Origin of the sequence: Caballeronia jiangsuensis (assembly GCF_046030135.1) — a bacterium.
In the GTDB taxonomy this organism is placed as follows: Bacteria; Pseudomonadota; Gammaproteobacteria; order Burkholderiales; family Burkholderiaceae; genus Caballeronia; species Caballeronia jiangsuensis.
In genome coordinates, this window is sequence record NZ_JAQQDB010000017.1 from 56,730 (window position 1) to 112,932 (window position 56,203).

The 56,203-nt window shown below is 64.7% G+C and carries 55 protein-coding genes and 1 tRNA gene (2 of these 56 only partly in view); 24 read left to right on the forward strand and 32 right to left on the reverse strand.

The window, feature by feature from the left end:
* From PQR08_RS19395 to loiP, 7 genes are all read left to right on the forward strand, one after another.
* A protein-coding gene (locus tag PQR08_RS19395) for a triphosphoribosyl-dephospho-CoA synthase (protein ID WP_250483779.1) crosses the window boundary here: on the forward strand, positions 1 to 512 show its 3' portion. 355 nt of this gene lie to the left of the window's left edge; the window shows 512 of its 867 coding nt (coding positions 356–867); the start codon falls outside the window, past its left edge; it ends in the stop codon at positions 510 to 512.
* A gap of 23 nt (positions 513 to 535) precedes the next feature.
* The gene (locus PQR08_RS19400) at positions 536 to 838 is read left to right on the forward strand and encodes a malonate decarboxylase subunit delta (RefSeq protein ID WP_106856370.1); all 303 of its coding nucleotides are present in this window, start codon (positions 536 to 538) and stop codon (positions 836 to 838) included.
* Complete coding sequence (locus tag PQR08_RS19405; RefSeq protein WP_250483780.1) at positions 835 to 1,677, forward strand: biotin-independent malonate decarboxylase subunit beta; 843 nt, start codon at positions 835 to 837, stop codon at positions 1,675 to 1,677. The genes PQR08_RS19400 and PQR08_RS19405 overlap by 4 nt, the downstream gene beginning before the upstream one ends.
* On the forward strand, positions 1,674 to 2,489 hold the full coding sequence (mdcE, locus tag PQR08_RS19410; protein WP_250483781.1) for a biotin-independent malonate decarboxylase subunit gamma: 816 nt from the start codon (positions 1,674 to 1,676) through the stop codon (positions 2,487 to 2,489). Before PQR08_RS19405 ends, mdcE begins: the two co-directional genes overlap by 4 nt.
* Positions 2,489 to 3,130, forward strand: coding sequence for a malonate decarboxylase holo-ACP synthase (locus PQR08_RS19415; protein WP_250483782.1), 642 nt, complete (start codon positions 2,489 to 2,491; stop codon positions 3,128 to 3,130). The genes mdcE and PQR08_RS19415 overlap by 1 nt, the downstream gene beginning before the upstream one ends.
* Entirely contained in the window at positions 3,127 to 4,062 is a 936-nt protein-coding gene (mdcH, locus tag PQR08_RS19420) for a malonate decarboxylase subunit epsilon (RefSeq protein ID WP_250483783.1), read from the forward strand. The genes PQR08_RS19415 and mdcH overlap by 4 nt, the downstream gene beginning before the upstream one ends.
* Before the next feature lie 169 nt (positions 4,063 to 4,231).
* Complete coding sequence (gene loiP, locus PQR08_RS19425; protein WP_273654952.1) at positions 4,232 to 4,990, forward strand: metalloprotease LoiP; 759 nt, start codon at positions 4,232 to 4,234, stop codon at positions 4,988 to 4,990.
* A gap of 55 nt (positions 4,991 to 5,045) precedes the next feature.
* Here the strand turns inward: loiP and PQR08_RS19430 are convergent, their stop codons facing one another.
* The 7 genes from PQR08_RS19430 to cysS form a co-directional block, all read right to left on the reverse strand.
* Complete coding sequence (locus PQR08_RS19430; RefSeq protein WP_250483784.1) at positions 5,046 to 5,597, reverse strand: porin family protein; 552 nt, start codon at positions 5,595 to 5,597, stop codon at positions 5,046 to 5,048.
* Positions 5,598 to 5,900: 303 nt separating this feature from the next.
* Positions 5,901 to 5,993, reverse strand: a tRNA-Ser gene (locus PQR08_RS19435).
* A gap of 162 nt (positions 5,994 to 6,155) precedes the next feature.
* The gene (locus PQR08_RS19440) at positions 6,156 to 7,406 is read right to left on the reverse strand and encodes an aspartate kinase (RefSeq protein ID WP_035503032.1); all 1,251 of its coding nucleotides are present in this window, start codon (positions 7,404 to 7,406) and stop codon (positions 6,156 to 6,158) included.
* 324 nt (positions 7,407 to 7,730) lie between these two features.
* Positions 7,731 to 9,158, reverse strand: a complete 1,428-nt coding sequence (gene tilS, locus PQR08_RS19445; RefSeq protein WP_250483785.1) for a tRNA lysidine(34) synthetase TilS — start codon at positions 9,156 to 9,158, stop codon at positions 7,731 to 7,733.
* Positions 9,159 to 9,195: 37 nt separating this feature from the next.
* Positions 9,196 to 10,167, reverse strand: coding sequence for an acetyl-CoA carboxylase carboxyltransferase subunit alpha (locus tag PQR08_RS19450; protein ID WP_035503035.1), 972 nt, complete (start codon positions 10,165 to 10,167; stop codon positions 9,196 to 9,198).
* A gap of 129 nt (positions 10,168 to 10,296) precedes the next feature.
* Positions 10,297 to 11,310 carry a DNA-3-methyladenine glycosylase family protein gene (locus PQR08_RS19455; protein ID WP_187608840.1) on the reverse strand — a complete coding sequence of 338 codons (1,014 nt, stop codon included), beginning with the start codon at positions 11,308 to 11,310 and terminating at the stop codon, positions 10,297 to 10,299.
* Between the two features lie 47 nt (positions 11,311 to 11,357).
* Positions 11,358 to 12,755 carry a cysteine--tRNA ligase gene (gene cysS / locus PQR08_RS19460; RefSeq protein WP_238214975.1) on the reverse strand — a complete coding sequence of 466 codons (1,398 nt, stop codon included), beginning with the start codon at positions 12,753 to 12,755 and terminating at the stop codon, positions 11,358 to 11,360.
* Between the two features lie 559 nt (positions 12,756 to 13,314).
* On the opposite strand from cysS, the gene PQR08_RS19465 reads away from it, so the two are divergent.
* The 4 genes from PQR08_RS19465 to PQR08_RS19480 all read left to right on the forward strand — a co-directional run bounded on the left by PQR08_RS19465 (position 13,315) and on the right by PQR08_RS19480 (position 16,006).
* Entirely contained in the window at positions 13,315 to 13,992 is a 678-nt protein-coding gene (locus tag PQR08_RS19465; RefSeq protein WP_250483839.1) for a tetratricopeptide repeat protein, read from the forward strand.
* A 51-nt stretch (positions 13,993 to 14,043) separates the two neighbouring features.
* The gene (locus PQR08_RS19470) at positions 14,044 to 14,625 is read left to right on the forward strand and encodes a peptidylprolyl isomerase (RefSeq protein WP_035503040.1); all 582 of its coding nucleotides are present in this window, start codon (positions 14,044 to 14,046) and stop codon (positions 14,623 to 14,625) included.
* 75 nt (positions 14,626 to 14,700) lie between these two features.
* Positions 14,701 to 15,192 carry a peptidylprolyl isomerase gene (locus PQR08_RS19475; RefSeq protein WP_250483786.1) on the forward strand — a complete coding sequence of 164 codons (492 nt, stop codon included), beginning with the start codon at positions 14,701 to 14,703 and terminating at the stop codon, positions 15,190 to 15,192.
* A 13-nt stretch (positions 15,193 to 15,205) separates the two neighbouring features.
* Positions 15,206 to 16,006: a UDP-2,3-diacylglucosamine diphosphatase gene (locus PQR08_RS19480; RefSeq protein WP_250483787.1), complete on the forward strand. Its 801-nt coding sequence runs from the start codon at positions 15,206 to 15,208 to the stop codon at positions 16,004 to 16,006.
* Here the strand turns inward: PQR08_RS19480 and cysE are convergent.
* The gene (gene cysE, locus PQR08_RS19485) at positions 16,003 to 16,797 is read right to left on the reverse strand and encodes a serine O-acetyltransferase (RefSeq protein WP_187608836.1); all 795 of its coding nucleotides are present in this window, start codon (positions 16,795 to 16,797) and stop codon (positions 16,003 to 16,005) included. The genes PQR08_RS19480 and cysE overlap by 4 nt on opposite strands.
* Positions 16,798 to 16,995: 198 nt before the next feature.
* Positions 16,996 to 17,886 (reverse strand): RNA methyltransferase, encoded by an 891-nt coding sequence (locus tag PQR08_RS19490; RefSeq protein ID WP_250483788.1) that lies wholly within the window; start codon positions 17,884 to 17,886, stop codon positions 16,996 to 16,998.
* A gap of 128 nt (positions 17,887 to 18,014) precedes the next feature.
* Here PQR08_RS19490 and PQR08_RS19495 point away from each other — a divergent pair, with 128 nt between their 5' ends.
* From PQR08_RS19495 to PQR08_RS19515, 5 genes are all read left to right on the forward strand, one after another.
* Complete coding sequence (locus tag PQR08_RS19495) at positions 18,015 to 18,818, forward strand: inositol monophosphatase family protein (RefSeq protein ID WP_187608834.1); 804 nt, start codon at positions 18,015 to 18,017, stop codon at positions 18,816 to 18,818.
* Positions 18,819 to 18,980: 162 nt separating this feature from the next.
* On the forward strand, positions 18,981 to 20,279 hold the full coding sequence (gene lplT, locus PQR08_RS19500; protein WP_250483789.1) for a lysophospholipid transporter LplT: 1,299 nt from the start codon (positions 18,981 to 18,983) through the stop codon (positions 20,277 to 20,279).
* Between the two features lie 199 nt (positions 20,280 to 20,478).
* Entirely contained in the window at positions 20,479 to 20,847 is a 369-nt protein-coding gene (locus PQR08_RS19505) for an ElaB/YgaM/YqjD family protein (RefSeq protein WP_187608832.1), read from the forward strand.
* Between the two features lie 259 nt (positions 20,848 to 21,106).
* Positions 21,107 to 23,815 carry a DNA mismatch repair protein MutS gene (gene mutS, locus PQR08_RS19510; RefSeq protein WP_250483790.1) on the forward strand — a complete coding sequence of 903 codons (2,709 nt, stop codon included), beginning with the start codon at positions 21,107 to 21,109 and terminating at the stop codon, positions 23,813 to 23,815.
* Complete coding sequence (locus tag PQR08_RS19515; RefSeq protein WP_187608830.1) at positions 23,778 to 25,106, forward strand: hypothetical protein; 1,329 nt, start codon at positions 23,778 to 23,780, stop codon at positions 25,104 to 25,106. The genes mutS and PQR08_RS19515 overlap by 38 nt, the downstream gene beginning before the upstream one ends.
* Before the next feature lie 47 nt (positions 25,107 to 25,153).
* On the opposite strand, the gene PQR08_RS19520 is transcribed toward PQR08_RS19515, so the two are convergent.
* Positions 25,154 to 25,702 (reverse strand): FKBP-type peptidyl-prolyl cis-trans isomerase, encoded by a 549-nt coding sequence (locus PQR08_RS19520; RefSeq protein WP_187608829.1) that lies wholly within the window; start codon positions 25,700 to 25,702, stop codon positions 25,154 to 25,156.
* A 33-nt stretch (positions 25,703 to 25,735) separates the two neighbouring features.
* Here PQR08_RS19520 and PQR08_RS19525 point away from each other — a divergent pair, with 33 nt between their 5' ends.
* A complete protein-coding gene (locus PQR08_RS19525) occupies positions 25,736 to 26,974 on the forward strand; it encodes a cupin domain-containing protein (protein ID WP_250483791.1) in 1,239 nt (412 codons plus the stop codon).
* Positions 26,975 to 27,242: 268 nt separating this feature from the next.
* Complete coding sequence (locus PQR08_RS19530) at positions 27,243 to 27,497, forward strand: hypothetical protein (RefSeq protein WP_074168913.1); 255 nt, start codon at positions 27,243 to 27,245, stop codon at positions 27,495 to 27,497.
* A gap of 106 nt (positions 27,498 to 27,603) precedes the next feature.
* Here the strand turns inward: PQR08_RS19530 and PQR08_RS19535 are convergent, their stop codons facing one another.
* Positions 27,604 to 28,377 carry an MBL fold metallo-hydrolase gene (locus PQR08_RS19535; protein WP_187608826.1) on the reverse strand — a complete coding sequence of 258 codons (774 nt, stop codon included), beginning with the start codon at positions 28,375 to 28,377 and terminating at the stop codon, positions 27,604 to 27,606.
* A gap of 34 nt (positions 28,378 to 28,411) precedes the next feature.
* On the reverse strand, positions 28,412 to 29,554 hold the full coding sequence (bamC, locus tag PQR08_RS19540) for an NlpB/DapX family lipoprotein (protein WP_238214990.1): 1,143 nt from the start codon (positions 29,552 to 29,554) through the stop codon (positions 28,412 to 28,414).
* On the opposite strand from bamC, the gene PQR08_RS19545 reads away from it, so the two are divergent.
* On the forward strand, positions 29,553 to 29,738 hold the full coding sequence (locus tag PQR08_RS19545; protein WP_250483792.1) for a hypothetical protein: 186 nt from the start codon (positions 29,553 to 29,555) through the stop codon (positions 29,736 to 29,738). The genes bamC and PQR08_RS19545 overlap by 2 nt on opposite strands.
* On the opposite strand, the gene dapA is transcribed toward PQR08_RS19545, so the two are convergent.
* From dapA to PQR08_RS19585, 8 genes are all read right to left on the reverse strand, one after another.
* Positions 29,739 to 30,644: a 4-hydroxy-tetrahydrodipicolinate synthase gene (gene dapA, locus PQR08_RS19550; protein WP_035503060.1), complete on the reverse strand. Its 906-nt coding sequence runs from the start codon at positions 30,642 to 30,644 to the stop codon at positions 29,739 to 29,741. It lies immediately after the preceding gene.
* 63 nt (positions 30,645 to 30,707) lie between these two features.
* Complete coding sequence (locus PQR08_RS19555; RefSeq protein WP_238214992.1) at positions 30,708 to 31,292, reverse strand: class I SAM-dependent methyltransferase; 585 nt, start codon at positions 31,290 to 31,292, stop codon at positions 30,708 to 30,710.
* Positions 31,292 to 32,494 carry a tryptophan--tRNA ligase gene (locus tag PQR08_RS19560; RefSeq protein WP_035503065.1) on the reverse strand — a complete coding sequence of 401 codons (1,203 nt, stop codon included), beginning with the start codon at positions 32,492 to 32,494 and terminating at the stop codon, positions 31,292 to 31,294. Before PQR08_RS19560 ends, PQR08_RS19555 begins: the two co-directional genes overlap by 1 nt.
* 4 nt (positions 32,495 to 32,498) lie before the next feature.
* A complete protein-coding gene (locus PQR08_RS19565) occupies positions 32,499 to 33,164 on the reverse strand; it encodes a site-2 protease family protein (protein WP_035503067.1) in 666 nt (221 codons plus the stop codon).
* A gap of 130 nt (positions 33,165 to 33,294) precedes the next feature.
* A complete protein-coding gene (locus PQR08_RS19570) occupies positions 33,295 to 33,924 on the reverse strand; it encodes an L-threonylcarbamoyladenylate synthase (protein WP_187608821.1) in 630 nt (209 codons plus the stop codon).
* 148 nt (positions 33,925 to 34,072) lie between these two features.
* On the reverse strand, positions 34,073 to 34,903 hold the full coding sequence (locus tag PQR08_RS19575; protein WP_250483793.1) for a 3',5'-nucleoside bisphosphate phosphatase: 831 nt from the start codon (positions 34,901 to 34,903) through the stop codon (positions 34,073 to 34,075).
* Positions 34,904 to 34,988: 85 nt separating this feature from the next.
* Positions 34,989 to 35,873, reverse strand: a complete 885-nt coding sequence (locus PQR08_RS19580) for an alpha/beta fold hydrolase (protein ID WP_250483794.1) — start codon at positions 35,871 to 35,873, stop codon at positions 34,989 to 34,991.
* 56 nt (positions 35,874 to 35,929) lie between these two features.
* The gene (locus tag PQR08_RS19585; protein WP_250483795.1) at positions 35,930 to 36,772 is read right to left on the reverse strand and encodes a ferritin-like domain-containing protein; all 843 of its coding nucleotides are present in this window, start codon (positions 36,770 to 36,772) and stop codon (positions 35,930 to 35,932) included.
* 200 nt (positions 36,773 to 36,972) lie between these two features.
* Between PQR08_RS19585 and PQR08_RS19590 the strand changes: the two genes are divergently transcribed.
* The 3 genes from PQR08_RS19590 to PQR08_RS19600 all read left to right on the forward strand — a co-directional run bounded on the left by PQR08_RS19590 (position 36,973) and on the right by PQR08_RS19600 (position 39,004).
* A complete protein-coding gene (locus tag PQR08_RS19590) occupies positions 36,973 to 37,497 on the forward strand; it encodes a gamma carbonic anhydrase family protein (RefSeq protein WP_250483796.1) in 525 nt (174 codons plus the stop codon).
* Between the two features lie 42 nt (positions 37,498 to 37,539).
* A complete protein-coding gene (gene hslO / locus PQR08_RS19595) occupies positions 37,540 to 38,490 on the forward strand; it encodes an Hsp33 family molecular chaperone HslO (protein ID WP_250483797.1) in 951 nt (316 codons plus the stop codon).
* Between the two features lie 163 nt (positions 38,491 to 38,653).
* Complete coding sequence (locus PQR08_RS19600; protein ID WP_250483798.1) at positions 38,654 to 39,004, forward strand: hypothetical protein; 351 nt, start codon at positions 38,654 to 38,656, stop codon at positions 39,002 to 39,004.
* Between the two features lie 94 nt (positions 39,005 to 39,098).
* On the opposite strand, the gene ftsB is transcribed toward PQR08_RS19600, so the two are convergent.
* From ftsB to PQR08_RS19660, 12 genes are all read right to left on the reverse strand, one after another.
* Positions 39,099 to 39,569, reverse strand: coding sequence for a cell division protein FtsB (gene ftsB / locus PQR08_RS19605; protein WP_250483799.1), 471 nt, complete (start codon positions 39,567 to 39,569; stop codon positions 39,099 to 39,101).
* Between the two features lie 112 nt (positions 39,570 to 39,681).
* A complete protein-coding gene (eno, locus tag PQR08_RS19610) occupies positions 39,682 to 40,965 on the reverse strand; it encodes a phosphopyruvate hydratase (RefSeq protein ID WP_187608813.1) in 1,284 nt (427 codons plus the stop codon).
* Between the two features lie 361 nt (positions 40,966 to 41,326).
* On the reverse strand, positions 41,327 to 42,181 hold the full coding sequence (gene kdsA, locus PQR08_RS19615) for a 3-deoxy-8-phosphooctulonate synthase (protein WP_035503085.1): 855 nt from the start codon (positions 42,179 to 42,181) through the stop codon (positions 41,327 to 41,329).
* Positions 42,178 to 43,872 carry a CTP synthase gene (pyrG, locus tag PQR08_RS19620; protein WP_187608811.1) on the reverse strand — a complete coding sequence of 565 codons (1,695 nt, stop codon included), beginning with the start codon at positions 43,870 to 43,872 and terminating at the stop codon, positions 42,178 to 42,180. The genes kdsA and pyrG overlap by 4 nt, the downstream gene beginning before the upstream one ends.
* A gap of 172 nt (positions 43,873 to 44,044) precedes the next feature.
* A complete protein-coding gene (locus PQR08_RS19625) occupies positions 44,045 to 44,866 on the reverse strand; it encodes an alpha/beta fold hydrolase (RefSeq protein ID WP_250483800.1) in 822 nt (273 codons plus the stop codon).
* A 16-nt stretch (positions 44,867 to 44,882) separates the two neighbouring features.
* Positions 44,883 to 47,366: a DNA internalization-related competence protein ComEC/Rec2 gene (locus tag PQR08_RS19630; protein WP_250483801.1), complete on the reverse strand. Its 2,484-nt coding sequence runs from the start codon at positions 47,364 to 47,366 to the stop codon at positions 44,883 to 44,885.
* Between the two features lie 64 nt (positions 47,367 to 47,430).
* Positions 47,431 to 48,219, reverse strand: coding sequence for a TatD family hydrolase (locus PQR08_RS19635; RefSeq protein ID WP_250483802.1), 789 nt, complete (start codon positions 48,217 to 48,219; stop codon positions 47,431 to 47,433).
* Between the two features lie 24 nt (positions 48,220 to 48,243).
* Complete coding sequence (gene lolD / locus PQR08_RS19640; RefSeq protein ID WP_250483803.1) at positions 48,244 to 48,957, reverse strand: lipoprotein-releasing ABC transporter ATP-binding protein LolD; 714 nt, start codon at positions 48,955 to 48,957, stop codon at positions 48,244 to 48,246.
* Positions 48,950 to 50,203, reverse strand: coding sequence for a lipoprotein-releasing ABC transporter permease subunit (locus tag PQR08_RS19645; RefSeq protein ID WP_250483804.1), 1,254 nt, complete (start codon positions 50,201 to 50,203; stop codon positions 48,950 to 48,952). The genes lolD and PQR08_RS19645 overlap by 8 nt, the downstream gene beginning before the upstream one ends.
* Positions 50,204 to 50,335: 132 nt before the next feature.
* A complete protein-coding gene (locus PQR08_RS19650) occupies positions 50,336 to 52,186 on the reverse strand; it encodes a hypothetical protein (RefSeq protein ID WP_250483805.1) in 1,851 nt (616 codons plus the stop codon).
* A complete protein-coding gene (locus tag PQR08_RS19655; protein WP_222946771.1) occupies positions 52,170 to 52,595 on the reverse strand; it encodes a GtrA family protein in 426 nt (141 codons plus the stop codon). Before PQR08_RS19655 ends, PQR08_RS19650 begins: the two co-directional genes overlap by 17 nt.
* Positions 52,585 to 53,574: a glycosyltransferase family 2 protein gene (locus PQR08_RS19660; RefSeq protein WP_238293942.1), complete on the reverse strand. Its 990-nt coding sequence runs from the start codon at positions 53,572 to 53,574 to the stop codon at positions 52,585 to 52,587. The genes PQR08_RS19655 and PQR08_RS19660 overlap by 11 nt, the downstream gene beginning before the upstream one ends.
* A gap of 177 nt (positions 53,575 to 53,751) precedes the next feature.
* On the opposite strand from PQR08_RS19660, the gene PQR08_RS19665 reads away from it, so the two are divergent.
* Positions 53,752 to 54,846 (forward strand): regulator, encoded by a 1,095-nt coding sequence (locus tag PQR08_RS19665; RefSeq protein ID WP_250483806.1) that lies wholly within the window; start codon positions 53,752 to 53,754, stop codon positions 54,844 to 54,846.
* Between the two features lie 13 nt (positions 54,847 to 54,859).
* Positions 54,860 to 56,203, forward strand: partial view of a single-stranded-DNA-specific exonuclease RecJ gene (recJ, locus tag PQR08_RS19670; RefSeq protein WP_250483807.1) — the 5' portion only. It continues 357 nt past the right edge of the window; 1,344 of the gene's 1,701 nt are visible here — the first part of the coding sequence; it begins with the start codon at positions 54,860 to 54,862; its stop codon lies off the right edge, out of view.

Genomic DNA, 56,203 nt, shown 5'->3' on the forward strand with positions numbered 1-56,203 from the left:
TGTTGTGCGCGGGCGCGGCGATGCACGCACCGAACGATATCGACGCGATCTGCGCATCGGCCGCTGCGATCGCGCGCTACGACGACCGTTACGCGCCCGTATCCGTCACGACGAGTCACGGCGCGCGCGTGAGCGAACGTTATCGGGTCGCGGGCGCGCGGGGCGAAGCGCGCGATGCTTTTCCGCATGCGCGGCTCATCGGCCTGCCCGCGCTCGACGCTGCACGCGCACGCGGTCTCGATGAGTCCGGCGCGCGACTCGATGCGCTCATCGCGATCATTGCGTCGCTGGACGATACGTGTCTCCTGCATCGCGGCGGAATGATCGCGCTCGATGCGGCGCAACGCGGCGCGAAGCGCGTGATGAATCATGGCGGCGTGGCCACGCAGGAAGGACGCGCCGCGCTCGTGCGACTCGACGCCGACTTGCTGGCGCTGAACGCATCGCCCGGCGGCGCCGCCGATCTGCTCGCGGCGACACTCTTTCTCGACAGTCTCAGGCGTCTCATATAAGGCGCATCGAAGAGGAACGAACGATGGAAAACATGCGATACGAATATCCGGCCAAACGGCCCGTCACGCGCCGCGCGCATGTCGGCGTGGTCGGCTCGGGCGATCTCGAAGTGCTGCTCTCGCCGTCGCAAAATGCGAACGCGGAAGTGGTGATCCGCACGAGCGTCGATGGTTATGGCCACGTGTGGAAAAGCGTGCTCGACCGCTTCTTTCAGCGCTACGACGGCGCGGCGAAGATCGAGCTGAACGATTTCGGCGCGACGCCCGGCGTCGTCATGCTGAGACTGAACGAAGCCGTCGAAGCGAGCGAAGGAGACACGCCATGAACGCGCACGACACGTTTCTCGCGCGGCACAGCTTCATCGAACTGACGGCACGCGAACGCATCCGCGCATTGCTCGACAAAGGCACGTTCCGCGAACTGCTCGGTCCGTTCGACCGGATCGAATCGCCGTGGCTCGCGATGCAGAACATCGTCTGCCAGGCCGACGACGGCGCGGTCATCGCGCGCGGCATGCTTGGCGGCGAGCCCGCGCTGATCGCAGCGATCGAGCCCGCGTTTCAGGGCGGCAGCATCGGCGAAGTGTCGGGTGCGAAGATCGCCGCCGCGCTCGAACTGGCTCTGGGCGAATTCGAAGCCGGACGCACGATCCGCCCCGTCGTGCTGTTCGAGACCGGCGGCGTGCGCTTGCAGGAAGCCAATCTCGGGCTTGCGGCTATCGCGGAAATCCAGGCGGCGATCGTCGCGCTGCGCGCTCACGTGCCGGTGGTCGGCGTGATCGGCGGGATGGTCGGCTGCTTCGGCGGCATGTCGCTCGCGGCCGCGCTCTGCACCGAACTCGTGATGACGCGCCAGGCGCGGCTCGGCATGAACGGGCCGGAAGTGATCGAACAGGAAGCGGGCATCGAAGAACTCGATTCCGGCGACCGGCGTCTGATCTGGTCGATGATCGGCGGCGAGGAACGCGTCGCAGTCGGGCTTGCGGATACGCTCGTCGAAGACGATACCGATCAGGTCCGCGACGCCGTGCTCGCCGCGTTCAAGCGAGGTGTGCCGAAGCAGCATCGCACCGAAAATATCGACGGCTTCATCGCGCGGCTCGCGCAAGTGAACCCGGACGCGATCGATCCCGACACACTGCGCACACTCTGGGGCACATCATGACCGACGCACTTTCCCGCGGCGAACGCTGGCTCGACGCGCTGACTTCTCCGTCCACGCGAACCGAAAGCGGACCGATCCGCGCCCGCGACGGCCAGCTCGACGGCGAACACGCGAGCTTCTTCGCCGTCGTGCCCGATCCGGAAAACCGCTTTCCCCGCGCGACCGATAACGTCGTCGGACTCGAACAAGGCTGGCTGCTCGCGCGCGCCGTGCGCGAAGCCATCGACGCCGATCGCGATGCCGGCGTGAAGCGCCCGATCGTCGCGGTCGTCGATGTGAAAAGCCAGGCGTACGGACGCCGCGAGGAACTGCTCGGCATTCATCTCGCGTGCGCGGCCGCCGTCGATGCCTACGCGAGCGCGCGGCTCGCGGGTCATCCGGTGATCGCGCTGATCGTCGGGCCGGCGATGTCGGGCGCGTACCTCGCGCACGGCTATCAGGCGAACCGCATCGTCGCGCTCGACGCACCCGGCACGGCCGTTCACGCGATGGGCAAGGAAGCCGCCGCACGCGTCACGCGACGCAGCGTCGAGAGTCTCGATGCGCTCGGCGACACCGTCCTGCCGATGTCGTACAAGATGAGCGCGTACGCGAAGCTCGGCTTGCTGCACGAACTGATCGAAGGCGTCGATGCCGATGCGCCCTCTTCCGTCGATATCGAGCGCGTGAAAGCATCGCTCGCGGCGGCGGTGAAGGACGCGCGCAACGGTCCGCGCGACCTGTCGGTGCGGCTCGCTTCCGACGATGCGAAACGCACGCGGGCGGCGTCGATCGAAGTGCGCAGACGCATGCGCGAGCAGTGGAGCGCGTGATGAACCGGACGCCGCGTCCGCACGATCTGCTGCGGCTCGCGCCCGGCGCGACGATGCTCGACGAAGCGCCGGATTGGGTCGCTGCGTCGCTCGTGCGCGCGCCGTTCGTCGTCGTGCGGCGCGCGCCGCGTATCGGCGATGCGATCGCGGTCGGCGTGCGAGGCGCGTCGCGCGGTGAACGCTTCGGCACGTGGATCGAGCCGCGCTGGATCGAAGCGATCCTCACGCCGGAAGATCTGCGCATGCGCGAGCCCGATCAAGCGCGCGCCGCGCTGCCCGCGTTCGCGTTGCTGCGCGCGGTGCCTTCCATCATCGATCGATGCAACCTCGACTGGGGTCCGACCGGCAGCGCCGGCTTCGAGCTCGCGAGCGCGATGCCGACGATCACGCGCGACAGCGACCTCGATATCGTCGTGCGTGCGCCGGAGCCTTTGCCGCGCGCCGACGCATCGTCGCTCTTCGACGCGCTCTCGCGCGCCGCGCAGGTAGCGGGCACGCGCATCGACGTGCAGATCGAAACATCCGACGCAGCGTTCTCGCTCGCCGAATTCGCGCGCGCGAATCAGCATCGAGGCCTGCGCGTGATGCTGCGGCATGCGGACGGCCCACGGCTCGTCGACGATCCGTGGGCGGCGGCATGATCGCGTATCTCTTTCCCGGACAAGGCGCGCAGACGCCCGGCTTTCTGCATCGTCTCGGCGGCGACGCGCCGCATCCGGCGATCGTCCGCACGCTCGCGGAAGCGTCCGATGTGCTCGGCGAAGACGTGCTCGCGCTCGACACCGCCGATGCCCTCGCGTCGACGGTTGCCGTGCAGGTCGCGCTCGTCGTCGCGGGCGTCGCGGCGGCGCGTGCGCTCGCGGAGGAAGGCATCGAGCCGGAAGCCGTCGCGGGCCTGTCGGTCGGCGCGTATGGCGCGGCGGTCGTCTGCGGCGCGATCGCTTTCGACGACGCGCTGAAGCTCGTGCGCCTGCGCGCCAGATTGATGCAGGACGCCTATCCACGCGGTTACGGCATGCTGGCGGTGCTCGGTCTGAACGAGCGCGAGATCGCCCGCGCCATCGCCGACAGCGGCGCCGATGCCTACATCGGCAATCTGAACGCGCCGCGTCAGATCGTCGTGTCGGGCAGCGATGCCGCGCTCGCGCAGGTCCGCGAAATCGCGCTGGCGCGCGGCGCGCGCAAGGCCGAACGGCTCTGCGTGAGTGTGCCGTCGCATTGCGTGCTGCTCGAAAAAGCCGCCGAAAGTCTGATCGACGCGGCGCGCGACGTGCGCATTGACGCGCCGCGTATCGCGTATGTCGGCAATCGTGGCGCGCGCGTGCTGCGCCATGCCGATGCCATCCGCGAAGACCTCGCCACCAATCTGCGCTATCCGGTGCGCTGGCACGATTCGACCATCGCGCTGTCCGAGCTCGGCGCGAAAATTTTCGTCGAGATGCCGCCGGGACAGACGCTGACCTCCCTTCTCGCCGACGCCCTGCCCGGCGCGCCCGCCTACGCGATGGACGCCGCGCCGATCGGCTCGATTGCGGCGCGTGTGCGGATCGCACGAAACCGCGCGAACGATTGATTCGCTTCGCATGCGCGACTGATGCGCGCTTCGCGTTGGCGTTTTTATCCTTTCTGCCTACAAAATCGGAATTTTCGTGTAGCTTACAAGTCGACTGTCATTAGCATTGCGCCGGCGTCCGCGCATTTCTGCGCAACGACAACCAAAATGACATTCCAAAGGTAAAACTATGACGATCTTCCGCATCGCGCTTGCGGCATCCGCCGTATTCACCCTCGCATCGTGCAGCAGCATGGGCAGCATGGACCCGAACCAACTGATGCAATCCGGGCAACTGGCGACGCAGGCATTGTCGCTCAGCGATTCCGACGTCCGCACGCTGTCCGATAAATCCTGCGTCCAACTCGACAAGGAAAACCAGATTGCGCCGGCCAACAGTCCGTACACGCAACGCTTGAACAAGATTTCGAAGCAGCTCGGCGACAACATCAACGGCGTGCCCGTCAACTACAAGGTCTACATGACGAAGGACGTCAACGCGTGGGCGATGGCGAACGGTTGCGTGCGCGTCTACAGCGGCCTCATGGACCTGATGAACGACGACGAAGTGCGCGGCGTCGTCGGGCACGAGATGGGTCACGTGGCGCTCGGCCACACCAAGAAGGCGATGCAGGTCGCGTATGCGACGTCGGCGGCGCGCTCGGTGGCGGCGTCGGCGGGCGGGGTCGTCGGGAATCTGTCGGCGTCGCAGCTCGGCGATCTGTCGGAGAAGTTCGTGAACGCGCAGTTCTCGCAATCGCAGGAAAGCGCCGCCGACGACTACTCGTTCGACACGCAAAAGAAGAAGGGATACAACCCGGCGGGACTCGTGACCGCGTTCCAGAAGCTCGCATCGATCGATGGCGGCAAGTCGAGCATGCTCGATTCGCATCCGTCGTCGCCGGCGCGGGCGAAGCATATTCAGGATCGGATCGCGTCGGGGAAGTAACGCGTAGTTGAGCGTAACGCGCGCGCGGTGATGCGCGCGCGTTGGCAGAGAACAATCAGAAGAAGTAGTAATGCACGCCCACGGTCAGGCTATCGTTGCGGCGATGACCGCCCTGGTAGCTCGACGTGTCGCCGGTATATTCGGCCGCCACGCTCCAGTTTTTCTCGAGCTTGTATTCGACGCCGGCGCCGTAATGCAGACGCGTATCGGGCCACGTGCCCGTGAAGCCGATGCGGCCGTACGGCATGATGTTTCCGTCGACGGGCATGCCGAACTTCAGGTCGATGCCGCCGTCTTTCCCGGTCGTCGAGCCGTCGTGAAAATCCATGAATCCTTCGAAGCCGATCACGAACTGGCCGACGTCGTAATTCACGCCGGCCACGAGACCGGGGAAGTACGTCGTCTGCGTGGACTTCGGGTCCGGGCCGGTAATGTCCGACCAGTCGACACCGAACTTCGCACCGACATAAGGACCGGCAAACTGACTATGCGGGCCTTGGACGCCCATCAGCTTGAGAAGAGTCGCATCGAGCGCTTCCGAATGCGCCTGTGCCGCGCAGAGCAGCGACAAGAGCGCTGGAGCAATGAGCTTTCTGATAACTGCCATGACTGAACTGCCAACCTTGAAAAAGGTGTTGCCCGATGGCGTCGGCGCATTCGGGCAATACCGTAATCGGGACAACGAACGCACGCGTTGCGTTGCACTCTTGCTTGCCTGACGGCAAGCAACCCGCGAGGTTAGTTAGCTCCGGTCAGCATAGAAAGCGGAAATGTCCTAAAGCGATGTGGCGCGTTGTCATATGAACTTCGCGCAGGATAACGAACCAATTCGCTGGCACGAAAGCCGATCGCCGCGCAAAAAGAAAAAGCCCCGCAAGTTTTTAAGCTTGCGGGGCCTTTCTACGACAACTGGCGGAGACGGAGGGATTCGAACCCTCGATCCAGTTTTTAGCCAGATGCTCCCTTAGCAGGGGAGTGCCTTCGACCTCTCGGCCACGTCTCCCAAACTTTTCGTCGCACCGGGAGTGCAGTGCAACGAGATCGAGATAATAACGTGTTCGCAGGCGCGGGTCAAACTGGCGTGATTATTTTTTTCAAAACGATCAATACCGAAAGGCCCTCCTCCGCAAACCGCAACGGAGCGCAGGATTCAAACCCGCGCGATTTACGCGCGGTCGAGTTCGAACGCCTTGTGCAGCGCGCGCACGGCGAGTTCGGTGTACTTCTCGTCGATCAGCACCGAAATCTTGATTTCCGACGTGGAGATCATCTGGATATTGATGCCCTCTTCCGACAGCGTGCGGAACATCGTGCTCGCGATGCCCACATGCGAGCGCATGCCGACGCCCACCACCGACACCTTCGACACCTTCGGATCGCCCAGAACGGTTTCCGCCTGGACGTGGCCCTTCACCTGGTTGTTCAGGATTTCGAGCGCGCGGTGGTAATCGCCGCGGCCGACCGTGAACGTGAAGTCGGTCTTGCCGTTCACGCTCTGGTTCTGAATGATCATGTCGATGTCGATGTTCGCATCGGCGACCGGTCCGAGAATCTGATACGCGACGCCCGGCTTGTCGGGCACGCCCATGACCGCGATGCGCGCTTCGTCGCGCTGGAACGCGATGCCAGAAATCACTGCTTTTTCCATGTTCTCGTCTTCTTCAAAAGTAATCAGGGTGCCGGAGTGCATTTCGGCCTCGAGCGGCATCAGCGGATCGGTCAGGCTGGAGAGCACGCGCGTCTTCACCTGATACTTGCCGGCGAATTCCACCGAGCGGATCTGCAGCACCTTCGAGCCGAGGCTCGCCATTTCCAGCATTTCCTCGAAGGTCACGCGGTCGAGCCGGCGTGCTTCTTCGACGACGCGCGGGTCGGTCGTGTAGACGCCGTCGACGTCGGTGTAGATCAGGCACTCGTCCGCCTTCATGGCCGCCGCAATGGCCACCGCCGACGTGTCCGAGCCGCCGCGGCCGAGCGTCGCGATATGACCTTCCGGATCGACGCCCTGAAAGCCCGTGATGACCACGACCTTGCCCGCGTCGAGATCCTTCAGCACGCGCTCGCCGTCGATTTCGCTGATGCGCGCCTTCGTGAACGCGCTGTCCGTCTTGATCGGCACTTGCCAGCCGGCATAGCTCACGGCGTCGAGGCCTTCGGCGTGCAGCGCGATGGCGAGAAGCCCCACGCTCACCTGCTCGCCGGTGGAGGCAATCATGTCGAGTTCGCGCGGGTCCGGGTCGGCCTTGATGTCGCGTGCGAGGCCGAGCAGGCGATTGGTTTCGCCGGACATCGCCGAGGGCACGACGACCATCTTGTGGCCTGCCTTGTGCCATTTGGCGACGCGCTTGGCGACGTTCTTGATGCGCTCGACCGAGCCCATCGAAGTGCCGCCGTATTTGTGTACGATGAGTGCCATTGTCGTTTTGAACTGGAGGGAAAACCGCGCTTCACGCGCGTTGGCGCGAGAGCGCTTGAGACTCGCGCTCGATTTGCTTCAGGGGATGTCGAAGCCTACGAACAGCGGGCGCTGCCGCACGCCCGTCGCGCGCTCGCACGAATGTTATACGCGGCGCACGGATGCGTCGATGCGGGCGAAATCGAGTCTTTTGAACGGAGATGCCGCGCAAAAACGCGCCGGGGCGAAACGAGTTACCGTACCCGATCGAGGCTGAAATTACAAGATGGAGCGCCGGTGACGCCGATTTTACCGGCTTCCGCACAACGGCTGCTCAAAAGCACCCTACGCCAGCAGCAAATCCGGCCGCCACGAAATACGGCGCAGAGACCCGAGCGCCGCGCTCGGCGCCGCGTCGCGATTCACGCCCACATGCGGCACGAACAGCAGCGCCTCGCCGACGAAAAGGAGCGGCACATCGCGCTTCCAGGCGGGCACGCCGCGCTCCTGGAACAGGTTCTTGAGCGTGCGGCTCGGCGCTTCGGACGCGACGCGCATGCGCTCGCCGCCGGCACGCGAGCGCGCGACGAGCGGCGCGGCACGCAGCACGCCCTCGCCGACGACGTCATCGGCGGGTTCATCGACGGGTTCGAACACGAACGAGCCGCGCCACTGCGGCAGACGCCATACCTCTTCGCCCTGCCATTGCAGTTCCTGCGCGGCTTTTAACGCGGGCGCGCCTTCGTCGAGATCGGGCGCATCGCCGCTGTCGCCCGGTTCCCAGAACAGCACATTGCGATAAACGCGCAGGCTATGCCCGGCATGATCGACGCGCAGCGCATGGCCATCGCGCGCGGCGGCCGCATCGCGCAACTGGCGCAGCATGTCGGCGATACGCGCTGTCGATGCCGCCAGCAAACCGCGCGAGCGCATCCAGAAACGCATGAGGTTGATCGCGCGGTCGTCGTCGAGGGCGAGGAACGCGTCGAGCATCAGCGCGCCCTCTTCGCCCGCGCTCTGCACGTGCGCCAGATCGATGCGCGCGAGCTGGTCCAGCAGTCGCTGCGCCGACGCCGCATGCGATGCCGTGCGCGCAAGCGCGTCGCGAAAACCGGGGAAATGCACGGCGAGCACGGGCAGCACGTCATGCCGCAGCGCGTTGCGCGAATAGCGCGTGTCGCCGTTGGATTCGTCGTCGATCCAGCTCAGATCATGTTCGTGCGCGTATTGCTCGAGCTGCGCGCGCAGCAATCGCAGCAGCGGACGCAGACGCGGCACCGCGCCGTCCGCGCGCTGCGGCGCCATCGCCGCGAGACCCGCGACGCCCGCGCCGCGCAGCAGTTGCAGCAGCACGGTTTCGGCCTGATCGTCGGCGTGATGCGCGATCAGCAGTGCGTTCGCGCCGTGCTCGTCGCAGAGGTCGTCGAGCGCGCGATAACGTGCGTCGCGCGCCGCCGCTTCGAGGCTCTCGCCGCCCGCGCGCGCGATATCGACATGACGGGCGGCGTAACGCACGTCGAGCGATGCCGCAAAGCTTTCGCAATGCGCGGCCCACGCGTTCGCGTTGGGGCTCAGGCCGTGATGAATGTGGAACGCGACGACCCGCCGCGCGCCGAAGCAGCGCACGGCCGCGTCGAGCAGCACGGTGGAGTCAAGTCCGCCGCTCAATGCAACCGCGAGAAGTGCATCGGAGGAAAGATCCGCGTTCGAAACCGTCGCGCGCACCGCCTCGAAGACGAGGCGGCCGGCCGGGGTTTCGTTATCGGAAGTCACGAGAGTTCGTGAAAGATGAATGCCGAAGTTGGCGGGCTTACGCGCCCGGCAGCGATTCCTTGTACTTGCCGTACGCCATCAACTTCTCGAAGCGGCGCTCGCGCAAGTCGTTGACGCTCATGCCCTGGAACTGACGCAGCGAATCGGCAAGCGCGCGGCGCAGGAGCGCGGCCATGCCCTTCGCATCGCGATGCGCGCCGCCGAGCGGCTCGTTCACGATCTTGTCGATGAGACCGAGCGCCTTCAGGCGATGCGCGGTGAGGCCGAGCGCTTCGGCCGCTTCCGGCGCCTTCGCCGCGCTCTTCCACAGAATGGACGCGCAGCCTTCGGGCGAGATCACCGAGTAAGTGGAGAACTGCAGCATCATCACGGTGTCGGCGACGGCGATCGCGAGTGCACCGCCCGAGCCGCCTTCGCCGATGATCGTCGTGATGATCGGCGTCTTGAGTTCGGCCATCACATACAGGTTGCGTCCGATGGCTTCGGACTGTCCGCGCTCTTCCGCGCCGATGCCCGGATACGCGCCCGGCGTATCGACGAACGTGAAGATCGGCAGGCTGAACTTCTCGGCCGTGCGCATCAGACGCTCGGCCTTGCGATAACCCTCGGGGCGCGGCATGCCGAAGTTGCGCAGCGCGCGTTCCTTCGTGTCGCGGCCCTTCTGATGACCGATGATCATGCACGGCTGACCGTTGAAGCGCGCGAAGCCGCCGACGATCGCGAGGTCGTCCGCATAGGCGCGATCGCCATGCAGTTCGTGGAAATCGGTGAAAAGCTCGCTCACATAGTCGAGCGTGTACGGGCGCTGCGGGTGACGCGCGATTTGCGAAACCTGCCACGGCGACAGGTTCGCGTAGAGATCCTTCGTGAGCTGCTGGCTCTTTTTCGACAGCCGCTCGATTTCTTCCGAAATATCGACAGCGGAATCGTCCTGAACGAAGCGGAGTTCTTCGATCTTCGCTTCGAGTTCAGCGATCGGCTGCTCGAAATCCAGAAACGTGGTCTTCATATGTTCGAGTCCTAGAACAGCGGGCAGCGCGTATTCTAACCGCGTCCGTCCCTCAAAAATTCGCGCGGGAACTATCGATTATAAATCAACGATAGCCCGCGAAATTCGCGCGTCCTGCGCGTGTGTATTTTAATGATCCGCCGGAATCGGATTGAGACTGCGCCACATGTACCACGTCGCGACCGTACGCCATGGCTCCCAGTTCGCTGCCACTTCGCGCGCCTCGCTGCGCGTCACCGGCTCCCCGCTGAAGTAGTTGACGCTGATGGCCTGAATCAGCCCGAGATCGTCGAGCGGCAAAACGTCCGGCCGCGACAGATTGAAGATGAGGAACATCTCGGCGGTCCATCGGCCGATGCCGCGAATCTGCGTGAGCTCGGCGATGACGGCTTCGTCGTCCATCGATGTCCATGCATCGACATGCAGCGCACCGGATTCGAAATGCTGCGCGAGATCGAGGATGTATTCGGCCTTGCGTCGTGACAAGCCGCACGCCTGCAGCTTCTCGTGGCCGAGCCGGATGAAATGCGCGGGATGAACCTCCGGGCATGCGCCTTTCACGCGTTCCCAGATTGCTTGCGCGGCCTTCACGGAAATCTGCTGACCGGCCACCGAGCGCGCGAGCGTCGAAAACGGATCGCCGAGATTGACGAGATGGATCTCGCCGAACTTCGGGATCAGCTTCTTGAGGATGCGGTCGCGCTTCATGAGATCGGCACATGCGCGATCCCAGTAGTCGGGACGAACGATCTCGCGCGTGAGGCCGCCGATCTGCACCGGCACCGCAGCATCGGACGTGACGACGCGCGACTTGCGCACGACCTCGCCACGCTCGGCGACGAGCGCCTGCGCGTTTGCGCCATCGCCGGCAACAGCGCGACCGTTGCCCTTCGCGGGCGACGCTTCGGCTTCTTCCGTGCCCGCCTTCGATGGCCGCGCGGCACCGTTCAGGCGCGCCGCCGTTCCAGGCTTCGCCGCCTTGAGTGCAGCGCTTCTGGCCGTCTTGCGGCCGACCGTTGCACCTGCGCCATCGATCTTCTGCGTGTTCGCTTTCGTTTGCGCGCCGCGCGTGCGCTTTGCCGCGCCCGACGCATCGCTAACAGACGCGGGTCGTTTGACCGGCGTCTTCCTGGCCGTTGCCATCTTGCCTCCTGCCTGGTGAGTCGATCAGAGGGTACGAAGGGCCGCGTTCAAACGCGGCGCCATTCGGTCGACCCACCCGGTTTGTCTTCAAGCGCAATACCGGCTTCGAGCAATTCGGCGCGAATCCGGTCTGCTTCGGCATAGTTCTTCGCTTGCTTCGCGGCGATGCGCGCGGCGATCTTCGCTTCGATCTCTTGCGGCGAGAGTCCTTGCTCCGAACCCGTGCCGCTCGCCTGCTGCAGGAACGCACGCGGTTCGCGCCCGAGCAGACCGAGCACGCCCGCGAGACCCTTGAGCTGGCGAGCGAGCGCGGGATCGCGCGTACGATTCACTTCGCTCGCGAGATCGAACAGCACCGACACGGCCACGGGCGTGTTGAAGTCGTCGTTCATCGCAGACTGGAAACGCTGCGCGCTCGCCTCGTTCCAGTCAAGTTGCTGATTGTCCGGCTCGACATCCTTCAACGCCGTATATAGGCGCGTCAATGCGTTCTTCGCATCGTCGATATGCACGTCGCTGTAATTCAGCGGCGAACGATAGTGTGCCCGCGCAATAAAGAAGCGCACGACTTCGGCATCAAATTTTTCAAGGACTTCGCGGATCGTGAAGAAGTTGCCGAGCGACTTCGACATCTTCTCGTTGTCGATCTGCACGTAGCCGTTGTGCATCCAGTAGTTCACGAACCGCTTGCCGGTCGCGCCTTCGCTCTGCGCGATCTCGTTCTCGTGATGCGGGAACTGCAGGTCCTGCCCGCCGCCGTGGATGTCGAACTGATCGCCGAGCAGCGTGCAGCCCATCGCCGAACATTCGATGTGCCAGCCCGGACGCCCGCGGCCCCACTTCGAATCCCAGCCGGAGTCGGCGGGTTCGTTGGGCTTCGCCTGCTTCCACAGCACGAAGTCGAGCGGATCTTCCTTCGCGTCGTTCGCGGCGACGCGCTCGCCCGCGCGCAGGTCTTCGAGCGACTTGCCCGAGAGCTTGCCGTAGTCGGCGAACTTGCGCACCGCGTAGTTCACGTCGCCGTCCTTCGCCTGATATGCGTAGCCGTTCGCCTGCAACGCATCGATCATGCCGAGCATCTGCGGGATGAAGTCGGTCGCGCGCGGCTCGATGTCCGGGCGCTCGACGCCGAGCGCGTCGGCATCTTCATGCATCGCCGTGATGAAGCGATGCGTGAGCGACTTGATCGGCTCGTTGTTCTCGACCGCGCGGCGGATGATCTTGTCGTCGATGTCCGTGATGTTCTGCACGAACGTGACCTTGTAGCCGATCGTGCGCAGCCATCGTTGCACAATATCGAACACCACCATCACGCGCGCATGGCCGATGTGACAATAGTCATACACCGTCATTCCGCAGACATACATGCGTACCTCGCCGGCTTTGAGCGGCGTGAAGGGTTGCTTGTCACGGGCGAGCGTGTTGTAGATGCGCAGCGAGTTCATAGAAGGCGAAGCATGGACCGGAGTCAACCGTGTGCAGGGCAGCAGGCGGCGTGGTCGATGCGTGCGGGAGCGAACGAGACCCACACGCGAGCACGAACACGACGGTCATGCGACCAGGACGGAAGCGGCCACGAGTGGCAAAAGACAGTCTGGCGCCGGCGCGATACGCGTGCCTGGAGAACCAGGCGCAAGACACGTGCGCGGGACGTGCAGACCTTTTGTTAGAATGGGTCGGAGTATAACACCGGGACTTGAGCCTATGAAATGTCGAAGCGGCCGCGCGGCGGGCTTTACGAGCCGCGCTCCGGGCCAGGCTGAAAGCCTTGCCGGACGGTGTGCCGCATCGGGCATTTCTGCTCGCACATCGATCGTCGCGATCGTTCACGCATCCACGCGCTCGCGGTCTCTTTCGCCGCTTTCGTGGCTTCTTTCGCTGCATCATTCTTTGACTCGATTCCAAGTGACTCATCGCAAAGCGCGCACGTCTCTGCAACTCTCTTGCCGGTTCGCTTCCCGGACGCTCGCCATCGCCACCTTCGCGTTCGCCGCATGCGCCGGCATGTCCGGGGCCGCGCTCGCGCAGACCTCGACCGCCACGCGCGATGACACGCCGCAAATCGACTCGGCCATCGCGAGCAAGGACTGGAACGCCGCGCTCACGCAACTCGATGCGCGCATCGCGAGCAATCCGCGCGACGTGCAGGCGAAGTTCAAGCGCGCCACCGTGCTCGCGCGACTGAACCGCGACGACGACGCCATCGCCGCCTTCACCGAAATCACGCAGGCCTATCCCGAACTGCCCGAGCCGTACAACAACCTCGCCGCGCTCTACGCGAAGAAGGGCCGCTACGAAGACGCGCGCGCCGCGCTCGAAACGGCGGTCAAGGCGAACCCCGGCTATGCGCTCGCCTACGACAACCTGGGCGATCTTTATCTTCGTCTCGCGAGCGAGTCGTACAAGCGCGCGCAATCGCTCGGCTCGAAGAGCCCGCTCACGAGCCAGCGCATCACGGCGATCCAGAACATCTACACGCCGCCGAAGAAGCGCGCGGGTGCGGCCGATGGCGCATCCGGAGCGAGCGCGGCCATCGCGCCGCGCACGGCCGCCGACGAATGGGCGCCCGCGTCCGGCGCCGTCTCGCCGGCCATGCCCGCGCCCGACGAGTTCTCGCCGTTCGGCGGCCCGACCGGCCCGCTGCCGACCACGCCCTATGTCGCACCGAAGGCGCAGCCGTAAGCGCCCTTCGCTGCCGACTGTCCGCATTCACCACACGAGGATCGATCCTTCATGAAATTCCTGATGTTGGCGCTTTCGAGCGCGGCCCTGATTGCGAGCGCGCCGGCGTTCGCCCAGCCGAATGCGCAGGCCGCGCACCCCACCGTGCTCATCAAGACCACGCAAGGCGACATCAAGGTCGAGTTGTATCCCGAGAAAGCGCCGAAGACCGTCGCGAACTTTCTCGACTATGTGAAGTCCGGTCAGTACAGCGGCACGATCTTTCATCGCGTGATTCCGGGCTTCATGATCCAGGGCGGCGGCTTCAGCACGAGTTTCGCCGAGAAGCCGACGCGCGCGCCGATCCCGCTCGAAAGCAGGAACGGTCTGAAGAACGCCACGGGCACGCTCGCGATGGCGCGCACGAGCGACCCGAACTCGGCCACCGCCCAGTTCTTCATCAATACGGTCGATAATGCGGGTCTCGACTATCCGAGCCCGGACGGCAACGGCTATGCCGTGTTCGGCAAGGTCGTCGCGGGCATGGACGTCGTGAAGAAGATCGAAGGCAGCCCGACCACCACGCGCGGGCCGATGCAGGACGTGCCGCAAAAGCCGACCGTGATCGAGTCGGCCACCGTGGTCTCGCAGTAATCCGAAGCGCCTGTCGCTAACCTGGCGCGCGCGCCGCGCCAGCGCTCAATCAAACTCAATGGAGTGAACATCATCATGGTCGAACTACACACCAACCACGGCGTCATCAAGCTGGAACTGGACGCGGACAAGGCGCCGAAGACCGTCGAGAACTTCCTCAACTACGTGAAGAAGGGTCACTACAACAACACCGTGTTCCATCGCGTGATCGACGGCTTCATGATCCAGGGCGGCGGCTTCGAGCCCGGCATGAACCAGAAGCCGACCGATGCGCCGGTCAACAACGAAGCGAACAACGGTCTCAAGAACGACGCCGGCACGGTCGCGATGGCACGCACGAACGATCCGCATTCGGCGACCGCGCAGTTCTTCATCAACGTGAAGGACAACGACTTCCTGAACCATTCGTCGCCGACGCCGCAAGGCTGGGGCTACACGGTGTTCGGCAAGGTTGTCGAAGGCATGGACGTGGTCGAAAAGATCAAGAAGGTCAAGACCGGTTCGAAGGGCTTCCATCAGGACGTGCCGGTCGACGACGTGGTGATCGAGAAGGCCGTCGTGGTCTGATCCCGGTCATTGCATGATCGATACGAAGACTTCATTCGATCGCGAAGCAGCGGGTGCAGCGAACAACGCGCGCCCGCTGTTTTTCATTGCCGATCTGCATCTCTCGGAAGCGATTCCGAAAACGGTCGCGGCCTTCGAGCATTTCATCGAGGTCACGGCGAACGATGCGGACTCCGTTTTCATTCTCGGCGACCTGTTCGAGTTCTGGATCGGCGACGACGTTCTCGATGGTCCCGCGAACGACGCGCGCGCCACCTTCGCGCGCCGTATGACGCGCCTCATGCACACGCTCTCCGAACGCGGCATCGGTCTCTACGTGATGCACGGTAATCGCGATTTCCTGCTGGGCAAGCGCTTCATGAAAGACGCGGGCGCGATGCCGCTGCCCGACCCGTTCGTGATCACCGCGTTCGGCAAGCGCGTCGTGCTCGCGCACGGCGACGGCCTGTGCACGGCGGACCGGGCGTATCAGGGCTTCCGCAAGTTCGCGCGCAACCGCTTCGCGCAGCGTCTTTTTCTGGCGTTGCCGCTCGACACGCGCCTCGCGATCGGCCAGCGCATGCGCACGAAAAGCGAAGGTTCGCGCGTGATGGGCGACAAGGCCAAATACGATGTAACGAAGAAAGCGGTGTCCGAGCTGTTCATCCACAGCCACACGAATACGCTGATTCACGGCCACACGCATCGTCCGGCGATGCATCGCGAAGTCGCGGGCGTGCGCTGGGTCCTGCCCGACTGGGAACTGGACGCGAACACGCCGCGCGGCGGCTATCTGCGCCTCGATGACGAAGGCGTGCGCGCGCTGCCGCTCTAGCGTTCGAGCGACGCGACCCGCTCTTCCGTGGCCTTGCCGTCCATCGACGTGCACAGCCGCTTGAGATCGACGAGCGCGGCGCCATCGACGGCATTGAGCGCTTCGACGCGCGCGCCGAGCCGCTCCAGCGCCGCGACGATGTCATCGATGCGCTGCGTCTGCGTCGACGCGTGATCGATCAGGCCGTGGATCGCGAGCGAGACCGGATCGTCCGCGTTCGGCGTGATGCCGTAGGCGCAGAAACCTTCGCTCTTCGTTTCCTTCGGCTTCGAGACCGCCGGCATCACGATGCGCGCCGGATTGCCCACCGCCGTGCCGCCCGCCGGCACCGGCTTCACGACCACCGCGTTCGATCCGATCTTCGCTTCCGCGCCGACCGTAAAGCCGCCAAGCACCTTCGCGCCCGCGCCGACGATCACGCCGCGTTCGAGCGTCGGATGGCGCTTCGCGCCGCGCGTGAGCGACGTGCCGCCGAGCGTCACGCCCTGATAGATGGTGCAGTCGTCGCCGATTTCCGCCGTCTCGCCGATCACCACGCCCATGCCGTGATCGATGAACACGCGCCGCCCGAGCGTCGCGCCCGGATGAATCTCGATGCCCGTGAGAAAGCGCGCGATCTGCGACACGAACCGCGCGAGCCAGCGCCATTGCCCGCGCCAGCACGCGTTCGCCACGCGATGCAGCACGATCGCGTGCAGCCCGGGATAACAGGTGACGACTTCCCAGGCGCTGCGGGCGGCGGGATCGCGCTCGCGGATGGCGGCGATGTCTTCGCGAAGTCGGTCGAACATGGCGGTATCTCGATTGTGGGAAGGGGCGCGCGAGCGTCCGTGCAATGAAAGCCTAAAGCACGGAACGCGCAAAGCTTATATCGGCTGTCGCCGTTTTTCGCCGATTGTAGGACGAGCGCGAAGAGTTCGCTCGATGCCCCCGACGGCAGCGCGGTCGTCGCCATCGGCCAGACGAGAGCCCGCGAGGGCACGCGCGTTCTAGTCTTTCTTGGTGTGCAGCAGGATGTGCTTCGCCATTCCGCGGAGGATATTCACTTCTTCGCGCTCCAGTCCCGCGCGCGCGAAGAGCCGCCGCACGCGCGACATCAGCTTCTTCGGATTGGCCGGATCGAGGAAATCCAGCGCGACGAGCGCGTCTTCGAGATGCGCGTACATGCCTTCGATTTCTTCGCTCGACGCGCTCTGCCCCGCCGATTCGACGACGGCAAGCGCATTCGCGGGCGCCTGAAACGCGAGCCGCAGTTCGTAGGCGAGCACCTGGACGGCCTGCGCGAGGTTGAGCGAGCTGTACGCGGGATTGGCGGGAATATGCGCGAGCGCGCTGCAGCGCTCGACGTCCGCGTTCGACAGCCCCGTGCGCTCGTTGCCGAACACGAGCGCGATGTCGCCGTGACGCACGAATTCGTGCGCGCGTTCGGCGAGCGCGCGCGGCGGCATCTGCGGCGGACCGTATTCGCGCATGCGCGCCGTGAGCGCGACCGACCAGTGCACGCCCACGAGGGCATCGGCGAGCGTATCGACAACATGGGCGGACGCGAGGACGTCATCGGCGCCGGAGGCCATCGCGATGGCTTCGGGCTCGTTCTTGACGTCGGCCAGTCGCGGCGCGACGAGGACGAGGCGCGCGAAGCCCATCGTCTTCAACGCGCGCGCGGCCGCGCCGACATTGCCGGGATGACTTGGCTCGACGAGGATGAAGCGCGTGGAGGTGAAGCCGCCTGCGGGCGCGGAAAGTTCGTTGGGTTCCAAGGCGCGATCTGTGCTGAATGTGCGAACCCGATATGTTAACGCGCTTTGCCGAAGCGGCGAAAACGCGCGGCCACTTTCGGGTAAAATGACCCCTTCGCGCGCCGCGAACGGTTTTTTCATTCAGTCGAACCTTCGCGCGGACGCACCGCTCTTATTCAATTCGTCTTTCGTCGACATAGTCGTTGTCGCCAACTTTTCCGTCCGCGCATTCATTTCACGTGAGCGCCGGCCGTCAGAGGATTTCGCTCATGCATCCGATGCTCAACATCGCTGTCAAGGCCGCACGCCGCGCCGGACAGATCATCAATCGCGCGTCGCTCGATCTGGACCGCATCCAGGTCAGCAAGAAACAGCACAACGACTTCGTGACGGAAGTCGACAAGGCGTCCGAAGCCGCCATCATCGAGACGCTGCACACCGCCTATCCCGATCACTCCATCCTCGCCGAAGAATCCGGCGAAACGGATCGCGAGTCGGAGTTCCAGTGGATCATCGATCCGCTCGACGGCACGACCAACTTCATCCACGGCTTCCCGTACTACTGCGTGTCGATCGCGCTCGCGCACAAGGGCGTCGTGCAGCAGGCGGTCATCTACGATCCGACGCGCAACGACCTCTTCACCGCGTCGCGCGGCCGCGGCGCGTATCTGAACGAACGGCGCATTCGCGTCGGCAAGCTGGATCGTCTGTCGGATGCGCTGATCGGCACGGGCTTCCCGTTCCGCGACGGCCAGGGCCTGAACGGCTACATGCGCCTCTTCAGCGAAATGACGCTGTCGTGCGCGGGCCTGCGCCGTCCGGGCGCCGCAGCGCTTGATCTCGCGAACGTCGCGGCCGGGCGTCTCGACGGCTTCTTCGAGCAAGGCATCCATCCGTGGGACGTGGCGGCGGGCAGCCTGATGATCACGGAAGCGGGCGGGCTCGTCGGCAACTACACCGGCGAATCGGATTTCCTCTTCAAGAACGAGATCGTCGCGGCCAATCCGAAGGTGTACGCGCAGATGATCAAGATTCTCGACATGTACTCGCGCACGCGTCTGACCGGCGAATAAGCCGCATCGACGGAGCGCGCCCTGCGCTCCGTCGTTTCTCTTCCCTCGCGCTTCGGGCGCGCCGCCTGCTCTGCAACGAATGCGGGGCTCCGCTACAGTGCAAGCTTTTCCCCCGTCTGTCCGCTCCTGCGGCGCGTGCCGCGCCACACGTCACCCCTGCTCATGAAGAAAGGCTTCTACACGATCATCGCCGCGCAGTTCGTTTCGTCGCTCGCCGACAACGCGCTCTTGATCGCCGCGATCGCCATGCTCGCCGTCGTGCATTCGGCGCCTTGGGTCACGCCGCTTTTGCAAATCTTCTTCACGATTTCGTATGTGGTGCTCGCACCATTCGTGGGCGCATTCGCCGATGCCATCCAGAAGCGCCACGTCATGTTCGTCTCGAACGCGCTCAAGGCGGCCGGCTGCGCGATGATGATCGCGGGCGTCCATCCGATGCTCGCGTATGGCGTCGTCGGTCTGGGCGCGGCTGCGTATTCGCCCGCGAAGTACGGCATTCTCACCGAGCTCCTGCCGCCGCAGAAGCTGATCGCCGCGAACGCGTGGCTCGAATCCGCCACGGTCGGCTCGACGATTCTCGGCACCGTGATCGGCGGCGCGCTCGTGAGTCAGGTCGTCGGGCGCTGGGTCACGCATGCGCATCTGCCGCTCGTGAACACCGCCGCGCACGCCGCGCTGTTCGCCGTGATGGTGATCTATGCGTCGGCGGCCGTCATCAACGTGTTCATTCCGGACACCGGCGCGCGCTACCCGAATCTCTTGAACCAGCCGACCCGGCTCGTCCACGATTTCTCGCATTGCTTCAAGGTGTTGTGGAAGGACAAGCTCGCGCAGATCGCGCTGTGGGTCACGACGCTGCTCTGGGGCGCGGCCGTCACGCTCCAGTTGCTCGTGCTCAAATGGGCCGATGCGAACCTTGGCCTGACGCTCTCGAAAGCCGCCGTGCTGCAGGGCGTAACGGGCATCGGCATCGCGCTCGGCGCGGCGGCGGCGTCCGCGTGGATCGTGCTGCGCCAGTCGCTCAAGGTGCTGCCGGTGGGCGTGCTCATCGGCGCCGTTTCGGTCGCGATGGCGTTCTACAACAAGGATTTGTTCCCGGCGGGCTCGGGCGTGCAGATCGGTCCGTTGTTCGCGCCGGCGTACATCCTGATGGCGTATCCGCTGATGATTGCGCTGGGCGGTTTGTCCGGTTTCTTCATCGTGCCGATGAACGCGATCCTCCAGCATCGCGGCGCGACGCTGCTTTCCGCCGGGCATTCCATCGCGGTGCAGAACTTCAACCAGAATCTCGCCGTGCTCGCGATGCTCGGCGCCTATGCGCTGCTTCTGACGACGAAGGTTCCGGTGCAGTGGATCATCGTCATATTCGGCCTTTTCGTGTGCCTGATGATGGCGCTCGCCATGCGCCGCCACACGCAAAACGAGCGTGAAACGGATCTCGGCGCGCTAGTCGAGGAATGAAGCTTGCTCCACGGTGTATTCTGGGTTCATACCCCGACGCCGGCGGACGAGGAAGAGGGATGGAACGCAGGCGGCGGGGCGAAGTCGTAACGCTGTAGGCGCGCGCCGGGATTGCCGCGCGAGCTGTAATTACAGTGACGAATGCGAAGCGGACCCGGCCATAATCATTACTCGGCAACGTCAATAAAGGAGCAAGGAAATGGGATTGTTCACACGTTCGACGCTCGACAGCAAGATCAATGGCGCAGCCGATCTCGGCCAGCGCGCGGTGCGCGGTGCGAGTGACGCCGTCGATTCGGCCAGCGGCCAGTTGCGAAGTCTGCTCGACGATCTGGAAAGCTCTATCCAGAACGCGAAGGACATCGATACGGACAAGCTGCGCAAGGAATTGCAGTCGAAACTGAAAACCGCGCGTTCGCAGTTGAATGGCGCGAACGGCGCGCTGGCGGGCAGGCTGAACGATGCCGCCGGTTACGCCGACGACTTCGTCCATGACAGACCGTGGCATACCCTCGGCGCTGTGGCCGGTCTCGCGTTGCTCGTCGGTTATCTCGCCGGGCGCGCGTGAGGCGCTTCGGCATCATCGAAACTTGCAGCCGGAACGCCATCGCGCGCGTTCCGGCTGCGTGCTCCGCCCTCGCGACAGCCGCGAGGGCGCGATGCACGCGTGCCCTCACGATCTCCGTCCGCTAGCGACATCTCATTGGCCGTTCGGCCGACTCCGCCGTCATCCCGCGACAGGTTAAACTCATGCCCTATCGGCTGATTGGCGGCCGGCGCACGTCGCGTCCGGCCGTCTGGTCGTTCCGGCTTTCAAAGCACGCAAGATGGGCAATCACACGGCACTCCCCGACACTTCCTCCGATACCGCCGCGCCGCTCGCGGACCTGTCGCAGCACACGCCGATGATGCAGCAGTATCTGCGCATCAAGGCGGAGCATCCTGGCACGCTCGTTTTCTACCGGATGGGCGATTTCTACGAGCTTTTCTTCGACGACGCCGAGAAGGCCGCGCGCCTGCTCGATCTCACGCTCACGCAGCGCGGCGCATCGGGCGGCAATCCGATCAGGATGGCGGGCGTGCCGCATCACGCATGCGAGCAATATCTCGCGAAGCTCGTGAAGCTCGGCGAGTCGGTTGCGATTTGCGAGCAGATCGGCGATCCGGCGACATCGAAGGGGCCGGTCGAGCGCAAGGTCGTGCGCGTCGTCACGCCGGGCACGCTGACCGACGCGGCCCTGCTCTCCGACAAAAGCGATGTCTATCTGCTCGCGCTCTGCCCCGCGCACAATCGTCGCGGCGTGGTGACGAGCGTCGGTCTCGCGTGGCTCAATCTCGCGAGCGGCGCTTTGCGCCTCGCGGAAGTCGCACCGGGACAAGTGAGCGCCGCGCTCGAGCGCATTCGTCCGGCGGAAACGCTCATCGCGGATTCGATCACCGACGTCCCCTCGTCGCTCGGCGTGACGAATCCCGGCGCGACCACGCGCGTTCCGGCATGGCATTTCGATGTCGGCTCGGGCACGCAGCGCCTGCGCGAGCAACTCGATGTCGCGAGCCTCGACGGCTTCGGCGCGCAAACGCTCACCTGCGCGTGCGGCGCGGCCGGCGCGCTGCTGCTCTACGCCGCCGCGACGCAGGGCCAGCAGTTGCGCCACGTGCGCAGCCTGAAGGTCGAATACGAATCGGAATACATCGGGCTCGATCCCGCCACGCGGCGCAATCTCGAACTCACCGAGACGCTGCGCGGCACCGAATCGCCCACGCTCTTCTCGCTGCTCGACACCTGCTGCACGACGATGGGCAGCCGGCTCCTGCGCCACTGGCTGCATCATCCGCCGCGCGACGCAGCGATTGCGCAGGCGCGCCAGCAAGCGATCGGCGCATTGCTCGACGCGCCCGCCAGCGACGGCCTCGACACCCTGCGCGGCGCGTTGCGCAAGATCTCCGACATCGAGCGCATCTCGGGCCGCCTCGCGTTGCTGTCGGCGCGGCCGCGCGATTTGTCGAGCCTGCGCGATACCTTCGCCGCGCTGCCCGACCTGCGCTCGCTCGTCGCGAACGTGGCCGCGCATACGCCGGCGCTGGAGCGCATCAGCGCCGCGCTGGAGCCGCCGCACGAGTGTCTCGATCTCCTGACGAACGCCATCGCGACCGAGCCCGCCGCACTGATTCGCGACGGCGGCGTGATCGCGCGCGGCTACGATCCCGATCTCGACGAACTGCGCGATATTTCGGAGAACTGCGATCAGTTCCTGATCGATCTCGAAGCACGCGAGCGCACGCGCACGGGCATCGCGAATCTGCGCGTCGAATACAACAAGGTGCACGGCTTTTATATCGAAGTCACGCGCGGGCAAACCGACAAGGTTCCCGACGACTATCGCCGCCGTCAGACGCTGAAGAACGCCGAGCGCTACATCACGCCGGAGCTGAAGACGTTCGAGGACAAGGCGCTGTCCGCGCAGGAACGCGCCCTCGCCCGCGAACGCGCGCTCTACGATGCGCTGCTGCAGAATCTGCTGCCGTTCATCGCGGATTGCCAGCGCGTCGCGAGCGCGCTCGCGGAACTCGATCTCCTGTGCGGGTTCGCCGAACGCGCCCGCGCGCTCGACTGGGTCGCGCCGGAATTCACCGCCGACGCGGGCATCGATATCGAACAGGGACGGCATCCGGTCGTCGAGGCGCAGGTCGAGCAGTTCATCGCCAACGATTGCTGTCTGAGCCAGGACCGCAAGCTTCTGCTCATCACCGGCCCGAACATGGGCGGCAAGTCCACCTTCATGCGGCAGACCGCGCTGATCGCGCTCATGGCGTACGTCGGCAGTTACGTGCCCGCGAAACGCGCGCGTTTCGGCGCGCTCGACCGCATCTTCACGCGCATCGGCGCGGCCGACGACCTCGCGGGCGGCCGCTCGACCTTCATGGTCGAGATGACCGAAGCCGCGGCGATTCTCAACGACGCGAGCGCATCGAGCCTCGTGCTGATGGACGAGATCGGGCGCGGCACCTCGACTTTCGACGGCCTCGCGCTCGCGTGGGCCATCGCGCGGCATCTGCTCACGCACAACGGCTGCTACACGCTCTTCGCGACGCACTACTTCGAACTCACGCAATTGCCCGCGGAGTTCGCGCAGGCGGCGAACGTGCACCTGTCGGCGGTCGAGCACGATCATGGCATCGTGTTCCTGCACGCGGTGAGCGAAGGCCCGGCCAATCAGAGCTACGGTCTGCAGGTCGCGCAACTCGCGGGCGTGCCGGCCGCGGTGATTCGCGCGGCGCGCAAGCATCTCGTGCATCTGGAGCAGCAGTCGGTCAGCCAGCCCGCCGCGCAGTTCGATCTGTTCGCGAGCCAGCCGTATGCGCCCTATGAAGACGATCCGCCGCACGAAGATCAGGAGACGGCCGACGCGCCGGAACACCCGGTGATGGACAAGCTGCGCGCCCTCGACCCGAACGATCTGCGTCCGCGCGAAGCGCTCGATCTGCTCTACGAACTGCATGAACTGGCGAATCGTCCGCCGGATGCATCGCGTTGAGCGTGACGCGCCGCGCGTCGAGCGCGCTGTCGCCGCGCGCCTGACGAGCGCGGTGACGATCGCGGTCGCGCTCGTGTGCGGCGCGATCGCCCATGCGCGCGCCGAGGGGAATGCGCCGCTTGCGTTTGCCGTGATCTCCGATGCACTGACCCGCCCCGCCGACGAAGCGCCCGTGCGCCGCATGCTCGATGCGATCGCGCGCGACGGCAGCATTGCATTCATCGTCTACGACGGCAATTTCAAGGGTGCCACCGAGCCGTGTCGCGACAGCATCTATCAGTCGCGTCACGACCTGCTCGACGCGTCGCGCACGCCGCTCGTGATGCTGCTCGGTCAGCACGACTGGGCCGATTGCACCCTCGCGCACGGGGGCACTTACGATCCCGTCGAACGGCTCGATTTCGTGCGTCAGCTCTTCTTCGCCGATGCCAGCTCGCTCGGACAAAATCCGCTCACACTCTCGCGCGAAAGCGACGTCGCGCGCTTTCGCACGTTCCGGGAAATCGTGCGCTGGCAGGCGCAAGGCATCGCGTTCATCGGGCTGAATGCGCCGAGCCCGAACAATCACTATCTGACCGCGGGCGGGCGCAACGGCGAGTTCGAAGACCGCGCCGTCGCGACGACATTCTGGCTCGAACATGCGGCGGAATCGGCGCGACGCTCCGAGATGCGCGCGCTCGTGATCATGCTTCAGGCCGATCCCGACTTCTCTCGCTACGAGCGGCGCGATCGCTTCGCATGGCTGCATTTCTCGCGCTCGAACCAGCCGCGCGATGGCTTCCTCGAACTGAAGCGCAGCCTCGTGAAGGCGGCGGAAATCTTTCGCGGTCCGGTCGTCGTGATTCACGGCACCGATGCGCCCGAGCCGAACGGCTTTCATATCGATCAACCTTTGCGCAACGACAAGGGCTTGATCGTCACGAATCTCACGCGCGTGGCGATCGCGTTCAAGAAGCCGCAATCGCAATGGCTCGAAGTGCAAAGCGATGCACAATGGCATCCGCCGTTTCGATTGCGCGTGCGCGATGTGAAGGAATCCCATACGAAAGAATCGAGCGCGCCGCCGCCTGAAGCGCCGGCGCAGTCGAGCGAGCCTTATGCGCCTTATCCCGCACCGGCATCCACGCCGCCTGCGCTGCCGCGCAACGATCTGCCGGAGTCGCTGCCTCCGCCGCCTTCGATGCCCTCGCCCGCTTCCGAGCTGCCGCCTATCCTCACGCCGCCGCAGTCCTTGCCGCCGATCTATCCGGTGCCTGCATCGGGCGTGCAGAACGGCGTGAGCGGGCAATAAAAAAGCGCAGCCGAAGCTGCGCTTTCCTTATCTATCTGCCGACGCGTTCAATGCAGCGTCGGACCTGCGTCCTTGCGCGGCTCGTCGTCATCGTCATCGTCTTCGTCGACGACGTGCAGGCCGTCCGCGCCATGCGCGTGCTGATGCTGGATCTCGTCATCCGTGGCCGTGCGCACTTCCTGCACCGACAGCGCGAAACGCAGCGCCATGCCCGCGAGCGGATGATTGCCGTCGAGCACGACTTTGTCCTCGGCGACGTCGGTTACGGTGTAGATGAGCGAGTCGATGTCGTCATCGCCATCTTCGGGCGTGCCTTCAAACTGCATGCCGACTTCGAGCGGCTCGGGAAAACGGCTGCGCTCCTCGACCTTCACGAGTTCGGGATCGTATTCGCCGAACGCATCCTGCGGTTCGAGCTGAATGAGCGTTTCATAGCCCGCCTCCTGACCGTCGAGCGCTTCCTCGATCTTGGGGAACGTGCCATCATAGCCGCCGTGCAGATAGACCATCGGCTCGTCGCTCTCCTCGATCAGATTGCCTTGCGCATCCGATAGCTTGTAAGCGACCGAAACGACAGTGTCTTTCGCAATTTTCATTGGATCCTCCAAGATACAAGCCTCGATTATACGATGCCCAAGCGGCCCTCTGACGCAACCCCATCCCCGGTTTCCGGCCTTCTCGCGCATAGTGGCGCGCCTTTGCCGGACGAACCCACATCCTTGTTGGGCAACCGTACGCCGCGACAGTTCATGCGACGTTACTGGCAGAAAAAACCGCTGCTGATCCGGCAAGCCATTCCCGATATCGCCGCTCCGCTCTCGCGCGACGCGTTGTTCGAACTCGCCGATCTCGACGACGTCGAGTCGCGTCTCATCACACATTTTCGCAATACATGGAATCTGGAGCACGGTCCGTTCGCGCCCGACGAATTGCCTTCGTCGAAGAAACGCGAATGGACGCTGCTCGTGCAGGGCGTGAATCTGCATGACGATCGCGCGCACGCGTTGATGAACCGGTTCCGCTTCATTCCGGACGCACGTCTCGACGACCTGATGATCTCGTATGCGACCGATGGCGGCGGTGTCGGACCGCACTTCGACTCTTATGACGTGTTTCTGCTCCAGGTTCATGGAAAGCGCCGCTGGCGCTTTGGCGCACAGCGCGATCTTTCGCTAAAACCCGGACTGCCGTTGAAAGTTTTACAGCACTTCGAGCCCGCGGAAGAATGGGTGCTGGAGCCCGGCGACATGCTCTATCTGCCGCCGCATATCGCGCACGACGGCATCGCGGAGGGCGAATGCATGACGGCGTCGATCGGCTTTCGCGCGCCCTCCGCGCACGAGCTCACGGCGCAGTTCCTCTATCATCTCGCCGAGCGCATGGGCGACGCATCCGATGGTCCCAAAGGCAACGCCCGCTATCGCGATCCGGCGCAGGAACCCGTGTCTAGTCCGGCGGCGCTGCCGCCGCTACTCATCGACCGTGTTGGCGCGATCCTTGCGAACGTCAACTGGAATGAAAAGGACATTGCGGCGTTTCTGGGCACGTATTTGAGCGAGCCGAAAGCGAACGTCGTATTCGATCCGCCCGAGCGCGTGTTGAATGAGCAAAAATTTGTAGAGCGAGCGAAAAAAACGGGCGTCAGGCTAGATAGAAAGACTATTTTGCTCTATGACGCGCGGTCATTTTTCGTAAATGGTGAAGCCGAACTGTTGTCGTCAAAGCTGAAAAAGTGGCTCCCCGAATTGGCGGATACTCGCTGTCTGGAGGCGAAACGCTTTGTAACACTTACAGACGAATCGTCAATGACAGCGCTGCTGCACGAATGGTATTGTGCGGGCTGGCTTCGGACGGGTGCTTTGCCTTGACAGGCTTGACTTTACGAGACTTCCTGACACGCTGCGGATGTTAGAATTTTGCTGTTCCGCAATATGAAAGTTTGTATGAGAAAGACAACGTATCGTCCCCCGATTTATCGACGGTCGTTACGAAAGTGCCTATAATTTCCGGCCAAGCCGTAGGAAGTCTCACACAAAAAAGAATTGTGAGTCTCCACAGCGGCCCAGGTCGGTGTTGGAGCACACATTACCGGTACTTTGCGCTGTTGCTTACCTTTAACCATAAAAGGACGTGATCATGAAGAAATCCCTCCTCGTAGCATCCCTGTTGGCTGCTGTTGCTCTGGCTGCATGCAACAAGTCTAGCGAAACGGCTGCTCCGAGCGCTGCAAGCGATACGTCGGCTGCTTCGGCTCCGGCTGCTGCTGCTTCGGACGCAAACGCTGCTGCATCGAGCGCTTCGGCCGCTGCAAGCGATGCAGCTTCGGCTGCTGGCGCAGCTTCGGACGCTGCCGCTTCGGCTGCTGCTCCGGCATCGGGCGCAAGCCAGTAAGGCTTTTAGCCTATCGGCGCTGCGTTGCAGGCCGCTCGATGCGGTCCTGCAAACGAAAAAACCGGCTCTTGAGCCGGTTTTTTTGTATCTGCATTCTGTGCTCGTTCTAGAGCGTGAGCCAGTCGAACCCTTCGGCCTGAGTCGCCACGACGACATCAACCGCCGACGCGCCCAGCACGGCCGCAAGCGCTGCCTGCGCGAGATGCGGCAGATTGTTTTGCTGGCTGAGATGAGCGGCCACGAGATGACGCAGCCTGGAGCGGTCGAGCGACGCGAGAATGGCCGCCGCCGCTTCGTTGTTCAGATGCCCGTGCGTCCCGCCGATGCGCGCCTTGAGCGATGGCGGATAACGGCTCGCGGCGAGCATTTCGACGTCGTGATTGGATTCGAGCACGAGCGCATCACAGCCGCTCAGCACGCTCGTGATATGCGGCGTAGACACGCCGACATCCGTCAGCACGCCGAGACGGCAAGCGCCGTCCGAGAAGACGTATTGCAAGGGCTCGCGGGCGTCGTGAGGCACCGTGTACGGCATCACGTGCAGATCGCCGATGGCGACGCTCTCATCGCCCCACAGCACGTTCAATTCGACGTTGGCTTCATCGGCGCCGATCGCGCGCGCCGTGCCCCAACTCATGTGCAGCGGAATGGACCATCGGCGCGCGAGCGTCAATGCGCTGCCGATATGGTCCGTATGCTCGTGCGTGATGACGATGGCGTCCAGATCCTCGGCGCGGCAGTTCAGTCGCGCGAGACGGCGCTCGACTTCCTTCCCGGAGAATCCGCAATCGAGCAGCACGCGCGTCGTGGTCGTGCCGCTCGATGCCTCGACGAGCAACGCATTGCCCTCGCTGCCGCTGCCGAGACTGGCGAATCTCACAATGAACTCATCATCGGCTGACTAACGTGTTCGTCTAGTTCAACTGAGCATGCAGCAACGACACGATACGTTGCGCATCCGACGAGTTATCCGGCTGGCCATTCGCATCGACGACGCCGACCTGCGTCACCGAGTCTGCCTTCGGCCGGACGTTCACGAGGAACTGGCGCGTGGGCTTCGGCGTGTTGCTCGAGAAGAGCTTGCCGAAGAGACCTTCCTTCTTCAGCTCCGCCATGGAGTCCGAAAAATGGACGTAGTAGATGCCCTTGTCGCGATCGCGATTGTCGACCGTGAAGTTGGTGCGATCGAGCGCGAGGCCCACGCGCAGCCATGCACGATCGAACGGCTCGGCGAGATCGAGGGTGGAACCGCCCGCTGCCTGATCCACCGCCACCTTCGCGCCCGACGGACGCGCCTGCGCCATCAGCTTTTGCGATTGCGCTTCGGTCAGACCGAATTTCTGCATCAGCTTCGTGAGCACCGCGGCTTCGAGCTGCGGATTGCGCGGACGCGCTTCCCAGCGCGACGAAGTCTTGTCCTGCCCCGTCAGCACTTCTTCCATCGCGCTGTGCGTGACGGAGATGTCGGTCGAGCCGTCCGATGCGCGGTCGACTTGCGTGCGGAACATGTCGCGCGTCCCCGACGAGTACGCGAAGTCGAGCAGCTTGCCCACGCTGTTTCTGAACCAGTCGTTCGGAATGTTCGCGCGGTTCTCGGCCCAGTCGGTCGCCATGATGCCGGTCTGCGGCGCATCGGTCTTGAGCGTGAAGCCGTTCTCTTCCCAGAACTCCTTGAGCGGCCCCCAGATCTGATCGGGCGAGCGGCCATCGACGACGAGCCAGCGGCGATCGCCGTCGCTTTCGATGTGCATGCCGAACGGATCCTGCGCGTTCGGCACGCCGAGCGTCGCGTTGCCGGCCGGCGTGACCGAGCGCTCCGCGGCGCCGCCGAGCGCGTTGATCTTCGGCGGCGCGGCATAGCGCTGACTGATGTCGGCCGTGGTCAGGTCGGACGGAACCGCGAGCGACGGCGCGGTTTCGGCAGCCTTGTAGTTGACGCGATCCGGCGCGAGCCAGTCGTTGAGCGTATCGCAACCCGCAAGCGAGATGAGCGCGCCGGCGCCGAGCGACACCACGCTCACGCGTTTGGCATGAGTAAGAAGAGCGGAAAGTTTCATGAGGTCCTTCTTTGCTGCTGATGACGCATTGCCTCGCGCCGAATCCGCTCTAGCCGAGCGGTTCAGCGAGGCCAATGTCGAAGCCAGTGAGCGGCGGTTGATGGCTGAAGGTGTGGTTCATTTCGATCACGGGCGGCGGCGCGGCCTTTCGATTCTTTGTGGCTTGGCGCGCCGCCACGTGTGATCAGGCGAGAAGCCCGGAGTCGCGCAACGCGTCACGCACCACGTCGTGATAACGCGCGTCGAGCGGCGTGAGCGGCAGACGGATGCCGCCTTCCATGCGGCCGAGCGCCTGCAGCGCCCACTTGGCCGGAATCGGATTCGATTCGCAGAAGAGTTGCTTATGCAGCGACAGCAGCTTCAGATGAATGCGGCGCGCGGTGATCGCATCGCCTTCGATCGCGGCGCGGCAGAGCTGGCTCATTTCCTTCGGCGCGACGTTGGCCGTCACCGAGATATTGCCGTGACCGCCCAGCAGCATCAGCGCGATGGCCGTGGGATCGTCGCCGCTGAAGATCGCGAAGTTCGCCGGCGCGTGCTTGATCAGATGCGCCGCGCGATCGATATTGCCCGTTGCTTCCTTCACGCCGATGATGCCCGGCACCTCCGCCAGGCGCAGGATCGTCTCGTTGCTCATGTCGGCAACGGTGCGGCCCGGCACGTTGTAAAGCAGCACCGGCAGATCGACCGCTTCCGCGATGGTGCGGAAATGGCGGTACATGCCTTCCTGCGTCGGCTTGTTGTAATACGGGACGACTTGCAGCGTAGCGTCGGCGCCGACTTTCTTTGCCTGCTTCGAGAGCTCGATGGCCTCGGCGGTCGAATTGCCGCCCGCGCCCGCGATGATCGGGAAGCGCTTGGCCGTGTGTTCGACGGCCGTCTGGATCATCAGGATGTGCTCTTCGACCGACAACGTGGCCGATTCGCCGCTGGTGCCGACCACCACGAGACCGTTCGAGCCTTGCTCGACATGCCAGTCGATCAGTTTTCGAAACGCCGGCAGATCAAGACTACCGTCCTCGTGCATCGGTGTGACGATGGCAGGGATGCTGCCGCGGATCTGGATGCCGCCGTGTGTTCCGTTTGTCATGAAACTCTATGAATTTAATCGTGAATTTAATCGCGAAAAGCGATATTACGCGATTGTAGCGGATTAGCCGGTCAGCGCGTAACGCGGCGGACCCGGGGGTATGTTACCAATGGTGAGCGCGTTTTCGGCTGACTGCGGTTCGCGAACGGCGCAAATCCGCTGCACATAGGCAGGACGCGGATCGTCGACGAATCCGTCCTCGTAAGCGATCACGCGCAGCCGCCCTCGCACCGCTTCGAGCAGTTCGCCGGGTTCGAGCAGAAACGCGGGATTCGACGGCTTGCCGATGCTGCCGTTGCCCGCGGCGAACGTCTCGTAGACCAGCACGCCGCCGGGCGCGAGCGCATCGATCAAGTGCCCGAACAGCGGTCGATGCAGATAGTTCGTGACCACGATTGCATCGAACGTTCGGTCGTCCGGCAGCGGCCAGGGCGCGTTTTCGATATCGGCGCTCAGCGTGTCGATGCCGGTTGTCGCGGACATCGATGCCAGCGCGTCTGCGTCGCGGTCGATGGCCAGAACCGGAAAACCGCGTGCCGCGAACCAGCGCGCGTGGCGCCCGCTACCCGCGGCGACGTCGAGCACCGCGCCGCCGGGCGCAACGAGATGCGCCCAGCGCGCGACCCACGGACTCGGCACCCCTTCCATCAGTTGTAGGACAGGCCCATGGCCTCGCGCACGTCGCGCATCGTTTCCGTGGCGAACTTGCGCGCCTTGTCGCAGCCATCCGCGACGATCGCGCGCAACAGCGACGGGTCGTCCATGTACTTCTGGGCGCGCTCGAGCATCGGCTGCTGCTCGCGCAGGATGCCTTCGATCACCGGCTGCTTGCATTCCAGGCAACCGATGCCCGCGCTGCGGCAGCCCTTCTGCACCCATTCGTGCGTCTTTTCGTCCGTATAGACCTGATGCAGTTGCCAGACAGGGCATTTGTCGGGATCGCCCGGATCGTTGCGCCGCACGCGCGCCGGGTCGGTCGGCATCCTGCGGACCTTCTGCTCGATGGTCGCCGCATCCTCGCGCAAGCCGATGGTATTGCCGTAGGACTTCGACATCTTCTGCCCGTCCAGCCCCGGCATGCGCGACGCTTCGGTCAAGAGCACCTGCGGCTCGACGAGAATGATCTTGCGCGAACCTTCCAGATAGCCGAACAGCCGCTCGCGGTCGCTCATCGACAGGCTTTGCGACTCCTGCAGCATCGCGCGCGCTTGTTCGAGCGCTTCGTCGTCGCCTTCCTGCTGATACGCGACGCGCAACTCGTGATAGAGCTTCGCGCGCTTGCCGCCGAGCTTCTTCGCGGCTTCCATCGCCTTTTCCTCGAAGCCCGGCTCGCGGCCGTACAGGTAGTTGAAGCGGCGCGCGATCTCGCGCGTCATCTCGACGTGCGGCACCTGATCCTCGCCGACCGGCACGAGCGACGCGCGATACAGCAGGATGTCCGCCGCCATCAGCACCGGATAGCCGAGGAAGCCGTAAGTGGACAGATCCTTCTCGCGCAGCTTCTCGATCTGCTCCTTGTAGGTCGGCACGCGTTCGAGCCAGCCGAGTGGCGTGCCCATGCCGAGCAGCAGCGACAGCTCCGCGTGCTCGGGCACACGGCTCTGGATGAAGAGCGTCGCCTGCGCCGGATCGATGCCCGACGCCAGCCAGTCGATGAGCACCTCCCACACGTTTTTCTCGATGACCTCGGGCGTCTCGTAGTGCGTCGTGAGCGCGTGCCAGTCGACCACCGCGAAGAAGCACGGATATTCAGACTGCAGCCGCACCCAGTTTTTCAGCACGCCGTGATAGTGGCCGAGGTGCAGCGACCCGGTGGGCCGCATGCCGGAGAAGATACGGTCAGGGAACATGATGTTATGGGAATAGTGAAGCGAGGGGATTCAGGATAGCCGACACCGCCGTATAGCCGACGTTCACGAGCGGCCCGAGCCAGTAGCGCGTCAGCACGCCGGTCACGACGAGCGCCATCACGATGAAGAAGCCGTACGGCTCGAGCTTCGAAAACGCGATCGACGCGCGCACCGGCAGGAGCGCCATGACGACGCGGCCGCCGTCGAGCGGCGGCAACGGGAAGAGATTCAACACGCCGAGCACGAGATTCACGCCGACGCCCGCGGCCGCCATGCGCGTGAAGAACACTTCGTCGACGTGAAAGGCCGCGAGCAGCACCGCGATCACGCCCCAGACGATCGCCTGCACGAAGTTGCTGCCGGGGCCCGCCGCGGCGACCCACAGGCTGCCCCAGCGCGGATTGCGCAGATTGCCGAACGCCACCGGCACGGGCTTCGCGTAGCCGAACATGAACGCGCCGCTCGTCACGAAGTACAGGACGATCGGAATCACGATCGTGCCGATAGGATCGATATGGCGCATTGGGTTCATGGAAACGCGGCCCAGAACGTAGGCCGTGTTGTCGCCGAGCAGTCGCGCGGCATAACCGTGCGCGGCCTCGTGCAGCGTGATCGCGAAGATCACGGGGAGCGCGTAGACCGCGATGGTTTGTATCAGGGAAGAGTCCATGGGGCGGTATTGTAGCAAGCAGGCAGGTCGGATCAGACGCGCACGACGGCGCCGGGCGCGCACTATTTCGCCCATGATGTGCGATAACGCTCGATCGGGTCGTGTGCCCGTGTACGCTACTGCGCGGCGCTTACGCCGTGAGCCCGAACGGTTCGAGACTGCCTCTCCCCGCGCGCACGAGCACTGGCTCCCCCGATGAAAGATCGATCACCGTCGACGGCTCCGCCGGGCACGCGCCCGAATCGATCACGAGCTCGACCTGCTTCTCCAGCCGCTCGCGAATCTCTTCGGGATCGTTGAGCGGCTCGGTGTCGGGCGGCAGGATCAGCGTCGACGCGAGCAGCGGCTCGCCGAGCGCCTCCAGCAGCGCGAGCGTGATCGCATGATCCGGCACGCGCAGCCCGATCGTCTTGCGCGACGGGTGCGAGAGCCGGCGCGGCACTTCCTTGGTCGCCTGCAGCACGAACACGTAGGGCCCCGGCGTCACTGACTTGATCAGCCGGTACTGCTGGTTGTCGACCATCGCGAAGTTCGAGAGCTCGGAAAGATCACGCACGAGCAGAGATAGCAGTTGTTTGTCGTCGATGCCGCGAATGCGCCGCAATCGCTCGACGGCGTCCTTGTCGTCGAGATGACAGCCGAGCGCGTAGCTCGAATCCGTCGGCAACGCGACGACACCGCCGTCCTTGATGATCTGCACGGCCTGATTGATGAGCCGTGGCTGCGGATTGTCCGGATGAATGCGAAAAAATTGAGACATGGCGACGCCTTATTGTTTCGATCGTAATCGCGAAGGCCCGGCGCGGCGCGAATCGCGCGCAGCCGCCTCACGCGATGTGCGTGCGGAAAATCCCGGTGATGCAAAGACCGTGCGCGCATCGAAAGGGCGACGCGCGCCGAAAAGAACGCTAAAGCCAGCGCGCCCAGACGGGCGTGAGATCGTCGGGAAGCGGCGGAAGCCGGCCGAGATCGACCCGCCCTTCGCCCGCGCCGTGGAAGTCCGAGCCGCGCGACGCCTCGAAGCCGTAGCGGCGCGCGACATCGGCGTATTCGCGGTATTGATCGGGCGTGTGACTGCCGGTCACGACCTCGATCGCACTGCCGCCGAGCTGGATGAATTCGTCGAAGAGCGCGGCGAATTCGACCGGCGTGTAATCGTAGCGTCCCGGATGCGCGATGATCGGCTCACCGCCCGCATCCTTGATCCACTTGACGGCGTCCGCGAGCTTCGCCCAGCAATGCCCGACGAAACCCGGCTTGCCGTCGCCGAGATAGCGCGCGAACACGTCCGAGGTGGACTTCGCGTAACCCGCCTCCACCAGATATCGCGCGAAGTGCGTGCGCGAAATCATGTCGGGATCGTCGGTGAAGCGCAGCGCGTTCTTGTAGCAATCCGGAATGCCGATCGCCGCGAGCGCCTCGCCGATCGCTTCGCCACGCGCCGCGCGTCCGTTGCGCGTGCACTCGAGGCCCTTGAGCAGCGCCGCGTTGTCCGGATCGACGTTCATGCCGACGATATGCACCGTGCGCGACGCCCACGTCACCGAAATCTCGACGCCCGGCAGATAGTCCATCCCGAGCGCCTCGGCGGCCTTGCGCGCTTCGTGCTGCCCGCCGAGCTGATCGTGATCCGTGAGCGACCACAGCGTCACGCCGTTCGCATGCGCGCGCTCCGCGACTTCGGCGGGCGCGAACTGGCCGTCGGACACGGTGGAATGGCAATGCAGATCGGCGTTCATTTTCGGCTCTGAGGTTTCACTTACATTCTAACTGTAATGGCATGACACGCCGATTATGTAGTTCCTTCGTACCGTGGCGCGGCGCTCACGCGCAGAACGATTCGATCAGCGCCGCGACACGCTCCGGCTGGTCGTGATGGATCATGTGCCCGGCGCCGTCGACGATTTCCTCGCGCCAGTCGGAGAAAGCGGCAAAGCGCGCCTTGAACTCGGCGATGGGCGTCTGTCCCGCGAAGGTGGCAAGCGTCGGCGAGTCCTTCGCCTCGACATGCAGCACCGGCGCCGTGACGCGCGCCCAAGCCGCGCTCACTTCGTCCAGCCGATACAACGTCGGTCCACGCAACTTGTGCGCCGGATCGGCAAGCAGATGAAAGCGCCCGTCGCTTTCCTCGCGCGACCAGTGCTGCGCGAGATAGCGCGCGCGGGCGAGCGGCAGGCGCGGATTCGTGCGGATCAGCCGGTCGGCGACTTCATCGAGGCTCGCATAGCTGCGCAGCGTGGGCGGCGTGCGCAGATCGTCGAGCCATTGCGCGATGCGCCCCGGCGACTGCGATGCGCGCGCCGCTGGCAGCCCGAAGCCTTCGAGATCGACCACGCGCCGCACGCGCTCGGGCCGCACGCCCGCGTAAAGCAGCGCGACGTTCGCGCCCATGCTGTGGCCGACCAGATTCACCTGCGTGCCGCGCGAGAAGTGATCGAGCAGCAGGTCGAGATCGGCGAGATAGTCGGGAAAGTAGTAATGCCCGCCGCCCTTCTCCGCGATGGGCCAATCCGACAGCCCGAAGCCGCGCGCGTCGGGCGCGAGCACCTGCCAGTCGCCGGCGAGGGCATCGACGACGAACTGGAACGACGCGCTCATGTCCATCCAGCCGTGCAGCATGAAGAGCATCGGGGCGTCGGGCGAGCCCCAGCGGCGCACGTGCAGACGCACGCCGCGCGCATCGACGAATTCGGAGCGCGATTCTTTCATGATGTCGTTTCGGATGAAAAGGATGATCGTTCGATTATAGCGACGATGGCGGCGCCCTACTTCGCGTCGTCCAGCCCGGCGAGCGCGCGCAGTTCGGCTTCGTCGAAGCCGGCGTCGCGGCGCGCCTCGAAGTTGAACGGGCCGCGCAGCTTCGGCGCGTGGTATTGCGCGGCAAGGCGTTCGTAGGTCGTATGCGGATCGAGGCGCTGGCCGTCGCACAGAAAACGGAACCAGCGATTGCCGATCAGCACGTGGCCGATTTCGTCGTGCAGGATGACGTCGAGAATCGCCGCGGACGCGTGGTCGCCCGCCTGCGCGAGGCGCTTGCGAATCGGCGGCGATGCGTCGAGGCCCCGAGCCTCCAGCGTGCGCGGCACGAGCGCCATGCGCGCGAGCACGTCGCCGCGGGTGCGCTGCGCCATCTCCCAGAGGCCGTCGTGCGCCGGGAAATCGCCGTAGGCGTGGCCGAATTCGGCGAGGCGCGCGCTCAGCAGCGAAAAGTGATGCGCTTCCTCCGCCGCCACTTTCAACCAGTCGAGATAAAAATCATGCGGCATCGACGGGAATCGCCAGACGGCGTCGAGCGCGAGATTGATCGCGTTGAATTCGATGTGCGCGAGCGCGTGCAGCAGCACGGCGCGGCCCGCATCCGATTGCATGCCGCGACGCTTCAGCGACGACGGTTCCACGAGTTCCGGGCGTTTCGGCCGACCGGGCAGATCGCCGGGTTCATCGAGCGTGACGTTCGGATCGATGCGCGACGGTTCCACCCGCGTCGACTCGAACAGCAGGCGGGCGCGCGCCGCTTTCGTCGCGGGCTCGCGCTCGCGCAGGATGGCGAGCGCCGCGCGGCGCGCGCAGGCGTTCGCTTCGGTGGTGGGAATGGCAGAGTCGTGCATCGAACTATCTCGAAAACAGGCGCGCAACGGAGCAGTCCAGCGGACGCTTACGGCAAACAGCTAAAATGGTAATCCCGGCGGACGCCGCACATCGCGTAACAATCGGCGCAACGACGGCATCGACCGTCAAGCCGCACCGGCAGGCGCGCATTTTAGCGCCCCCCGCCCCACTCTTACGACACCACGCCTCAGGAGACAATGTGGCCATCTACAAACTCGGCGACGACGCCCCGACCATCCACGAAAGCGTGTTCCTGGCGGACACCGCGACCATCATCGGCCGCGTGACGCTGGAGGAAAACACGAGCGTCTGGCCCGGCGCGTCGCTGCGCGGCGACAACGAGCCGATCGTCGTCGGGCGCGGCAGCAACGTGCAGGAAGGCGCGGTGCTGCATGCGGACCCCGGCTTTCCTCTGACGATCGAGCAAGATGTCACCGTCGGCCATCAGGCGATGCTGCACGGCTGCACGGTCAAGGAAGGCTCGCTGATCGGGATTCAGGCCGTGGTCTTGAATGGTGCGGTGATCGGCCGCAATTGTCTGGTTGGCGCGGGCGCCGTCGTCACCGAAGGCAAGGTGTTTCCGGACGACACGCTGATTCTCGGCGCGCCCGCGAAAGCGGTCCGGGAAATCGGCGAGGCGGACATCGCCCGCATGCGCGCCGCCACGGCAAGCTACGCCGACCGGCGCGAATACTACAAGGCGCAGCTCGTGCGCATCGGCTGAGACCCGGAAGAGCGGGCGAGCCTCAACACCCAAGGAAGAGTTGTGAACGACCAGTTGCAGAAATTCATGTTCAACGCGGCGCCGGTGCGCGGCGAGATCGTCTCATTGCGCCACACATGGCAGGAAGTGCTCGCGCGCCGCTCGTATCCCGCGGCCGTGCGCAACGTGCTCGGCGAGATGATGGCCGCATGCGCGCTCTTGTCCGCGAACCTCAAGTTCGACGGCACGCTCGTCATGCAGATCTACGGCGACGGCCCGGTGAAGATGCTGGTCGTGCAGTGCGATTCCCATCTCTCTCTGCGCGCCACCGCGAAGCTCGCCGAAGGCGCGGAGCGCGAGCTGGAAAACGAGATGTCGCTCGCCGATCTGCTGAATCGTCACGGGCGCGGGCGCTGCGTCATCACGCTCGATCCGGCCGACAAGAAGCCGGGACAGCAGCCGTATCAGGGCATCGTGCCGCTGTCGGGCGAGCACGGCCCGCTTGCGTCGATGGCCGAGGTGCTCGAGCACTACATGCATCACTCCGAGCAGCTCGACACGCGCCTGTGGCTCGCCGCCGATACGGATCGCGCCGTCGGCATGCTCCTGCAAAAGCTGCCGGGCGATGGCGGCATCGTTCCGCATCCGGGCGAGCACGACGCGGACACCTGGCAGCGCGTCTGCCATCTCGGCAGCACGCTTTCGAACGAAGAATTGCTGAAGGAAGAACCGGATACGGTCTTCAAGCGCCTGTTCTGGCAGGAAAACGTGCAGCATTTCGATCCCGCGCCCGCGCGCTTCCAGTGCACCTGCTCGCGCGAGAAAGTCGGCGGCATGCTCAAGATGCTGGGCCGCGAGGAAGTCGATGGCGTCATCGAAGAGCGCGGCAATGTCGAAGTGCATTGCGAGTTCTGCAATCAGCGGTACGACTTCGACGCCGTCGACGTGGCGCAACTTTTTGTCGCAAAAGAACTCTCACAAGGCGTGAGTCCGGCGTCGGACCGGCGGCACTGAAACGCCGCGAAAGCCTTGTCCAGCGGAGCCTGCGCCGCACGCGCCCGGGGCTTTTCAAGCCCGGCGACCGTCCGGCGCGCCGCTTGCGAGCCAAGACTCACGACAGACCCCGCAAGCTATGATTGGTGCTCCTGTAAAGATGTCGGCCCGCTGGAGGTCGTAAATGAAAACCGCAACGCTCAACTGGAAATTGCTGCCGTGCCTTGCCGGCGTCGTACTCATCGCCGGCTGCATGATGGACCCGCCCGGCCCTTCACCGATCTATAGCCGTCTGCCCGATACGCCGCCCGCGCCCCAGCAGACGCTGACGTCGCAGCAGCAGATGGAACGCTACAACGCCATCGACAAGCAGGCGCTGAACGAATCGCAGCAGGCGGCTGCCGCCGGCAACGCGGCGAAGACGATGTCGCAGTTCTATTCGCCCGCGCCGGTTTCGGTCTACGGCGGCTATTCGAGTGGCGGCTGGGGCGGCCCGTACTGGGGAACCGGCGTCGGAGTCGGCACCTGGTGGTGATCGAAGCAGCGAGACGGTCAGCACAAACAAAAATAGCGCGGTCGATGACCGCGCTATTTTTTTGTTCCGATCGGCAGATCGGCAAGCCGCCGCGCTAATGCGCCGCGCCCTGCGGCTGTTTCTTCTTCGCTTCGGCTGCTTTTTCCTTCTGCGCCTTCTTGTCGAGATCGCGCAATTCCTGCTTAGAACGCGACACGGGATTCGGCACCACGCGCAGCGGCGCCGCCGAGACCTGACCGCGTGTCGAGCCGTTCATGCCCGGCACGTTCGCGGAATTGACGGGCGCATTCGAATTCGGCGCGACGAACTGCACGAACACCTCGCTGTCCTTCACCATGCCCATCTCGTAGCGCGCGCGCTCTTCCACGGCGGCAGTGCCGCTTTGCAGATCCTGCACTTCGCCCTGCACGCGCTCGTTGCGCAATCTCAGGTTCGTGTTCTTCTCCGTCTGCTGCGCGAGCTGCTGCTGCAATTCATGCACGCGCAGCCAGCCGCCGTGGCCCCACCAGAGCGGGTATTGGATCAGCACCAGCAACAGAACCAGAACGACAGTTACGAGCCGCATTCACGTAGCCGAAATAAGCGCCGCCCTGCGGCGAAATGCCGTGGGCGGCGGGCTTCAAAAGATGACGCTTCAAAGACGATTAAACGTCTTATCGACTAAAGCGGCAAAAGCTTTAGCGCAAGTTGTAGAACGCCGACTTGCCCGGGTAGCTCGCGATATCGCCGAGGTCTTCCTCGATGCGCAGCAGCTGGTTGTACTTCGAGATGCGATCGCTGCGCGACAGCGAGCCGGTCTTGATCTGCCCGGCATTCAGGCCGACGGCGATATCGGCGATCGTCGAATCTTCCGTCTCGCCCGAGCGGTGCGAGATCACAGCCGTATAGCCCGCGCGCTTGGCCATTTCGATTGCCGCGAAGGTTTCCGTCAGCGTGCCGATCTGGTTGATCTTGATGAGGATCGAGTTGGCGATGCCCTTCTCGATGCCTTCCTTCAGGATGCGCGTGTTGGTGACGAAGAGATCGTCGCCGACGAGCTGGATCTTCTTGCCGAGCTTGTCGGTCAGGATCTTCCAGCCTTCCCAGTCGCTTTCGTGCATGCCGTCTTCGATCGACACGATCGGGAATTTGTCCGCGAGCGTAGCCAGATAGTCTGCGAATTCGCTCGACGACAGTTGCAGGCCTTCGCCCGCGAGCTGGTACTTGCCGTCGTGGTAGAACTCGCTCGCCGCGCAGTCGAGCGCGAGCAGCACGTCTTCACCGGCGCGATAACCGGCCTTCTCGATAGCCTGCAGAATCGTCGACAGGCACTCGTCGTTGCTGCCGAAGTTCGGCGCGAAGCCGCCTTCGTCGCCCACGGCGGTGCTCATGCCGCGATCGGCGAGAATCTTCTTGAGCGCATGGAACACTTCCGCGCCGCAGCGAAGCGCTTCGCGGAAAGTCGGCTGGCTGACCGGGACGATCATGAATTCCTGGATGTCCAGGCTGTTGTTCGCGTGCGCGCCGCCGTTGACGATGTTCATCATCGGCACCGGCAGTTGCATCGCGCCCGAGCCGCCGAAGTAGCGGTACAGCGGCAGGCCGGCTTCTTCAGCGGCGGCCTTGGCGACGGCCATCGACACGGCGAGCATCGCGTTCGCGCCGAGACGCGATTTATTCTCCGTACCGTCGAGCTCGAGCAGGGTCTTGTCGAGGAAAGCCTGTTCCGAGGCGTCGAGGCCCATGATGGCTTCGGAAATCTCGGTGTTGATGTGTTCGACGGCCTTCAGCACGCCCTTGCCGTTGTAGCGGCCGGCTTCGTCGTCACGCAGTTCGATGGCTTCGCGCGAACCGGTGGACGCGCCCGACGGAACCGCCGCGCGGCCCATCGTGCCCGATTCGAGCAACACGTCGCATTCGACGGTCGGATTGCCTCGCGAATCGAGAATCTCGCGGCCGATGATATCTACGATAGCACTCATGGTTTCCTCAAGAAATGACGATGAATTCTGTCAGTCACAACGAAGCGCGCCGCCTGTTTTTACACTTCGATACACGCGGCGGCACGCGCTTCACTGCTTCGCTCAGACCCTTTCGATGATCGCCGGTTCAGCGCCGGCGCAAAGAGCGGTCGTTTCGGGATAGCGATTCGATCCGCATCGCTTTCGTGGGGAGCGGGCGTGAGTCCCGCTGATCGGTGCGGGTACGCGCGTATCGCCCTGATGCGCGCCCTGACGCGTGCCGCACGCTCCTCCGTTGCTCCGGTCACTCCAGGTGACCTCTTATCGTGACACGGGCGCCGATGAAGACGCCCGCGCCGCACTTCTTTTGTGCCGCAGATGCTCAGTTGAAATCGTTCTCGAGGAACGAGCCGCTCTTCACCGCGCGATCGATGGTGATGAGCGTCTTGAGCAGCGCTTCCATGTGATGCAGCGGCACCGCGTTCGGACCGTCCGACTTCGCGCATGCCGGGTCCGGATGCGTCTCCATGAAGAGACCCGCGACGCCCGTCGCGACCGCCGCGCGCGCGAGCACCGGAACGAACTCGCGCTGACCGCCCGAACTCGTGCCCTGCCCGCCCGGCAACTGTACCGAATGCGTTGCGTCGAACACGACCGGCGCATTGGTTTCGCGCATGATCGCGAGCGAGCGCATATCGGACACGAGGTTGTTATAGCCGAACGACACACCGCGCTCGCACGCCATGAAACGGTCTTCCGACAGACCCGCTTCACGTGCCGCGTCGCGCGCCTTGTCGATCACGTTCTTCATGTCGTGCGGCGCGAGGAACTGGCCCTTCTTGATGTTCACCGGCTTGCCCGAGCGCGCGCACGCGTGGATGAAATCGGTCTGACGGCACAGGAACGCGGGCGTCTGGAGAACGTCCACCACCGATGCGACCGCTTCGATCTCGTGCTCCGCGTGCACGTCCGTGAGAACCGGCACGCCGAGTTGCTTCTTCACTTCGCCGAGAATGCGCAGCCCTTCGTCCATGCCGAGGCCGCGAAACGACTTGCCCGAACTGCGGTTCGCCTTGTCGTAAGACGACTTGTAGATGAACGGCACGCCGAGCTTCTCGGTCATTTCCTTGAGGCGCCCGGCGACGTCGATCGTCATTTGCTCCGATTCGACGACACACGTGCCTGCGATCAGAAAAAACGGCTTGTCGAGACCGGCTTCGAAGTGACAAAGCTTCATGCTTGCGCTCCCGCGGTCGCCGCAGCCCTGGCGGGCGCCTTCGCATCGCCGGATTCGGCGTGCGCGCGCGCCGCTTCGACGAACGCCTTGAAGAGCGGATGCCCGTCGCGCGGTGTCGACGTGAATTCAGGGTGGAACTGCACGCCGACGAACCACGGGTGCAGCGACTGCGGCAACTCCATCATTTCGGGCAGATCCTCGCTCGGGGTACGGGCGCTGATGATAAGCCCGCCGGCCTCGAGCTGGGGCACGAAACGGTTATTGACTTCATAACGGTGACGATGACGCTCGTTCACATCGGTGCCGTAGATGCGTCCGGCCATCGTGCCGGGCTTGATCGGGCACTTCTGCGAGCCAAGGCGCATGGTGCCCCCGAGATCCGACTCTTCGTTGCGCTTCTCGATACGGCCCGCGCGGTCGTACCACTCGGTGATGAGCGCGACGACCGGGTTCTTCGTGTCCTGATCGAACTCGGTGCTGTTCGCATCGGCGAGACCGGCGACATCGCGCGCGAATTCGATCACCGCGAGCTGCATGCCCAGGCAGATGCCGAGATACGGCGTCTTCGATTCGCGTGCGTATTTGATCGCCTTGATCTTGCCTTCCGTGCCGCGCCGGCCGAAACCGCCCGGAACGAGCACGGCGTCGAGATGCTTGAGCGCATCGGTGCCTTCGGCGTCGATCTGCTCGGAATCGATGTACTCGATATTGACCTTCGTCGACGTGTGAATCGCGGCGTGACGCAGCGCTTCGATCAGCGACTTGTACGACTCGGTCAGCTCGACATACTTGCCGACCATGCCGATGGTCACTTCGCTCTTCGGGTTCTCGAGCTTCTCGACGAGGTTCGACCACATCGACAGATCGGCCGGCGGCGGCGAAAGCTTGAGCGCTTCGCAGATGATGTCGTCGAGGTGCTGGTCGTTGAGCATCTGCGGAATCTTGTAGATGCTGTCCGCGTCCCACACCGAGATCACGGCGTCTTCGGGCACGTTCGAGAACATCGAGATCTTGGCGCGCTCGTCGTCCGGAATCGGGCGGTCCGCGCGGCACAGCAGCACGTTCGGATAGATACCGATTTCGCGCAGCTTCTGCACGCTGTGCTGCGTGGGCTTGGTCTTCAGCTCGCCCGCGGTCGCGATGAAAGGCACGAGCGTGAGATGCACGAAGCACGCGCTGTTGCGACCCATGCGCAGGCTCATCTGACGCGCGGCTTCGAGGAACGGCAGCGACTCGATGTCACCCACCGTGCCGCCGACTTCCACGATCGCGACATCCGGCTGACCGCATGTCGCCGCTGCGGCGCCACGCTCGACGAAAGCCTGGATTTCGTTGGTGATGTGCGGAATGACCTGCACCGTCTTGCCCAGATATTCGCCGCGGCGTTCCTTGCGGATCACCGATTCGTAAATCTGGCCCGTGGTGAAGTTATTGGCCTTGCGCATCTTCGTGCTGATGAAGCGCTCGTAGTGGCCGAGGTCGAGGTCGGTCTCCGCTCCGTCTTCCGTCACGAACACTTCGCCGTGCTGAAACGGGCTCATCGTGCCGGGGTCGACGTTGATGTAGGGATCGAGCTTGAGGAGAGTGACTTTCAGACCGCGCGATTCGAGGATCGCGGCGAGGGAGGCGGCGGCAATACCCTTGCCAAGGGACGAAACTACGCCGCCGGTGACGAATACATATTTGGTCATCGCTAGATGCTCGCGGGAAAAACGGATTATACCGTAAAGGCAGGTTCCCACGAAGCGCACCAGACGCGGAGATTGACTACAAAACCGCGCTTTTCCACGTCATTTTTGTGGAACGTCGCGCCGGCCGTTCGTCAAGGCCCGCATGCGTGCTCGTGCCCTTTTGAGCGCTTCGTCACGGCGATGGCTGCATCGCTTTAAGCAGGCGCTGCACTGCGCGCGCGGTGTCGATCGGGCGCTCCATCGGAAAGAGATGGCTGCCTTCCATCCATTCGATGCGCGCGCCCGCGATGCGCCGCGTCATGCCGAGCCCCACCTGCCGCACTTCGCGCGAACGCGTCCCCGCTATGAAGCCCACCGGCACCGGCACGCCGTGCGCGACACGCGCGCCGAGCGTGTGCGGCAGCGTGCGATAGATCAGATATTCGATATGACGATCGAATGCGAGCGAGCGAGCGCCGTTCGCATGCGTCTGCGGAATGCCGAAGTCGATGTAGTCCGCCAACATTCGCTCGTCCCAGCGCGCGAATGCGGGCTTCGACAGAAAGTGCCGCCACGCCTCGTCGCGGCTCGCCCATTGCGTGCGGCGTTTCCTGGTTGCGGCGGCGGGCGACAGGCGCTCGTCGAGTCCCGTCCATTGCGTGACGCGCAGGAGACTGCGCCGCCAGCCCGCGATCACGGGCGAATCGAGCATCACGACGCCCTTCACCCATTGCGGACGTTTCAGCGCGGCCATCAGCGACACATAGCCGCCGAGCGAATGCCCGACGAGCCATACCTTCGGATGCGCGTCGTCGGCTTCGCGTCGATAGCGGCTCATGTCATCGATGAGTTGATCGACGAGATACGGCCAGTCGCGCGTCACCGGAAAGCGCGCGTCGTGCCCGATGCGTTCGATGCTGCGAACTTCGTAATCGTCGGAAAGCTCCGCGAAAATCGTGCGATAGACCGATGCCGGAAAACCGTTCGCGTGCGAGAAATGGATGATGTCTTTCAAGCGTGTCTCTGTTTTTTCAGCGCGCCATCCAGTAGCGCGCGTGGCTTTGCCGGTAGCGCTCGAACGTGATCTGCGAACCGATTTCGCTGCGTGCCGCGCCGTCTTCATCACTGCGCGAAAGCGCGATATCGCGCATCTGGTAACGCGCGAACACGGTCGGGTGCGGATGGTGAAAGCGGTTGCGATAGCCTACCTGAAATATCGCCACGAACGGCCCGACAGAATCGAGGAAAGGCTCGGTCGATGAAGTGCGGCTGCCGTGATGCGGCACGATCAGCACGTCGGCGCGCAAGGCGTCGCGCTCGCGAGCGATCAGCGCGCGCTCGACATCCGCTTCGATATCGGCCGCGAACAGCGCCGCGCGCCCCGCCGCGTTCGTCACTCGAAGCACGCACGACTGATAGTTCGGCTTGCCCGAAAGCGGCCCCGGTTCGGGCCACAGCACGCGGAATTCGACGCCGTCCCAGGTCCAGCGCTGCCCCGCCGCGCAGCGCAGCGTTTGCGCGCCGCGTGCGCGCGCGTTCGGCCACAACGCATCCTTCGCGGGCAGCGACGCCAGAAACTGGCGCACGGCGATCGACTGCAATACGGCGGGCGCGCCGCCTGCGTGATCCGAATCCGAATGGCTGATGACGAGCGCATCGAGCGCGCGAATGCCCGCCGCTTGCAGATAAGGCACGACGATGCACTCGCCCGCGTGCGTCGATTCGGGGCCGGGACCGGCATCGAAGAGCAACGTGTGCCGCGCCGTCTCGACGACGAGCGCCGAGCCCTGCCCGATATCGAGCGCGGTCACCCGAAACGCACCGACGGGCGTCGGATGCGCGGCGGGAGCGAGGAGCGGCAGCCAGGTCAGCGGCGCGGCGAACCGCAGCGGCCAGCCGCGCGGCGCGAGCGCCCATGCGACGCCGATGCACGCCGCCGCGAGCGCGAACGCATCCGGCCGCGGCAAAACCCAGAGCGGCGACGGCACGGCATCGGCGAGGCGCGAGAGTCCGTCGCAGAGCAGCGAGAGCGCGGCATGCGCGGCGAGGAGCATCGGCGCATCGAGCGGCGCAGGAAGCAGGAGTCCCGCGAGCGTCGCGGGTGTCACGAGCACGCTGATCCACGGTATCGCGAACGCGTTCGCGAGCGGGCCGAGCAACGGAATCTGCGAGAACCAGTAGACCGTGAGCGGCGCGAGCGCGATCGTCACCGCGTATTGCACGCGCACGCTCGATGTGACGTGACGCCGGGCGCGGCGGCAAAATCGCGCGAAGGCCGGAAGCACTGTGCGTGTCGCCGAGTGCGCCGGGCGTTGCCCGACTTCGCTCGGATCGACGCGATCCCACTGATCGATGTCATCGCGATCTTCCGGCTGCGCGCGCGACTCGAATCGCCCCGCCGACGCGATCGCGTGCAGAATCGCCGCCACGGCGCAGAACGACAGCCAGAATCCCGGCGACGTCACCGCCCACGGATCGGCGACGAGCACGATCACGAGCGCCCACAAAAGCACGAGCGACGACGCGGGGCGCCGTCCGCAGAGAAACGCGACGGCGAGGATCAGCAGCATGCAGAGCGTGCGTTGCGCCGGCACGTTGAATCCGGCGAGCGCGGCATAGCAGGCGGCGAAGACGGCCGCACCGGCCGCGGCCACCTTGGGCGCGGCCGCGATCAGTGGCGCCGGCACGCCTCGCAGCCTCAGGCGCTTCCAAACGAAGCCGACGATCAACGCCGCCAGTCCCGCGACGAACCCGATGTGCAAGCCCGATATCGCGACGAGATGACTCGTGCCGGTCGCGCGCATGACGGCCCAGTCGGCATCGCTGACCGCGTCCTGCGCGCCCACCGCGAGCGCGACGATGATCCCGCGATGCGGCGCACGCCCGAGTACGTTTTCGATGCGATCGCGCATGCGCTCACGCAGACGGTCGATCATCAGACGCGGACCGGTTGCATCGGGACTCAGGCGGCGCGGCGCGTGCGCAGCCGACACATTGCCCGTCGCGCGAATGCCGCGTTCGAGCAGGCTCGCTTCGGCATCGCGCAGGCCGAAGTTCGCGTTGGCGTGGGCGCGTTTCAGACGCGCGGTCAGCGTCCATCGCTCGCCGGCGCGCAGTGTTGCGCGATCCGGCGACGGCCAGAGCAATCGCACGATGCTCGGAAAGTTGCGCAGACCCGCGCCGTTCGCTTCGACTTCGAAAAGAAAGCGCGTGCCGTCCGCCTGTTGCTCGGGAAGCCCGCGCACGAAACCCGTCAGCTCGATGTCGCGCTGCTCGTACGCGATGGGCAGTTGCTCGCGCAGCCGGACTTCGGCACGCATCGCGGCGTACGCGAAGCCGAGCGCACAAGCGCCGATTACGAAGCTCGCGATGCGCAGACGCGCCTTCATCGCGCCGAGCGTCATCGCAACGACGAACGCCGCGCAGACTGCGAACCACGCGATGCCATCCGGCAAGCGAGCCTGCTGCTGCAGGCCCCAGACGCCCAACGCAAATCCCAGCAGAATCGCCCGCACTTCTTCCTCTTCGTTTTCGTTGCCGCAGACGCACGCGCTTAGAGACGAACGTCGATCGGAACGATTATGAAGAGGCGGGCGCGAGCCGTGGGAGCGCGGCGTGCGCGTTAGCCGTTGTGCCTAGGGCGAGCGTGTTTTCGTCGATGCCGCGCAACTGCGCGAGCACCTTCGCGATTTGCGCGACCTGATCCGGCGTATTGCGCTGCTTGTAGCGCCACGAAGGCGCGATGTCGGGCGCATCGGTTTCGAGCACGATCGCGTCGAGCGGAAGCTCCGTCGCGAGACGGCGAATCTGCCGCGCGCGTTCGAACGTGAGGTTGCCACCGAAGCCGAGACGCATGCCCTGCGCGATGAACGCCTCGGCCTGCTGGAAGCTGCCGTTGAACGCGTGCGCGATGCCGCGATGAATGTCGTACACGCGCAAGCCTTTCAGCACCTTGTCCTGCGACTTGCGCACGTGGCAAATCACGGGCAGATCGAACTCGCGCGCGAGCTTCAATTGTTCGTTGTAGAAGAATTGCTGGCGCGCGTCGTCGAGCGTCGGCACGAAATAATCCAGCCCGATCTCGCCGATGCCGACGAACAGCGGATCATCGAGACTCGCTGCGATCTCGTCGCGCAGCACGCGCAGATCGTCTTCCCGCGCGCCCGGCGTGAAAAGCGGATGAATGCCGAGCGCATACGCGCCGCCCGCGATGCGATGCGCGAGCGCGCGCACCGTCGCAATATTGCCGCGATCGACGCCCGGAATCACGATGCGCTTCACGCCCGCATCGAGCGCCGCGCCGGCGACGGCATCGCGGTCGGCATCGAACTCTCCGGCATCGAGATGACAGTGCGTATCGATCCACATGACGCCTCCCGCACAGGAAACGCGTTATACCGGCACGGGCGGCTCTTCGTGCAGCACGCCGTCGCGCAGGCGCATGATGCGGTCGCAGCGCGCGGCGAGATCGGGATCGTGCGTGACGATCACGAAGCTCGTTTCGAGCGTCTGCGACAGCTCCAGCATCAGGTTGAAGACGGTGTCCGCCGTGCCGCCGTCGAGATTGCCGGTGGGTTCATCGGCAAGCACACAGGCCGGACGCGTGACGAGCGCGCGCGCGATCGCCACACGCTGTCGCTCGCCGCCCGACAATTCGCCCGGCCGATGCTTCGCGCGGTGCCCGATGCCCACGCGTTCCAGCATCTCCTGCGCCTGCCGGCGCGCGTCGTCTTCGGCCATGCGGCGGATGCGCAACGGCATCGCGACGTTATCGAGCGCTGTGAATTCCGGCAGCAGATGATGGAACTGATACACGAAGCCGAGCGCACGGTTGCGCAGCTCGTTGCGTTCCTTCTCCTTCAGCTCGGTGAACGGCTTGCCGAGCAGCGAAACCTTGCCCGCGCTCGGCTCATCGAGCCCGCCGAGCACGTGCAGCAGCGTGCTCTTGCCCGAGCCCGACGCGCCGACGATCGCGAGCTTCTCGCCCTTCATCACATCGAGTTGCGCGTTGTTGAGCACGGGCACGTTGAAGCCGCCCTGCACGAACGTCTTCGAAATGGCCGATGCCTGCAAAACGAGATTGCTGGCCGGAATCAGGTCACTCATAGCGCAGCGCCTCCGCCGGACGAACCTTCGCGCCGCGCCAGCTCGGATAGAGCGTCGCGAGCGACGACAACACGAAAGCGATGACGCCGATCTTGGCGACATCCCCCGGCACGAGCTCCGACGGCAGTTCGCTGATGAAGTACACCGAAGACGGCAGGAACTGGACGTTGAAGAGATGCTCGATCATCGGCACGAGCCACGGAATGCTCCACGCGACGAGACAGCCGAAGGTCACGCCGAGCGCCGTGCCGATGAAGCCGATCGTCACGCCCTGCACGACGAAGATCTTCATGATCGAACCCGGCTGCGCGCCGAGCGTGCGCAGGATGGCGATATCGGCCTGCTTGTCCGTGACGGTCATCACGAGCGAGGACACCAGATTGAACGCCGCGACCGCGATGATCAGCGTGAGAATGATGAACATCATGCGTTTTTCGATCTGCACGGCGGAGAACCACGTCTTGTTCTGCTGCGTCCAGTCGCGGATGTAGAGATCGCCCGACAGCGTGCGCGCGAGCTGACGCGCGACTTCGGGCGCGCGCTGCATGTCCTTCAGGCGCAGGCGCACGCCGGTCGGCGCGGGCAGGCGAAAGAGCGCTTCGGCGTCGTGGATTTCGATGAGCGCGAGCGTCGAGTCGTATTCATAGTGACCGGACTCGAAGACGCCGACCACGGTGAACTGCTTGAGCCGCGGCATCATTCCCGCCGGGGTGATGGTGCCTTCGGGCGCGACGAGCGTGATCTTGTCGCCGTCCGTCACGCCGAGATTCGCTGCGAGATCCTTGCCGAGCACGATGCCGAATTCGCCCGGCTTGAGGTCCGTGAGCTTGCCCGCGCGCATCTCCTTGCCGATGTCCGACACTTCCGGTTCCAGCGACGGCTCCACGCCGCGCAGCGCGACGCCGCTCACCGCCCCCTGGCGCGTGAGCAATGCCTGCGCTTCGACATAGGGCGCCGCGCCGACCACTTCCGGATTGCGGCGCGCTTCCTGCGCGGTCAGTTGCCAGTTAGGCATGGAGCCGGTCGGCGAGAAGATTTCGACGTGCGCGAGCACCGAGAGCATCCGGTCGCGCACTTCCTTCTGGAAGCCGTTCATGACCGACAGCACGACGATCAGCGCGGCGACGCCGAGCGCAATGCCCGCCATCGATACGAGCGCGATGAAGGAGATGAAGCCGTTGCCTGTGGTGCGTTTGCTGGCGCGTGTGTAACGCCAGCCGATCTGCCATTCGTACGGAAGTTTCAAGCGATTCCTTTCTGCTGCTGTCCAGCGTTGTCATGCCCCGATGGCGCGAATTTGCGAAAGTTTGCCATACATGACGCGAACGGTACGGCAGCGAACGCCGAACGCCGCGTGGCGTGCACGGCCGTGGTCATGTCAGCGCAGGCTCACGCGGCACCACTGATAGACGGTGACGCCCTTCCCGATTCCGGCGCGGTAGCGCGCGCACGACGCCGTGTCGAGCACGAAGCCGTAACGCCCGAATGCCGACGCCGCGCGATCGGCGAGCGAGCGGTTCTCGGCGTCGCTGTCGCGGACATCGTCGGCGCGCAGGCCGAGGTGACAGCGCTTCGGGCCGGCCGGATCGTCGCGGTAGCTCGCGCGCAGGCGCAGACGATCCACCGTCCAGCGCAGTGCGCCGCAACCGCCCGCGCCCGACGTCAGACCGACGCTGTCGAGAATGGCGTTCGTGCGCACCATGCTGTCGGCTCGCCAGTTGTAGCTTCCATCGATCAGGGCGAATGCGGGGCCGCCGCGCGAGCGGACCATCTCGCGGACGCGTTCGTCGAAGGCCGGGCCGCGCGGGAAACTGCTGTCGATCTGCGTGAACGCGACATCGACCGGAAAGCGTGTCGCGAGCCACGCCCACGCGGTGGTCTCGCTGTAGATGATCGCGGTCGTGCGCGCGGGTTCGGCAAGCGCCGGCAGTTCGGCGTGATAAAGCGGGTCCGCCCAGCCTTCATGCCCCCAGGTCCGCACGCCGCCCAGAACGGTCACCGCCACCGCCCCGCCGATGATCCATGCCGCCACGCGCCGCGCCAGCCGATCGTCGAGAAGCCGTTGCAGCAACACGAAGGTGACGATGGGCGTCAGCACTTCGATGGCGACGACGTATCGGTAGATGCTGAAGCCCTTCATCCACAGCACATACCCGAGCGCGACGAACACGATGACGAAGCGCGAGCGCGCATCCAGCCGCGCCATACCGCGTCCGCGAAACCGCGCGATGGCGCATGCTGCGACCCAGATCCAGAAGAGGGCATAGACGAGCGGCCAGACGATCTGACGGACCGGCGATTCGCCGACACGCCTCGGATCGGCTGCGATCACGAACGGCCACAGCACGGTTTCGAGCAGATTGCGCGGCAGCCAGCGCAGGTCGCCGTTGAGCGGCACCGTCAGCGAATTCGGAAACCATTTCGCGAAGAGCGGAAAAAACGGGTTGCCGAACAAGCGCCACATGTGGAAGAGCCAGTAGCCGCCCGTCACGGCGAATCCGGCTAGCGAGCCGACGCCGAAAACGAACGCGAGCCGCACGCGCACCCCAGCCGACGCGGGATAAGCGAGCAGCGCCACGCACAGCGCCACGGCGAAGATCGCGTTGGTGAGCTTGAACCCGACGCCGAGTCCGCACACGAAGCCGCAAGCCGCGACGACGAGCCAGCCGCGCAGCCGCACCGACGACAGCGTTTCCCAGTTGGCGAGCAAGAGGAGCAGGCTCGCGAGGATGAGGAGCGCGGTCGTATCGTCGCCCATCGAGTTGCCGATGCCCGTCAGGAAACTCGGACTCAGCGCGCCCGCGAGCGCGAGCAGCAGCGGCACGCGATTCGCGTCTTCCGGCGCTCGATGCGGCATCGCGAAGCGCGCGATATGGAACAGGAGCACGAACACGAGGCCGTGCAGCGCGCCCATCGCGAAGCCCACGACGCGCGACGGCAGATGCGTGTTCAGCCAATACACCCCGGTGTCGAGCATCGGGTTGAAGAACGATTGCATGCCCGCGGGCGCGAAATCGATCGACAGCTTGCCGTTGATCCACGCGAACGGGTTGTAGAGGTGATAGTTGAAAAGGTCCCAGTTGGCGTCCGCGCCGAGCAAAAGCGAATACAGGCCGGAGAGCACGGGCACGAGAACCAGCGCGCGGGCCCGCACGCGCGACGAATTCAGATCGAGCGCCTTCAGTTGCGACCAACGCGAGGTCGAAGCGGGACTATTGGTTGGCTGCATTGGACTGCTTGTTTCGATGTTTGAAGACCCACCATTTGACGGTGGCGAAATTGACGACCATGCCGGCCAGCGAGCCCACTCCGACCGCGACGGTCGGCAGCCATGCGGCCGGGCGGCAGTTGATCACGACCGCCGTGTAGGCGAGATAGTTGACGCTCCCGCCGACCGAAGCCGCGGCGAGATAGCGCCACCATTCCGCCCAGGTCGAGCGCTTCACAACGCCAGGGAAGCTGAAGCGCCGATTGATCCGCCAGGTGGCGAACACGGCGCACAGAAACGACACGGCGCGGCCCGCGAAATAACCGAGGCCGAGCGTGAGCCCGAGCATCAGCACGCCTGCATCGACGATGAAACCTACCGCGCCCGCGATTGCGAAGCGAATGAATTGACCGCCCACGTCAGGAGGCATCGGGATAGTCGGCGGGGCCGGGCTGATTGAGATAGGCGAAGCGTTTCGTCTCGCGGCGCCCGTGCGTCACGGTATCGAGGACGATTCCGCACGTGAGCAGCAAGGCGCCGAGCAACATGAGCGCCGCGCACAACACCGCGGTGGGCAGCCTCGGCACCATGCCGGTCTTGAAAAAGTCTTCGATGACGGGCAACGCGAGCAGCAGCGAGGTCAACGCGCATGCGGCGAAACCGATCGAGAAAAACATCAGCGGACGCTCGGTCTTGAAGAGCTTGAAGATCGTGAGCAGGATCCGCCAGCCGTCGCGATAGGTGTTGAGCTTGCTTTCCGAACCGGCTGGCCGCGAGCGGTAGCGCGTATCCATCTCCGCAACGGGCATGCGCAATTCGAGCGCGTGGACCGTCAACTCGGTTTCCGTTTCGAATCCGGCCGCATGTGCCGGAAACGATTTCACATATCTGCGCGAGAACACGCGATATCCCGAGAGCATGTCGGTGAAGGTCCGCCCGAAAAGCGTCGCCACGAAGCGCGTCAGCAGTTGATTGCCGAAGCGATGGCCAAGCCGGTACGCCTCGCGCTCCTCCGAACGGCGCGCCCCGACGATCATATCCAGTCCATTCGCCAGCAATTTCTCGACGAGCGCCGGCGCGGCGCTCGCATCGTAGGTGTCATCGCCATCGACGAGCACGTAGACGTCCGCTTCCACGTCGGCGAACATGCGGCGGATCACGTTGCCCTTGCCCTGATCGGCGACTTGCCGCACCACGGCGCCCGCGCGTCGCGCGGCACCGGCGGTGTCATCCGAGGAGCAATTGTCGAAGACGTACACCTTCGCGTCGGGCAGCGCCGCGAGAAAACCCTGCACCACCGACCCGACCGTGACGGCTTCGTTATAGCAAGGCACCAGTACGGCAATGCGCACGTGACCGAAACGTGCGGCGCGCGGCGCCGTGGCGTGTCGGTGCGAAGGATCGGCCAACGTCTGCTCCATATCGGGTGTTCGAATATAAAAGGGGACTGCGCAAACATGTGATTTTACCTATCCCCATGCGCCCGGCGCACCGCGCCACATTTTGCGACGCGGCCCGACGCATGCACCGCCAGGCGTCTTCGCACACTTCGAAGCGGTCCGTCGCCCTGCCCGCTTTGCCCTACAATGCCGAGCATCATGCCCGTTCACGACCTTCATCTCCTGCTGCCGTTCGCGCTGCCGTCGGCCGCGGATGCCGCCATCGCCCTGCACGGACTGGAGAGCGCGGCGCTCGACAAGCTGCTCGCCCGCGCGACGCTCGAAGAACGCGTCATCGGCGAAGACTTCCAGCGAACGCTGCCGCACGAACGCTGGATCGCGCGGCGCTTCAACGCCGTCACGCCCGCCGATCAACGCTATGCCGACGACGCCCCGCTCGCGCCCTTCATGCTGCTCGCCGACGGCGGCACGCCCGGCGATGCTTCCTGGGCCTGCATCGAGCCGGTTCACGTACGCATCGCGCACGATCATCTCGTGCTGATCGATCCCGACACGCTCGGCGTGCATACGGAAGAAGCGCGCGCGCTCTTTCAGACCGCGCGGCCGGTGATCGAAGACCTGGGCGTCACGCTGCAAGCACCGACGCCTTTGCGCTGGTACGTGTCGGGCGAAGCGCTCGGCTCGCTCGCGGGCGCATCGCCGCTGCGCGCGACGGGCCGCAACATCGAAATCTGGCTGCCGCACGAAGCGCGCACCGGCGAGCGCTCGCGCGCGTGGATGAAGCTGCAGAACGAAGTGCAGATGGCGTGGTTCGAGCATCCGCTGAACGTGGAGCGCGAAGCGCGCGGCCTGCCCGCGATCAATTCGATCTGGCTTCACGGACAAGGCGCGATGCGGCCCGTGGCGACGCCCTTCGCCCGCGTGATGTCCGATGCCGCGGCAACGCGCGGTCTCGCGCTCGCGTCGGGCGTGAAGCCGTCGATGCCGCCGGAGTCGTTTGCATCGCTGTCGAAAGACGGCTCGCAAGGCGCGACGCTCGTCGAGCTGAATCCGTTCTCCGCGCCGTTCATCGAGCAGGACTGGGCGCGCTGGAACGCGTCGCTCAAGGAACTCGAAGCCGCGTGGTTCGCCCCCGCGCTGCAAGCGCTCACCGATGGCTCGCTCGGCCGCCTGAGCCTCACGCTGTGCGGCGACACCGGCTCGGTCACGCTCTCCGTCACGCGCTCCGATCTGCGCAAGTTCTGGCGGCGCCGTCCGGTCGCGGCGCTCTTCATCGAATAAGGCACACCCTGCAATGACGCGAATCGTTACGCGCGCCTCCTCTCCCGCCGATACCGAAGCGCTGATGCGCCACGGCCTGCATCCCGTCATCGCGCGTCTGTACGCATCGCGCGGCGTGAGTTCGCCCGATGAAGTCGAAACCGAGTTCAAGCGCCTGCACGCGCCCGCCGGCCTGAAAGGCTGCGACGATGCCGCCGCCGTGCTCGCCGATGCGCTCGCGCAAGGCAAACGCATGCTCGTCGTCGCGGATTACGACTGCGACGGCGCCACCGCCTGCGCGGTCGCCGTGCGCGGCCTGCGCATGTTCGGCGCGACCATCGACTATCTGGTGCCGAACCGCTTCGAGTACGGCTACGGGCTCACGCCGGAAATCGTCGAGCTGGCCTCGCGTTCGAAGAACGGCCTGCCCGATCTGCTGATCACGGTCGATAACGGTATCGCGAGCGTGGACGGCGTCGCCGCCGCGAACGCACTCGGCATCGACGTGCTCGTCACCGATCATCACCTGCCCGGCGACGAACTGCCCGCCGCGCGCGCGATCGTCAATCCGAACCAGCCGGGCTGCGAGTTTCCGAGCAAGTGCATCGCGGGCGTGGGCGTGATGTTCTATGTGCTGCTTGCGTTGCGCGCCGAGTTGCGCAAGCGCGGCGCATATGAAAGCGCGCCCGAGCCGCGCCTCGACGGCCTGCTCGATCTCGTCGCGCTCGGCACCGTCGCCGATGTCGTGAAGCTCGATTGCAACAACCGGATTCTCGTCGCACAAGGTTTGAAGCGGATTCGCTCGGGCCGCATGCAGCCGGGCATCGCGGCTCTGTTCCGCGCCGCCGGCCGCGATGCGCGCGCGGCGTCGGGTTTCGATCTCGGCTTCGCGCTCGGTCCGCGTCTGAACGCGGCGGGACGGCTGTCGGATATGTCGCTCGGCATCGAGTGTCTGACGACCGACGATATCGGCCGCGCGTGGGAACTCGCGCAGCAACTCGATTCGATGAACCGCGAGCGTCGCGAAATCGAGGCGGGCATGCAGCAGCAGGCGCTCGCCGAACTGCAGACGATCGATCCCGGCGAGCGCGCGACGCTCACGCTCTACGATGCGAGCTGGCATCAGGGCGTGATCGGCATCGTCGCGGGGCGGCTGAAGGAGCGGTTCCACCGGCCTTCGTTCACCTTCGCCCACGCCGACGACAGCGGCACGCTCTGCAAGGGCTCCGGCCGCTCGATTCCCGGCTTTCATCTGCGCGACGCCGTCGATCTGATCAGCAAGCGCGAGCCCGGTCTCATCCACAAGTTCGGCGGCCACGCGATGGCCGCGGGCCTGACGATGTCCACCGCCGACATTCCGCGCTTCACCGAAGCCTTC

What these genes read in the sequence shown, in the direction of transcription:
- PQR08_RS19400 (WP_106856370.1), top strand. Translation starts at nt 536, where the DNA reads ATGGAAAACATGCGATACGAATATCCGGCCAAACGGCCCGTCACGCGC.
- PQR08_RS19405 (WP_250483780.1), top strand. Translation starts at nt 835, where the DNA reads ATGAACGCGCACGACACGTTTCTCGCGCGGCACAGCTTCATCGAACTG.
- mdcE (WP_250483781.1), top strand. Translation starts at nt 1,674, where the DNA reads ATGACCGACGCACTTTCCCGCGGCGAACGCTGGCTCGACGCGCTGACT.
- PQR08_RS19415 (WP_250483782.1), top strand. Translation starts at nt 2,489, where the DNA reads ATGAACCGGACGCCGCGTCCGCACGATCTGCTGCGGCTCGCGCCCGGC.
- mdcH (WP_250483783.1), top strand. Translation starts at nt 3,127, where the DNA reads ATGATCGCGTATCTCTTTCCCGGACAAGGCGCGCAGACGCCCGGCTTT.
- loiP (WP_273654952.1), top strand. Translation starts at nt 4,232, where the DNA reads ATGACGATCTTCCGCATCGCGCTTGCGGCATCCGCCGTATTCACCCTC.
- PQR08_RS19430 (WP_250483784.1), bottom strand. Translation starts at nt 5,597, where the DNA reads ATGGCAGTTATCAGAAAGCTCATTGCTCCAGCGCTCTTGTCGCTGCTC.
- PQR08_RS19440 (WP_035503032.1), bottom strand. Translation starts at nt 7,406, where the DNA reads ATGGCACTCATCGTACACAAATACGGCGGCACTTCGATGGGCTCGGTC.
- PQR08_RS19450 (WP_035503035.1), bottom strand. Translation starts at nt 10,167, where the DNA reads ATGAAGACCACGTTTCTGGATTTCGAGCAGCCGATCGCTGAACTCGAA.
- PQR08_RS19455 (WP_187608840.1), bottom strand. Translation starts at nt 11,310, where the DNA reads ATGGCAACGGCCAGGAAGACGCCGGTCAAACGACCCGCGTCTGTTAGC.
- cysS (WP_238214975.1), bottom strand. Translation starts at nt 12,755, where the DNA reads ATGAACTCGCTGCGCATCTACAACACGCTCGCCCGTGACAAGCAACCC.
- PQR08_RS19465 (WP_250483839.1), top strand. Translation starts at nt 13,315, where the DNA reads ATGTCCGGGGCCGCGCTCGCGCAGACCTCGACCGCCACGCGCGATGAC.
- PQR08_RS19470 (WP_035503040.1), top strand. Translation starts at nt 14,044, where the DNA reads ATGAAATTCCTGATGTTGGCGCTTTCGAGCGCGGCCCTGATTGCGAGC.
- PQR08_RS19475 (WP_250483786.1), top strand. Translation starts at nt 14,701, where the DNA reads ATGGTCGAACTACACACCAACCACGGCGTCATCAAGCTGGAACTGGAC.
- PQR08_RS19480 (WP_250483787.1), top strand. Translation starts at nt 15,206, where the DNA reads ATGATCGATACGAAGACTTCATTCGATCGCGAAGCAGCGGGTGCAGCG.
- cysE (WP_187608836.1), bottom strand. Translation starts at nt 16,797, where the DNA reads ATGTTCGACCGACTTCGCGAAGACATCGCCGCCATCCGCGAGCGCGAT.
- PQR08_RS19490 (WP_250483788.1), bottom strand. Translation starts at nt 17,886, where the DNA reads ATGAAAAAACCGTTCGCGGCGCGCGAAGGGGTCATTTTACCCGAAAGT.
- PQR08_RS19495 (WP_187608834.1), top strand. Translation starts at nt 18,015, where the DNA reads ATGCATCCGATGCTCAACATCGCTGTCAAGGCCGCACGCCGCGCCGGA.
- lplT (WP_250483789.1), top strand. Translation starts at nt 18,981, where the DNA reads ATGAAGAAAGGCTTCTACACGATCATCGCCGCGCAGTTCGTTTCGTCG.
- PQR08_RS19505 (WP_187608832.1), top strand. Translation starts at nt 20,479, where the DNA reads ATGGGATTGTTCACACGTTCGACGCTCGACAGCAAGATCAATGGCGCA.
- mutS (WP_250483790.1), top strand. Translation starts at nt 21,107, where the DNA reads ATGGGCAATCACACGGCACTCCCCGACACTTCCTCCGATACCGCCGCG.
- PQR08_RS19515 (WP_187608830.1), top strand. Translation starts at nt 23,778, where the DNA reads ATGAACTGGCGAATCGTCCGCCGGATGCATCGCGTTGAGCGTGACGCG.
- PQR08_RS19520 (WP_187608829.1), bottom strand. Translation starts at nt 25,702, where the DNA reads ATGAAAATTGCGAAAGACACTGTCGTTTCGGTCGCTTACAAGCTATCG.
- PQR08_RS19525 (WP_250483791.1), top strand. Translation starts at nt 25,736, where the DNA reads ATGCCCAAGCGGCCCTCTGACGCAACCCCATCCCCGGTTTCCGGCCTT.
- PQR08_RS19530 (WP_074168913.1), top strand. Translation starts at nt 27,243, where the DNA reads ATGAAGAAATCCCTCCTCGTAGCATCCCTGTTGGCTGCTGTTGCTCTG.
- PQR08_RS19545 (WP_250483792.1), top strand. Translation starts at nt 29,553, where the DNA reads ATGAGGTCCTTCTTTGCTGCTGATGACGCATTGCCTCGCGCCGAATCC.
- bamC (WP_238214990.1), bottom strand. Translation starts at nt 29,554, where the DNA reads ATGAAACTTTCCGCTCTTCTTACTCATGCCAAACGCGTGAGCGTGGTG.
- dapA (WP_035503060.1), bottom strand. Translation starts at nt 30,644, where the DNA reads ATGACAAACGGAACACACGGCGGCATCCAGATCCGCGGCAGCATCCCT.
- PQR08_RS19555 (WP_238214992.1), bottom strand. Translation starts at nt 31,292, where the DNA reads ATGGAAGGGGTGCCGAGTCCGTGGGTCGCGCGCTGGGCGCATCTCGTT.
- PQR08_RS19560 (WP_035503065.1), bottom strand. Translation starts at nt 32,494, where the DNA reads ATGTTCCCTGACCGTATCTTCTCCGGCATGCGGCCCACCGGGTCGCTG.
- PQR08_RS19565 (WP_035503067.1), bottom strand. Translation starts at nt 33,164, where the DNA reads ATGGACTCTTCCCTGATACAAACCATCGCGGTCTACGCGCTCCCCGTG.
- PQR08_RS19570 (WP_187608821.1), bottom strand. Translation starts at nt 33,924, where the DNA reads ATGTCTCAATTTTTTCGCATTCATCCGGACAATCCGCAGCCACGGCTC.
- PQR08_RS19575 (WP_250483793.1), bottom strand. Translation starts at nt 34,903, where the DNA reads ATGAACGCCGATCTGCATTGCCATTCCACCGTGTCCGACGGCCAGTTC.
- PQR08_RS19580 (WP_250483794.1), bottom strand. Translation starts at nt 35,873, where the DNA reads ATGAAAGAATCGCGCTCCGAATTCGTCGATGCGCGCGGCGTGCGTCTG.
- PQR08_RS19585 (WP_250483795.1), bottom strand. Translation starts at nt 36,772, where the DNA reads ATGCACGACTCTGCCATTCCCACCACCGAAGCGAACGCCTGCGCGCGC.
- PQR08_RS19600 (WP_250483798.1), top strand. Translation starts at nt 38,654, where the DNA reads ATGAAAACCGCAACGCTCAACTGGAAATTGCTGCCGTGCCTTGCCGGC.
- ftsB (WP_250483799.1), bottom strand. Translation starts at nt 39,569, where the DNA reads ATGCGGCTCGTAACTGTCGTTCTGGTTCTGTTGCTGGTGCTGATCCAA.
- eno (WP_187608813.1), bottom strand. Translation starts at nt 40,965, where the DNA reads ATGAGTGCTATCGTAGATATCATCGGCCGCGAGATTCTCGATTCGCGA.
- kdsA (WP_035503085.1), bottom strand. Translation starts at nt 42,181, where the DNA reads ATGAAGCTTTGTCACTTCGAAGCCGGTCTCGACAAGCCGTTTTTTCTG.
- pyrG (WP_187608811.1), bottom strand. Translation starts at nt 43,872, where the DNA reads ATGACCAAATATGTATTCGTCACCGGCGGCGTAGTTTCGTCCCTTGGC.
- PQR08_RS19635 (WP_250483802.1), bottom strand. Translation starts at nt 48,219, where the DNA reads ATGTGGATCGATACGCACTGTCATCTCGATGCCGGAGAGTTCGATGCC.
- lolD (WP_250483803.1), bottom strand. Translation starts at nt 48,957, where the DNA reads ATGAGTGACCTGATTCCGGCCAGCAATCTCGTTTTGCAGGCATCGGCC.
- PQR08_RS19650 (WP_250483805.1), bottom strand. Translation starts at nt 52,186, where the DNA reads ATGCAGCCAACCAATAGTCCCGCTTCGACCTCGCGTTGGTCGCAACTG.
- PQR08_RS19655 (WP_222946771.1), bottom strand. Translation starts at nt 52,595, where the DNA reads ATGCCTCCTGACGTGGGCGGTCAATTCATTCGCTTCGCAATCGCGGGC.
- PQR08_RS19665 (WP_250483806.1), top strand. Translation starts at nt 53,752, where the DNA reads ATGCCGAGCATCATGCCCGTTCACGACCTTCATCTCCTGCTGCCGTTC.